The sequence below is a fragment of the Streptomyces sp. NPDC045899 genome, from assembly GCF_056431485.1.
Genome location: NZ_JBWKKP010000036.1, coordinates 15925 through 62968, shown reverse-complemented (window position 1 = coordinate 62968; position 47044 = coordinate 15925). Strand labels below are relative to the sequence as shown.

Annotated in this window: 41 protein-coding genes and 1 tRNA gene; 21 read left to right on the top strand and 21 right to left on the bottom strand. The window is 71.2% G+C overall.

Annotation, left to right across the window (positions count from 1 at the left end; all coding sequences use genetic code 11):
• Nucleotides 1–245 precede the first annotated feature (245 nt).
• From AC07FT_RS33935 to AC07FT_RS33925, 3 genes are all read left to right on the top strand, one after another.
• Nucleotides 246–761: a methylated-DNA--[protein]-cysteine S-methyltransferase gene (locus AC07FT_RS33935; RefSeq protein ID WP_479179937.1), complete on the top strand. Its 516-nt coding sequence runs from the start codon at nucleotides 246–248 to the stop codon at nucleotides 759–761.
• Nucleotides 762–1137: 376 nt separating this feature from the next.
• Nucleotides 1138–1791, top strand: a complete 654-nt coding sequence (locus AC07FT_RS33930; protein ID WP_479179935.1) for a DUF4360 domain-containing protein — start codon at nucleotides 1138–1140, stop codon at nucleotides 1789–1791.
• Nucleotides 1792–1885: 94 nt separating this feature from the next.
• Nucleotides 1886–2548, top strand: a complete 663-nt coding sequence (locus AC07FT_RS33925; RefSeq protein WP_471202359.1) for a DUF4360 domain-containing protein — start codon at nucleotides 1886–1888, stop codon at nucleotides 2546–2548.
• Nucleotides 2549–2584: 36 nt separating this feature from the next.
• Here AC07FT_RS33925 and AC07FT_RS33920 read toward each other — a convergent pair whose 3' ends face one another.
• Nucleotides 2585–3232 (bottom strand): nucleoside/nucleotide kinase family protein, encoded by a 648-nt coding sequence (locus AC07FT_RS33920; protein ID WP_471202361.1) that lies wholly within the window; start codon nucleotides 3230–3232, stop codon nucleotides 2585–2587.
• Nucleotides 3233–3406: 174 nt separating this feature from the next.
• Between AC07FT_RS33920 and AC07FT_RS33915 the strand changes: the two genes are divergently transcribed.
• Entirely contained in the window at nucleotides 3407–3952 is a 546-nt protein-coding gene (locus tag AC07FT_RS33915) for a DUF1697 domain-containing protein (protein ID WP_479179934.1), read from the top strand.
• A 44-nt stretch (nucleotides 3953–3996) separates the two neighbouring features.
• Here AC07FT_RS33915 and AC07FT_RS33910 read toward each other — a convergent pair whose 3' ends face one another.
• Nucleotides 3997–4458 carry a type II toxin-antitoxin system PemK/MazF family toxin gene (locus AC07FT_RS33910; RefSeq protein ID WP_479179932.1) on the bottom strand — a complete coding sequence of 154 codons (462 nt, stop codon included), beginning with the start codon at nucleotides 4456–4458 and terminating at the stop codon, nucleotides 3997–3999.
• A 99-nt stretch (nucleotides 4459–4557) separates the two neighbouring features.
• Between AC07FT_RS33910 and AC07FT_RS33905 the strand changes: the two genes are divergently transcribed.
• Entirely contained in the window at nucleotides 4558–5781 is a 1224-nt protein-coding gene (locus AC07FT_RS33905; protein WP_479179931.1) for an FUSC family protein, read from the top strand.
• 12 nt (nucleotides 5782–5793) lie between these two features.
• On the opposite strand, the gene AC07FT_RS33900 is transcribed toward AC07FT_RS33905, so the two are convergent.
• Entirely contained in the window at nucleotides 5794–7041 is a 1248-nt protein-coding gene (locus AC07FT_RS33900) for an ADP-ribosylglycohydrolase family protein (RefSeq protein ID WP_479179930.1), read from the bottom strand.
• A 71-nt stretch (nucleotides 7042–7112) separates the two neighbouring features.
• Between AC07FT_RS33900 and AC07FT_RS33895 the strand changes: the two genes are divergently transcribed.
• Nucleotides 7113–7439 (top strand): DUF6343 family protein, encoded by a 327-nt coding sequence (locus tag AC07FT_RS33895; RefSeq protein ID WP_479179929.1) that lies wholly within the window; start codon nucleotides 7113–7115, stop codon nucleotides 7437–7439.
• 30 nt (nucleotides 7440–7469) lie between these two features.
• Here AC07FT_RS33895 and AC07FT_RS33890 read toward each other — a convergent pair whose 3' ends face one another.
• From AC07FT_RS33890 to AC07FT_RS33880, 3 genes are all read right to left on the bottom strand, one after another.
• Nucleotides 7470–7856, bottom strand: coding sequence for a tetratricopeptide repeat protein (locus AC07FT_RS33890; protein WP_471202374.1), 387 nt, complete (start codon nucleotides 7854–7856; stop codon nucleotides 7470–7472).
• 177 nt (nucleotides 7857–8033) lie between these two features.
• Nucleotides 8034–8636 (bottom strand): dephospho-CoA kinase, encoded by a 603-nt coding sequence (coaE, locus tag AC07FT_RS33885; RefSeq protein ID WP_471202376.1) that lies wholly within the window; start codon nucleotides 8634–8636, stop codon nucleotides 8034–8036.
• A gap of 24 nt (nucleotides 8637–8660) precedes the next feature.
• Nucleotides 8661–9605: a PAC2 family protein gene (locus AC07FT_RS33880; RefSeq protein WP_471202378.1), complete on the bottom strand. Its 945-nt coding sequence runs from the start codon at nucleotides 9603–9605 to the stop codon at nucleotides 8661–8663.
• A gap of 354 nt (nucleotides 9606–9959) precedes the next feature.
• Between AC07FT_RS33880 and AC07FT_RS33875 the strand changes: the two genes are divergently transcribed.
• Complete coding sequence (locus AC07FT_RS33875) at nucleotides 9960–10451, top strand: hypothetical protein (RefSeq protein WP_479179927.1); 492 nt, start codon at nucleotides 9960–9962, stop codon at nucleotides 10449–10451.
• 171 nt (nucleotides 10452–10622) lie between these two features.
• Here the strand turns inward: AC07FT_RS33875 and rpsA are convergent, their stop codons facing one another.
• Entirely contained in the window at nucleotides 10623–12125 is a 1503-nt protein-coding gene (gene rpsA / locus AC07FT_RS33870; RefSeq protein ID WP_471202382.1) for a 30S ribosomal protein S1, read from the bottom strand.
• Nucleotides 12126–12479: 354 nt separating this feature from the next.
• Between rpsA and AC07FT_RS33865 the strand changes: the two genes are divergently transcribed.
• Together AC07FT_RS33865 and hrpB are read left to right on the top strand one after the other, a co-directional pair.
• Complete coding sequence (locus AC07FT_RS33865) at nucleotides 12480–13391, top strand: class I SAM-dependent methyltransferase (RefSeq protein WP_479179926.1); 912 nt, start codon at nucleotides 12480–12482, stop codon at nucleotides 13389–13391.
• Complete coding sequence (gene hrpB, locus AC07FT_RS33860) at nucleotides 13283–15952, top strand: ATP-dependent helicase HrpB (protein WP_479179925.1); 2670 nt, start codon at nucleotides 13283–13285, stop codon at nucleotides 15950–15952. Before AC07FT_RS33865 ends, hrpB begins: the two co-directional genes overlap by 109 nt.
• Nucleotides 15953–16031: 79 nt before the next feature.
• On the opposite strand, the gene AC07FT_RS33855 is transcribed toward hrpB, so the two are convergent.
• From AC07FT_RS33855 to polA, 6 genes are all read right to left on the bottom strand, one after another.
• Nucleotides 16032–16409, bottom strand: coding sequence for a hypothetical protein (locus tag AC07FT_RS33855; protein ID WP_471202388.1), 378 nt, complete (start codon nucleotides 16407–16409; stop codon nucleotides 16032–16034).
• Entirely contained in the window at nucleotides 16406–16624 is a 219-nt protein-coding gene (locus tag AC07FT_RS33850; protein WP_176183556.1) for a hypothetical protein, read from the bottom strand. The genes AC07FT_RS33855 and AC07FT_RS33850 overlap by 4 nt, the downstream gene beginning before the upstream one ends.
• 126 nt (nucleotides 16625–16750) lie before the next feature.
• Complete coding sequence (gene pgfA, locus AC07FT_RS33845) at nucleotides 16751–17710, bottom strand: cell envelope lipid trafficking protein PgfA (RefSeq protein ID WP_479179923.1); 960 nt, start codon at nucleotides 17708–17710, stop codon at nucleotides 16751–16753.
• A gap of 15 nt (nucleotides 17711–17725) precedes the next feature.
• Nucleotides 17726–17860: an SPW_0924 family protein gene (locus AC07FT_RS33840; RefSeq protein WP_479179921.1), complete on the bottom strand. Its 135-nt coding sequence runs from the start codon at nucleotides 17858–17860 to the stop codon at nucleotides 17726–17728.
• 192 nt (nucleotides 17861–18052) lie between these two features.
• On the bottom strand, nucleotides 18053–19834 hold the full coding sequence (locus AC07FT_RS33835; protein ID WP_479179919.1) for a lytic transglycosylase domain-containing protein: 1782 nt from the start codon (nucleotides 19832–19834) through the stop codon (nucleotides 18053–18055).
• A 136-nt stretch (nucleotides 19835–19970) separates the two neighbouring features.
• Nucleotides 19971–22709, bottom strand: coding sequence for a DNA polymerase I (polA, locus tag AC07FT_RS33830; RefSeq protein ID WP_479179918.1), 2739 nt, complete (start codon nucleotides 22707–22709; stop codon nucleotides 19971–19973).
• 234 nt (nucleotides 22710–22943) lie between these two features.
• On the opposite strand from polA, the gene AC07FT_RS33825 reads away from it, so the two are divergent.
• From AC07FT_RS33825 to AC07FT_RS33795, 7 genes are all read left to right on the top strand, one after another.
• Entirely contained in the window at nucleotides 22944–25223 is a 2280-nt protein-coding gene (locus AC07FT_RS33825) for an FdhF/YdeP family oxidoreductase (protein WP_479179916.1), read from the top strand.
• Between the two features lie 61 nt (nucleotides 25224–25284).
• Nucleotides 25285–25800, top strand: coding sequence for a PaaI family thioesterase (locus AC07FT_RS33820; RefSeq protein WP_479179915.1), 516 nt, complete (start codon nucleotides 25285–25287; stop codon nucleotides 25798–25800).
• 1156 nt (nucleotides 25801–26956) lie between these two features.
• Nucleotides 26957–28186 carry a branched-chain amino acid ABC transporter substrate-binding protein gene (locus AC07FT_RS33815; protein WP_471202403.1) on the top strand — a complete coding sequence of 410 codons (1230 nt, stop codon included), beginning with the start codon at nucleotides 26957–26959 and terminating at the stop codon, nucleotides 28184–28186.
• A 101-nt stretch (nucleotides 28187–28287) separates the two neighbouring features.
• Nucleotides 28288–29220 carry a branched-chain amino acid ABC transporter permease gene (locus AC07FT_RS33810; RefSeq protein ID WP_471202405.1) on the top strand — a complete coding sequence of 311 codons (933 nt, stop codon included), beginning with the start codon at nucleotides 28288–28290 and terminating at the stop codon, nucleotides 29218–29220.
• A 10-nt stretch (nucleotides 29221–29230) separates the two neighbouring features.
• Entirely contained in the window at nucleotides 29231–30970 is a 1740-nt protein-coding gene (locus tag AC07FT_RS33805; protein ID WP_479179914.1) for a branched-chain amino acid ABC transporter permease, read from the top strand.
• Between the two features lie 5 nt (nucleotides 30971–30975).
• Nucleotides 30976–31890: an ABC transporter ATP-binding protein gene (locus tag AC07FT_RS33800; RefSeq protein ID WP_471202460.1), complete on the top strand. Its 915-nt coding sequence runs from the start codon at nucleotides 30976–30978 to the stop codon at nucleotides 31888–31890.
• Nucleotides 31887–32603, top strand: a complete 717-nt coding sequence (locus tag AC07FT_RS33795) for an ABC transporter ATP-binding protein (protein ID WP_479179913.1) — start codon at nucleotides 31887–31889, stop codon at nucleotides 32601–32603. The genes AC07FT_RS33800 and AC07FT_RS33795 overlap by 4 nt, the downstream gene beginning before the upstream one ends.
• 68 nt (nucleotides 32604–32671) lie before the next feature.
• On the opposite strand, the gene AC07FT_RS33790 is transcribed toward AC07FT_RS33795, so the two are convergent.
• Entirely contained in the window at nucleotides 32672–33307 is a 636-nt protein-coding gene (locus AC07FT_RS33790) for an ANTAR domain-containing response regulator (protein ID WP_479179911.1), read from the bottom strand.
• 91 nt (nucleotides 33308–33398) lie between these two features.
• Between AC07FT_RS33790 and AC07FT_RS33785 the strand changes: the two genes are divergently transcribed.
• Nucleotides 33399–33484, top strand: a tRNA-Leu gene (locus tag AC07FT_RS33785).
• 95 nt (nucleotides 33485–33579) lie between these two features.
• A complete protein-coding gene (locus AC07FT_RS33780; protein ID WP_479179910.1) occupies nucleotides 33580–34368 on the top strand; it encodes a helix-turn-helix domain-containing protein in 789 nt (262 codons plus the stop codon).
• Nucleotides 34369–34398: 30 nt separating this feature from the next.
• Here AC07FT_RS33780 and pyk read toward each other — a convergent pair whose 3' ends face one another.
• The 3 genes from pyk to AC07FT_RS33765 all read right to left on the bottom strand — a co-directional run bounded on the left by pyk (nucleotide 34399) and on the right by AC07FT_RS33765 (nucleotide 37196).
• Nucleotides 34399–35829, bottom strand: coding sequence for a pyruvate kinase (pyk, locus tag AC07FT_RS33775; RefSeq protein ID WP_432040409.1), 1431 nt, complete (start codon nucleotides 35827–35829; stop codon nucleotides 34399–34401).
• A gap of 167 nt (nucleotides 35830–35996) precedes the next feature.
• Nucleotides 35997–36692: an SIMPL domain-containing protein gene (locus AC07FT_RS33770; RefSeq protein ID WP_479179908.1), complete on the bottom strand. Its 696-nt coding sequence runs from the start codon at nucleotides 36690–36692 to the stop codon at nucleotides 35997–35999.
• Nucleotides 36693–36737: 45 nt separating this feature from the next.
• A complete protein-coding gene (locus AC07FT_RS33765; RefSeq protein ID WP_479179907.1) occupies nucleotides 36738–37196 on the bottom strand; it encodes an NUDIX hydrolase in 459 nt (152 codons plus the stop codon).
• A 145-nt stretch (nucleotides 37197–37341) separates the two neighbouring features.
• On the opposite strand from AC07FT_RS33765, the gene AC07FT_RS33760 reads away from it, so the two are divergent.
• Entirely contained in the window at nucleotides 37342–39153 is a 1812-nt protein-coding gene (locus AC07FT_RS33760) for a bifunctional metallophosphatase/5'-nucleotidase (protein WP_479179906.1), read from the top strand.
• Nucleotides 39154–39164: 11 nt separating this feature from the next.
• Nucleotides 39165–39575 carry a hypothetical protein gene (locus AC07FT_RS33755; protein ID WP_479179905.1) on the top strand — a complete coding sequence of 137 codons (411 nt, stop codon included), beginning with the start codon at nucleotides 39165–39167 and terminating at the stop codon, nucleotides 39573–39575.
• Here the strand turns inward: AC07FT_RS33755 and AC07FT_RS33750 are convergent.
• From AC07FT_RS33750 to AC07FT_RS33735, 4 genes are all read right to left on the bottom strand, one after another.
• Nucleotides 39498–40973: a lysine N(6)-hydroxylase/L-ornithine N(5)-oxygenase family protein gene (locus tag AC07FT_RS33750; RefSeq protein WP_479179904.1), complete on the bottom strand. Its 1476-nt coding sequence runs from the start codon at nucleotides 40971–40973 to the stop codon at nucleotides 39498–39500. The two genes, AC07FT_RS33755 and AC07FT_RS33750, sit on opposite strands and share 78 nt — an antisense overlap.
• The gene (locus tag AC07FT_RS33745; RefSeq protein WP_479179902.1) at nucleotides 40970–42403 is read right to left on the bottom strand and encodes a pyridoxal phosphate-dependent decarboxylase family protein; all 1434 of its coding nucleotides are present in this window, start codon (nucleotides 42401–42403) and stop codon (nucleotides 40970–40972) included. Before AC07FT_RS33745 ends, AC07FT_RS33750 begins: the two co-directional genes overlap by 4 nt.
• Nucleotides 42404–43078: 675 nt before the next feature.
• Nucleotides 43079–45664, bottom strand: a complete 2586-nt coding sequence (gene pepN, locus AC07FT_RS33740; protein WP_479179901.1) for an aminopeptidase N — start codon at nucleotides 45662–45664, stop codon at nucleotides 43079–43081.
• A 128-nt stretch (nucleotides 45665–45792) separates the two neighbouring features.
• Complete coding sequence (locus AC07FT_RS33735; RefSeq protein WP_479179936.1) at nucleotides 45793–46083, bottom strand: chorismate mutase; 291 nt, start codon at nucleotides 46081–46083, stop codon at nucleotides 45793–45795.
• A 444-nt stretch (nucleotides 46084–46527) separates the two neighbouring features.
• On the opposite strand from AC07FT_RS33735, the gene AC07FT_RS33730 reads away from it, so the two are divergent.
• Complete coding sequence (locus tag AC07FT_RS33730) at nucleotides 46528–46905, top strand: VOC family protein (RefSeq protein WP_471202425.1); 378 nt, start codon at nucleotides 46528–46530, stop codon at nucleotides 46903–46905.
• Nucleotides 46906–47044 lie beyond the last annotated feature (139 nt).

The following is a 47044-nucleotide window of genomic DNA, read 5'->3' as shown; positions in this document are numbered from 1 at the left end:
GGCTCGCCCCCCCCCCCCCCACACACCCCTGTGCTATCTCGACCCCCCCCCCCCCCCCCTCCCCCCCCCCCCCCCACCCCCCCCCCCCCCCCCCCCCCCCCCCGGGTCCGCTGTCGGTGCCCGCGCCTACGCTGGGAACCGTGACGAGCGCAGAGCGGCGGGATCAGGAGCGGACCACCCCGGAGCGGAGGGCCACCGGCGGCCGGACCCCGGCGGGGCCGGAGGCGCGCGCCTGGTCCTGGGAGGTGCGGGACACCCCCATCGGGCCGCTGCTGCTCGCGGCCACCGACCAGGGGCTGGTCACGGTGGTCTTCCACGCCGACGGGGAGACGGCGGCCGGGGCGGTGTCCGCGCTGACCCGCCGGCTGGGCACCGAGCCCGCGCCCTCCCCGGACCGCGCCGTGACCCTCACCGCGGCGGCCCGTCAGCTGGAGGACTATTTCGCGGGCGGGCTCAGGGAGTTCACCCTCCCGCTGGACTGGTCGCTGACCACGGGCTTCAACCGCCGGGTGCTGCGCGAGCTGGCCGACGGCGTGCCGTACGGCACGGTGGTGGGCTATCAGGACCTCGCGAACCGGGTCGGTGAACCGGGCGCCGCCCGGGCCGTCGGGATGGCCATGGGCGGCAATCCGCTGCCGGTCGTGGTCGCCTGCCACCGGGTGGTCGAGAGCGACGGCGGTATCGGTGGCTTCGGCGGCGGTCTGGAGACCAAGCGCGCCCTTCTGGCGCTGGAAGGCGTTCTCCCGCAGCCGTTGTTCTGATTCCCACTCCGGGCCGCCTCTTCGCCGGTACGGCGGGGAGGAAAATATCTTGTCCACGGAATACTCGTTCCACTTGTCGTGGATGCCGCCCGCCCTTATCTTAGGAGCGCTCGCGGACCCGCACCGGGCAAGAATGCGTCGGACGCATATTTCTGACGCTCATTGTCCTGGCATTACCGCCAGCCGCCGGGCAACCCTCTCGTAGCTGTTCCGCTCGACAGCTCTTCCGCACCGCGCTCTTCGTACGGCGTTCTTGTACCGCGTTGTCCGTACCGCGTTCTGCCGCCCTCCCCGGAACACAGGCGTGTTATTCATCGCTCAACCATGCCCCACCGCGCTCCACCACGTCCCCAACACTGATCGGAATGGGAGTGTCATGTCCGGTGTGCTGCTCGCCGGTGGCGCGGCTGCCGCGTTATTCGCGTCGGTCCTTTCCACCCAAGGCGTTTCCCCGGCTCCCGACGTACCGCCGGAAAAGATCCAGGTGGACGTCAGGACCGTGAACGGATCCGGCTGCCCGAAAGGGACCACGGCCATCGCCGTGGCGAACGACAACACGGCGTTCACCGTCACCTACAGCGACTACCTCGCCCAGGTCGGCCCCGACGCGGACCCCATCGACATCCGGAAGAACTGCCAGCTCAACCTGGATGTGCACATCCCTCAGGGCTTCACCTACGCCATCGCCAAGGTCGACTACCGCGGCTATGCCTCGCTGCAGCGCGGCGCCCGCGGCACCGAGAAGGCGAGCTACTACTTCCAGGGCTCGGCCGACACCGCCTCGCAGACCCACGAGTTCAGCGGTCCGTACCGGGACAACTGGCAGACCACCGACAGCACCGACTACAGCGCGCTGGTCTGGGCGCCCTGCGGTCAGGACCGGAACCTCAACATCAACACCGAACTCCGGGTGAACGCCGGTTCCTCACCGGCGAACAGCACCAGCTTCATGGCCATGGACTCCACCGACGGTGGCGTCAACACCATTTACCACCTGGCCTGGAAGGAATGTCCTTCCGCCGCCCGGTAGCGCTCCCGGCAGTGCGGGAAATCCAGCAGTCACGACGGTATCGGAACCCCTGTGGATTCCCGCCGCCGTCAGCCCGATGATTGAATGGAGAATCATGCCTGGTGTTCTGTACGCAGGCGGGATGGTCGCGGCGTTATTCGCCTCGACGATGACCTCCCAGGGTTCCGCGCAACCGCCGTTCGACACGGTGCCGCCCGACAAGATCGTGATCACCGTGGCCACCGTGAACGGCTCGGGCTGCCCGGCGGGTACGGCGGCGGTGGCCGTCTCCGAGGACAATACGGCGTTCACCGTCACCTACAGCGACTATCTCGCCCAGGTGGGCAAGGGCGCCAAGCCGACGGACTACCGGAAGAACTGTCAGCTGAGCCTGGTCACCCATGTTCCGCAGGGATTCAGCTACGCGATCGCTAGCGTCGACTACCGCGGTTACGCCCATCTGGAAAAGGGCGCCTCCAGCGTGGAGAAAGCCTCGTACTACTTCCAGGGGCAGTCGCAGACCACGTCCAACGCCCATGATTTCAACGGGCCGTACGACGACAACTGGCAGACGACCGACACCGCCGATATCGCCACGGTGGTGTGGTCGCCCTGTGGTGAACTGCGGAACTTCAACATCAACACGGAGCTGCGGGTCAACGCGGGTACCTCCAACACCCGGGACACCACCAGCTTCATGACGATGGACTCCACCGACGGCGATGTGAGCACCACCTATCACTTCGCCTGGAAGGAATGTCCGGAGAAGAAGGGTTGAGGCCAACCGCCGCACCACCGCCGCCCGGAGGCGAGGTCATGCCTCCGGGCGGCGCCATGCCGGATGCCGGGGGTCGTCCACCCGCACCACGACATCCGCGGTCTCATCGGGCCGCACCTCGTCCTCGTAGCGCGCGAAGGCGGGCAGCGTCCAGCGTTCGCCCTCATCGGTGCGGCGGGCGAGCGCGCCCGGGGACAGCCGCAGATGCACCGACAGGTCGAACGGGAACCAGTGGCCCAGCAGCAGCGCGCCATGGAGCACCAGCACACCGCCCGGTGGCAGTTCGGCGTACGGGGAACGGGTGGCCCGGTCGGACACCGGGTCCCACAGATCGGGCAGCACCCGGCCGGTCGCGTCCGGACCCGGCTCCAGCGGGGCGAAGACCTCCCGCCACAGCGCCCCGGTGTCGAGCCACTGGTCGTAGTACGCGTCCGGGTCGTACCGCCCGAACTCCAGACGCAGTGACGCCGGGCGCCAGAACCCCGCCGCGGCGACCACCAGCACCGGGCGGCCGCGCAGCCGCAGCCCCTCCGCCAGTGCCCCGGCCAGCCGCCCGGTTCCGGCCGCCGGGGCGCCGTCGACCGCCACCCTGAGCCAGGGCCCGCCGTCCGCCGCCGTGAGTCCGGCGATCCGGTCGGCGGTCACGTCGGTCAGCCGTTCCCAGGTGATCGCTTCCAGCCGCACGCCCCCATCATGCCGCGAGCGCCCGCCCGGCCCGGGGGCGGGCCGGACCGGGGGCGCCGCCGGAAGGAGGAGGCCGCTGCCGGAGGGAGGCCGCTGTCGGACCCGGGCCGTACGATCGACAGCGACCGGTCCGCCGGCAGGCGGCCGGGGCGGGCGCACGAGGAGAGTACGGCGATGGCATCCCAGATAGCGCTGCTCCGCGGCATCAATGTGGGCGGCAACAAGAAATTCCCGATGGCCCGGCAGCGCGAGCTGATGGCCGCGCTCGGGTTCCAGGACGTCACCGTCCACCTCCAGACCGGCAACATCGTCTTCGCCGACCCCGGCACCCCGCCCGGGGAGACCGCCCGCGTCCTGGAGGAGCGCTTCGCCGCCGACCTCGGCTTCCCCGTACCGGTGATGGTGCGCACCCGGGACGAGCTGGCCGCCGCCGTGACGGCCAATCCGTACCCCGGGGCCACGGCCGAGCCCAAGACGCTGCACGTGGTCTTCCTGTCGGACCTCCCCCGGGACACCGCGCCGCTGGACGCCCTGGACCAGTCCGGCTACGCCCCCGACAGCTTCCGTCTGGTGGGGCGCGAGATCTATCTGCACTGCCCGGACGGGATCGGACGCTCCAAGCTGGCGGCGAAGGTCACCGGGATCCGGCTCGGCGTAGCGGCGACCGCCCGCAACTGGAACACGGTCACCAAGCTGCTGGCCCTCGCCGACGCCGGCTGAGACGGCGCCGAGGAGACCCGCTCAGGACCTCCGCGGAGGTCCGCTCAGGACCAGCCGTAGCGCTGCCGCAGCCGGGCCACGACCCGGTCGAAGCGCGGCCGGTCCAGTGCGCACGCCTCTCGCCGCATCCCCGCAGGACTCACCCGGAGCACCCGGTCCAGATCCACCCAGGACTCGCGTCCGGCCCGGTCCCACGGCCCGGAGCCGATCGCCACCCACTCGCGGTCGTCGTGCCGCTTGCTGGAGAGCTGGACCGCCAGCAGGGTGCCGCCGCGCTCCCGCGCCACCACCAGCACCGGGCGGTCCTTGCCCCGGCCGTCGTTCTCCTCGTAGGGCACCCAGGTCCAGACGATCTCCCCCGGGTCCGGATCCCCGTCCGGGTCCGGCGCGTACTCCGTCCGCACCCGGCCGACCTGGCGCGGATGGGCCTCGACCGTGGCGGCGGGTCCGGTGCTTCCCGGGAGGGCCGCGCCGTCGCCGCCTTCGGTCGCGCGGGTTCCGTCCATGGCGTGATTCCGATGGAATGGCCTGATCATCCCCACACGTTAGCCCGTCCGCGAGCGCGGATGTCATGCCAGGTCCCCCGGGGTGGAAGGGGCAGTAACGTGCCAGAAGTTCTCGACCCCGTGGCGGACCTCGTCAAACGGCGCAGCGATCCGGTCGTCGTGCAGACCCTGCGGTCCGCGGCCGCCGCGACCATCGCCTATGCGGTCGCGCTGGAGCTCAGCAGCGAGCCCGCTCCGCTGACCGCACCGCTCACCGCGCTGCTCGTCGTCCAGGTCACCCTGTACGCGACCCTCACCACCGGGATCCGCAGGGTCAACGCGGTGGTCGTGGGCGTGGTCATCGCCATCGCCTTCAGCGCACTGGTGGGACTGTCCTGGTGGAGCCTGGGGCTGATCATCCTGGCGTCGCTGACGGCGGGCCACTTCGCGCGGGTGAGCGAGTTCGTACCCGAGGTGGCGATCAGCGCCATGCTCGTCCTCGGGGTGACCCAGGTGACCAACACCGCCTGGGACCGGGTGCTGGAGACGCTGATCGGCGCCGTGGTCGGACTGCTCTTCAACTTCCTGCTCGCGCCACCGGTCTGGGTGGAGACGGCCGGCAAGTCCATCCTGGACCTGTCCCGTCGGATGCGTCAGCTGCTGCTGCACATGGCCGAGGAGCTCGGCAGCCACACCCCGGTGGAGCGCGCCGCCGCCCGGCTGCACGAGGCCCGCCGGCTGGACCAGGACATCGCCCAGGTGGACGCCGCGCTCCGGCAGGCGGAGGACAGCGTACGGTTCAACCCCCGGGTCAAGGAGGGGCTGCTGCACCGGGTGGTACTGCGCACCGGCCTGGACACCCTGGAGATCTGCACGGTCGTACTGCGGGTCCTCACCCGCACCCTCACCGACCTGGCCAAGGAACGGACCGAGGAACCGCTCTTCCCGCCGGACGTGGCCGAGGAACTGTATGACCTCTTCATCCACATGGCCGCGGCCGTGGAGGCGTTCGCGGTGCTGGTCACCAGCCCGATCAGCGCCAATGCCGAGGAGGCCGAGTCCCGGCTGGCGAACGAACTGGCCACGGCGCACACCAGCCGGGACCACGTCGCCCACACCCTGCTGCGCCGGGTCCGGGAGCACCCCCGGCAGTGGCAGCTGCACGGCGCGCTGCTCGCCGAGGCCGACCGCATCCTCGCCGAGCTGGACATGGAGCAGCGCTCCAAGCGGCTGATGGAGGAGCTGGACCGCAGCTCGAGGGAGAAGCACGAACGCTTCCCCCTGCTCGCCAAGGCGCTGCACCGGTTCCGCCGCGCCCGCTCCGAGCGCACCACCTCGCGCTGAGGTGCCCGCCGGTCAGCCGACCGGGTAGCGGTCCCGGGGGAAGACCAGATCCTCGTACGGCTCGTAGAGCTCGACCGAGCGGTGGCACTCGAAGGCCAGGTCATCGGCGAGTTCCGCGATCACGGCCCGGCCCTCGATCCGGGACAGCCAGGACGGCGGGAGGCGGTGGTCGCCGTACTGGGCACCGAGGAGGTTGCCGCAGACGGAGCCGGTGGAGTCGCTGTCGCCGGAGTGGTTCACGGACAGCAGCAGGGCGGCTTGGAGCGGGGTGCGCGGCGGCATCGGGTCATAGGCGATCAGACCGCCGGGACCGTAGGAGATCTGCTGGTCCGGGGTCCGGACCAGGGCGCAGTACAACCCGATGGCCAGGGCCTCCTCGGCGATCCAGCCGCCGCCCAGCGATTCGGTCTTCTCCGGGGTGGGGTCGCCCCCGGCGGCCAGGTCGATCGCCGCGCGCAGGGCGGCGGTGGTCTCCTCGTGGCCCGGGTAGCGGACCAGGAGCTCCAGGGTGCGCAGGGCCGCGCCCTCAAGGGATTCGCCGTCCAGCAGGCACGCGATCATCGCGGCCAGGGCACCGGCGGCGTAGTAACCCGTGGGGTGCCCGTGGGTGATCTGGGCACAGCGGGCGGCCAGTTCGAAGGAGCCGCGGGGGTCCAGGCCGGCCAGCCCGAACGGGGCCGAGCGCATCACGGTGCCACAGCCCTTGGAGCCGGGGTTCACCGGTCCGGGGCGGCCGTCGAGCGGATCGTGCGGCGAGGGGACATGCTCCTCCGTCAGCCCGGAGAGACAGGCATTGCCGGGGGCCCGGCGGGCGTACAGCCAGGGCTGGTGGCGCAGCCAGCCGGAGCGGACCGGGTCGAACGCCTCCGGGGCGGGCGGTGGCGCGGGCTGGTTCTGGGTGTCCAGCCAGCGCAGATAGGCGTTGCGGACCAGGGCGGTCTCGGCGCCGCCGATGCCCTTGGACAGGGCCCTGGCGTGCGCGCGTATCAGACCCTCGGCGGTGAACAGCGTCATCTGGGTGTCATCGGTGACCAGCCCGACGGAGCCGCTGCCGTCCGGGAGGAGAGTGGTGACGCCCGCCTCCCCATGGGTCTCGCGGATCGCCCGCAGGGAGAGGAACTCCACCGGGTTGCCCAGGGCGTCGCCGATCGCACCGCCCAGCAGACAGCCACGGATCCGGGCCCGCCGGGCAGCCGATTCGTCCCATGAGTGGCGGATCACTGGCGGCTCCTCGTCCGGTGCGGTGTGCGCTCCGGACATGATCGCAGGTGATCTCCGCCGCGGGCCGGACAGCGTTAGATTCGAAGGAGAGAAGGCGGGAGGTGCGGGTCATGTCGATGCACTTCATCCGGACGGGCGATGAGCCCCTGCACGCGCGCAGTCCACTGCGGATGCGGTGCTGGCTCGCGGCCTGGGGGCTGGCCTGGACACTCGGGGGCACGGTGGCCTTCGCGGTCACCGGGCGGCCCGGCTGGGCGGCCGCGTGCGCGGTGCTCACCGCCGTCACCCTCACCGATCTCGTGCTGGTCATCCGGCACATCCGGCAGGGGCCGCACTACCAGCCGGGCCGGGACGTACCGCCGTACGCCCCGGCCAGGGGGCGCGGCCGGTGGACGGCCGGGACCAGAGGACGGGACGTACGGGGCCACCGGGGATGAGCCCCGGCCGCGCCCGCCGTCCTCATGACGCTATTCCCCGCGCTCACCGAATCGCGGCTCGCCGAACCGCGCCGCCTCGACGAAGTCCGGGCGCGGGTCCAGCGCGGCGGCCAGCCGGAAGTGGCGCATCGCCTCGTCCGGCCGGTTGGCGCGCTCCAGGGTGCGGCCCAGCGCGAAATGGGCGAAGGCGTTGTCCGGCTCGCGCTCCAGCACCAGCTGGAACTCCAGCTCCGCCGCGCGCAACTGGGCCGCGCCGAAGAAGGCTCGGGCGCGCAGCAGCCGGGCCGCGGTGTTCTCCGGATGGGCGGTGATCACCGAGTCGAGCAGCTTGACGGCACCGCGCGGATCGCGGGCGGCGAGCAGCTGCTCCGCGGCGCGGAAGTCGATGACATGGGTCTCGGGCGTGGACTGGGGCACGGCTGATTCCTTCCCCCGGCACGGATGACGATGATCGGCGGCGGAATGGCACTCGGTACGGGCAGCACAACAACCGCCCCGTTCACCTCATTCCCCGCCTGAACCCCACCCAGACTCGATCAGCTTCCGAGCGCCCCCACCCGGACTCCATCAGCTCCCGAGCGCCCCCCGGTCCGGTCAGCTCCCGGCCGCCCGCGCCACCAGGTCCGTCCAGACCTCGCGGACCCGCGGTTCCAGGGCCTCCAGCGGTCCGTCGTTGTCGATGACCACATCGGCGACGGCCAGCCGCTCGGCCCGTGTGGCCTGCGCCGCCATCCGGGCCCGCGCCTCGTCCTCGGCCATTCCGCGCAGCCGGACCAGCCGGTCGAGCTGGGTCTCGGGCGAGGCGTCCACGACCACCACGACGTCGTAGAGCGGGGCCAGACCGTTCTCGGTGAGCAGCGGTACGTCATGGACCACCACGGTGCCGGGTCCGGCATCCGCCTCCAGCGCGGCGGAGCGGTCCCGGACCAGCGGGTGCACGATCGCGTTCAGCGCGCGCAGCCGCTCGGGGTCACTGAAGACGATCCCGCCCAGCCGCGGCCGGTCCAGCGTGCCGTCGGCGGTGAGCACCTCGGGCCCGAACTCGGCCACGACCGCGGCGAGTCCAGGTGTGCCCGGCTCCACCACCTCACGGGCGATCCGGTCCGAGTCGATCAGCATCGCCCCGTACGAGGACAGAATGCGTGACACTTCGCTCTTGCCCGCGCCGATTCCACCCGTGAGCCCCAGCTTCAGCATGGGGCCACGCTATACGGGCCCCGGTCAGCCACCGCCCTCGCCCTCCCGCTCGGCGAGGAAGCGCTCGAACTCGGCGCCCAGCTCATCCGCCGAGGGCAGTTCGGCCGGTTCGGCGACCAGATTGCCCCGGGTCTCGGCCCCGGCGACCGCGTCGTACTGGTGCTCAAGTCCCCTGACCAGGGCGACCAGTTCCTCATCGCCCTCCGAGATCTGCCGCTCGATCTCCTCCTGCGCCTTGAGCGCCTCGGTGCGCAGCGCGTGGGCGGCGCCCGGCAGCACCAGACCGGTGGCGGCGGTGACCGTCTCGAGCGCGGTGAGCGCCGCGTCCGGATAGGCGGAACGGGCCAGGTAGTGCGGGACGTGTGCGGCGACGCCGAGCACATCGTGGCCCGCCTCGACGAGCCGGTACTCGAGGAGCGCCGCGGCGCTCCCGGGCACCTGGGCCTCGTCGAAGACGCCCCGGTGGCCGGGGGTCAGATCGGTGCGGTTGCCGTGCGGGGTGATCCCGACCGGCCGGGTGTGCGGAACACCCATGGGGATGCCGTGGAAGTTCACCGCGAGGCGCACCCCGAGCCGCTCGACCAGCTGCCGCACGGCCGCCGCGAACCGCTCCCACTCCACATCCGGCTCGGGACCGCTGAGCAGCAGAAAGGGCGCCGCGGTCGCGTCCCGCACCAGATGGAGCTCGATGGCCGGGGTCTCGTAGTCGGTCCAGCGGTCGCGCTGGAACGTCAACAGGGGGCGGCGGGCCCGGTAGTCGACCAGCCGGTCGTGGTCGAAGCGGGCGACGACCTGGTGCGGCAGTCCGTCCAGCAGCCGCTGGACGATCTGGTCGCCGGTCTCCCCCGCGTCGATGTAGCCGTCGAAGTGGTAGAGCAGAACCAGCCCGGCCGAGTCCCTGGAGGCGATGGCGTCGACCTCGGCGAGCCCGCTCGACTCCCATGCGTACAAATCCTGCGGATCTAGCACTGTGACCGCTCCTCCTTGTGTTCCGCACCCAAGAACACCGAACAGGGGCGGGGACATTCCCGGCCGGGTCCGAACTTCACTCGCGACCGGCGCGGTTGTGTTCCGCCCGTCGGGTATCGGCCACGTCCACGCCATGCGGGGTTGACTCCCCGGTACGCGGACCCTATCTTCGCGAGCCGTCAGCGGTTCACTATGTCGTCCCATGTTCACTTATCAGAACCCGGATTGTGCCTCCCGGGTACTTCGGACCTTCCCGTGAGACTCCTGACCCCCGGCCCGCACCCCTCGGTCCCCGGGTGGTCTCCGATCGTCCGGTACGCGTCCCCACGGCCACGGCAGGAAGGCAGCCCTCGTATGCAGCCACACGGCCCCTCCCGGTTACGCACCCTGACCAGCGCCTGTGCCGCCGCTGTGATCGCCACCGGCGGACTGGTCGCCGCGGGCTCGATCCCACGGGAGGACTCCGCGGCCCCGGCGGCCCCGATTCCGGTCTCCGACACCGACGGGCTCAGGAGCGCCCTGGCCACCGCCCGGCCCGGCGATACGATCCGGCTCGCCGACGGGACCTATCGCGGCGGTTTCGAGATCACCGCGTCCGGCACCTCCGGCTCGCGGATCACCCTCACCGGCTCCCCCAAGGCCGTTCTCACCGCACACGACGGCTACGGTCTGCGGCTGAACGGGGCCTCGTACTGGACCGTCGAGGGGATCACGGTCAGCGGCGGCCGGGACGGCATCAAGATCGACAGCGCGGAGAGCGTCACCGTGGACTCGGTCTCGGGGTCGGTCTCGGTCTCGGTCGGTGACCGGCGGCACTCACGGGCGGACGGCCCCGGGCGGGCCTGAGACCGCGCGGCATCCGGGGAAGGAGCGCGGGACCGCGGCCCCGGCCCCGGACATGCGCAAGGCCCGCACCCCCGAAGGGGAACGGGCCTTGCGGACGTTCAGGCGATCGAGCCCTGGCCGTCAGCCGGTGCGATCGGCGGCGCGTCCGCCACCGACCGCCTCAGCCGATGGTCAGCTCTGGCCGCCGGCCAGCTTCTCGCGAAGCGCGGCCAGCGCCTCGTCCGAGGCGAGGGCACCGGAGTTGTCATCCGACTCCGAGGAGTACGAACCGCCACCGGAGGCCTGCCCGCCCTGCGCCGGAGCGGCAGCGCCGGCCTCGGCGGCAGCCTGCTCGTCGGCCTCGCGGGACTTGATGACCTGCGCCTGGTGCTGCTCGAAGCGCTGCTGCGCCTCGGCGTACTGGGTCTCCCAGGCCTCGCGCTGGGTCTCGAAGCCCTCGAGCCAGTCGTTGGTCTCGGGGTCGAAGCCCTCGGGGTAGATGTAGTTGCCCTGGTCGTCGTAGGACGCGGCCATGCCGTACAGGGTCGGGTCGAACTCGACCACGGACGGGTCGGCACCGAAGGCCTCGTTGGCCTGCTTCAGCGAGAGGCTGATGCGGCGGCGCTCGAGGTCGATGTCGATGACCTTGACGAAGATCTCGTCGTTGACCTGGACGACCTGCTCCGGGATCTCCACGTGGCGCTCGGCCAGCTCGGAGATGTGGACCAGGCCCTCGATGCCCTCGTCCACGCGGACGAACGCACCGAACGGAACCAGCTTGGTGACCTTACCCGGGACGACCTGACCGATCTGGTGGGTCCGGGCGAACTGCTGCCACGGGTCTTCCTGGGTCGCCTTGAGCGACAGGGAGACGCGCTCGCGGTCCATGTCGACGTCCAGGACCTCGACCGTGACCTCCTGGCCGACCTCGACGACCTCGGACGGGTGGTCGATGTGCTTCCAGGACAGCTCGGAGACGTGGACCAGACCATCGACGCCACCCAGGTCCACGAAGGCACCGAAGTTGACGATGGAGGAGACGACGCCGGAGCGCACCTGACCCTTCTGGAGGGTGGTGAGGAAGGTCTGACGGACCTCGCTCTGGGTCTGCTCCAGCCAGGCACGGCGGGACAGGACCACGTTGTTGCGGTTCTTGTCCAGCTCGATGATCTTGGCCTCGAGCTCCTTGCCCACGTAGGGCTGGAGGTCGCGGACGCGACGCATCTCCACCAGGGAGGCGGGGAGGAAGCCACGGAGGCCGATGTCGAGGATGAGACCACCCTTGACGACCTCGATGACGGTACCGGTGACGATCCCGTCCTCTTCCTTGATCTTCTCGATGGTGCCCCAGGCGCGCTCGTACTGGGCGCGCTTCTTCGAGAGGATCAGGCGGCCTTCCTTGTCCTCCTTCTGGAGAACCAGGGCCTCGATCTCGTCGCCGACGGCCACGACCTCGTTGGGGTCGACGTCGTGCTTGATCGAAAGCTCCCGGGAGGGGATGACGCCTTCGGTCTTGTAACCAATGTCGAGCAGGACCTCGTCCCGGTCGACCTTCACGATGACGCCGTCGACGATGTCGCCGTCGTTGAAGTACTTGATCGTCTCGTCGATCGCGGCGAGGAAGGCTTCCTCGGAACCGATGTCGTTGACCGCCACCTGCGGGGTGGTGCGGGTTGCCTCGGTGCTGCTCGTCATGTGGGAATGGGCTCCGGTACGGACATGAAGTCGTAGGTACTGCTACGCCGGGACCCTTATCGCACTGCCGAAGCCGGACAGCCTTGGAGGCGTTGATCTTTCCGAGGATTTCGAAAAGCGCCTCGACAACCGAGGGGACATACAACAGATGCGAGCGCGGCCTGCTCCGTCCGAGGCGCGCAAGCCCGCAGCGCAACTTGTAGCATACGGGGGCAGCCGGGCATGGTCAATGTACGAAGAGCACGTGCGGGGCTTATCGCCCCGAACCCGGCAAATTGCATGGTCCGTACTGCGACGCGGCCACACCGTGCCCCGCAGCCACAGGTCGATACAGAGAGTACGACGACGCGCGCGATGGTCCAAGAACACGACCCCCACGGCAACCCCGGGACAGCGGCGGAGCCGACGGCCGCCCGGCGGACCGCGGACGACACGGAGAGCAGCCGGGCGAGCCGCGGATGGTGGGACCGCAACGCGGACGAGTACCAGGAGGAGCACGGCGGCTTCCTCGGCGACGACCGCTTCGTCTGGGGCCCCGAAGGGCTCGACGAGGCCGAGGCCGGACTGCTCGGCCCAGCCGGCTCGCTCAAGGGGCTGGACGTCCTGGAGGTGGGTGCGGGCGCCGCGCAGTGCGCCCGCTGGCTGGCGGCGCGAGGCGCCCGGCCGGTCGCCCTCGACCTCTCCTACCAGCAGCTCCGGCACGCCCGGCGGATCGACGCGCGGGCCCGGACGGAGGCCTCCCCGCCGGAGGCCTCCCCGTCGGACGTTCCGCCCGCGGCCGTGGCCCCGGTGGCCCTGGTCCAGGCCGACGCCACGGCGCTCCCCTTCCGGGACGGCTCCTTCGACCTGGCGTGCTCGGCCTACGGCGCCGTGCCCTTCGTCGCCGAGCCGGTGCGGGTGATGCGGGAGGTGCACCGGGTCCTGCGGCCGGGCGGCCGCTGGGTCTTCTCGGTGACCCACCCCATCCGCTGGGCGTTTCCCGACGAGCCGGGGCCCGAGGGGCTGTCGGTCGCCGCCTCCTACTTCGACCGCACCCCCTATGTGGAACAGGACGAGCAGGGCCGCGCCGTCTATGTGGAACACCACCGCACCCTGGGTGACCGGGTACGGGACGTGGTGGCGGCGGGCTTCCGGCTGATCGACCTCATAGAACCGGAATGGCCCGACTGGAACCACCAGGAGTGGGGCGGCTGGTCGCCGCTGCGCGGCGGGCTGATCCCGGGCACGGCCGTCTTCGTCTGCGAGCGGGACCGGGCCGCCCGGTGACCCCCCGCTCCGGGACCACCGGCGCCCTCGCCGCCGATGCCCTGGACGGCCTCCCCGTGCGGGAGGCCGTACCGGATCTGCTGCGCGCCCTCGACGAACGGGGTGCGGCGGTGCTGTGCGCGCCCCCGGGCACCGGGAAGACCACCCTGGTGCCGCTGGTGCTCGCCGGGCTCGTGGGTGAGGCGGGCCCGCCGCGCCGGGTGCTGGTCGCCGAGCCCCGGCGGATCGCGGCCCGTGCGGCGGCCCGGCGGATGGCCTGGCTGCTGGGCGAGCGGGTCGGCGGACACGTCGGCTTCACCGTGCGCGGCGAGCGGCAGGCGGGCCGCGACACCGTGGTCGAGGTGGTCACCACCGGTGTGCTGCTGCAACGGCTCCAGCGCGACCAGGAGCTGGCCGGGGTCGATGTGGTCGTCCTCGACGAATGCCACGAACGCCATCTGGACGCCGATACGGCCGCCGCCTTCCTGCTGGACGTCCGTGCCGCGCTGCGCCCGGAGCTGCGGCTGGTCGCGGCCTCGGCCACCACGGACGCCGAGGGCTGGGCACGGCTGCTCGGCGGCGGGGGCGGCCCGTCCGCCGCGCCGGTGGTGTCGGCTCCCGGGGTGTCCCATCCGGTGGAGGTCGTATGGGCGCCACCGGCCCGTCCGGTGCGGCCGCCGCACGGGATGCGGGTGGACCCCGCGCTGCTGGACCACGTCGCGTCGGTGGTCCGCCGGGCGCTGCGCGAGCGCGAGGGCGATGTGCTGTGCTTCCTGCCCGGTGTCGGGGAGATCGCGCGGGTGGCGGGGATGCTGGGCGGCCTGGACGGGACCGAGGTCCTCCAGGTGCACGGCCGGGCCCCGGCCGCCGTCCAGGAGGCGGTGCTCGCCGGGGCGGACGGTGGTCCCCGGCGGGTGGTGCTGGCGACCTCCGTCGCCGAGTCCAGCCTCACCGTGCCGGGCGTCCGGGTGGTGGTGGACTGCGGGCTGGCCCGGGAACCGCGGATGGACCACGCGCGGGGTTTGAGCGCGCTGACGACCGTACGCGCCTCCCGCGCCGCCGCCCGCCAGCGCGCGGGACGCGCCGGGCGCGAGGCGCCGGGCACGGTCTACCGCTGCTGGCCGGAGGCGGAGGACGCACGGCTGCCGCGCTTCCCGTCCCCGGAGATCGCCGGTGCGGATCTGACGGCCTTCGCGCTGCAGGCGGCGTGCTGGGGCGATCCGGACGGCTCCGGGCTGGCGCTGCTCGATCCGCCGCCCACCGGGGCGATGACCGCCGCGCGCGAGGTGCTGACCGCGATCGGCGCGGTGGACGCGGCCGGCCGGGCCACCGACCGCGGCGCCCGGATGGCCCGCCTCGGTCTCCACCCCCGGCTTGCGCGGGCACTGGTGGACGGTGCGCGGGAGGTCGGCGCACGCCGGGCGGCCGAGGTGGTGGCGCTGCTGAGCGAGGAGCCGCCGCGGGAGTACGGCGACGATCTGGCGGGCGCCTGGCGCACCGCCCGCCGCGGCGGCGATCCCTACGCCGCCCGCTGGCGCCAGGAGGTCCGCCGTCTGGAACGCGCCGTGACGGCCGGGGACACCGGACCGGGCGCCGGGGGCGGCCGGAGCGATGACGCGGTGGCCGGGCTGGTGGCCGCGCTGGCGTTCCCCGAGCGGGTGGCCCGGCGGCGCGGGGAGCGGACGTATCTGATGGCGGCCGGGACAGGCGCGGAGCTGGGCGGGGGGTCGCGGCTCGGCACCCCGGACTGGCTCGCGGTGGCCGTCGCCGACCGGCCGGTGACCTCCGCGTCCGCCCGGGTGCGGCTGGCGGCGGTGACCGACGAGGAGACCGCGCGGGCCGCCGCCGCGGCGCTGGGCTCGGACGGCGAGGAGGTGCGCTGGGCCGACGGCGATGTACGCGCCCGCCGGGTGTCCCGGCTCGGCGCCATCGAGCTGGTGACCCGCCCGCTGGCCGACCCCGGTCCGGAGCGGGTGCGCGGCGCCCTGCTGGACGGGTTGCGCCGGGAGGGCACCGGGCTGCTGCGCTGGTCGGCCGGGGCCACGGCGCTGCGCCGGCGGCTGGCCTTTCTGCACCGGGAGCTGGGGGCGCCCTGGCCGGACGTCTCGGACGCGGCGCTGGTGGAACGGGCCGATGACTGGCTGGGCGCGGAGCTGGCGCGGGCCCGCGGACGGGCCGATCTGGCGCGGGTGGACGCCGGACAGGCGCTGTCCCGGCTGATGCCGTGGGCGACGGGGGACGCGGCGCGCTTCGAGGAGCTGGCGCCGGAGCGGGTCGAGGTGCCGAGCGGTTCACGGGTGCGGGTCGGCTACGGCGAGGGCCAGCCGGTCCTGGCGGTGAAGCTCCAGGAGCTGTTCGGCTGGCAGGAGACCCCGCGGATCGCGGGCGGACGGGTGCCGCTGCTGGTGCACCTGCTGTCCCCGGCGGGCCGGCCGGCGGCGGTCACCGCCGATCTGGCGTCCTTCTGGAAGGACGGCTACCGCTCGGTGCGTGCGGAGCTGCGCGGTCGCTACCCCAAGCACCCGTGGCCCGAGGATCCGGCCACGGCCGCGCCCACCCGCCGTACCAACCCCCGCCGCTGACCCGGGAGCCGCGGGCGGCGGGCCCGGTACGGACGCCCGTGCCGCGGGCTGCCGTTCCGTGTGGCCGCTCGCGGTGGGGTCAGTCGGCCCAGTCGCGGAAGCGGCGGGCCGTGTCGCCGAGGCGGAGCCGGGTGGTCCTCCGCAACTCGCGGACCAGTCGGACCATGGCGCCCGGTGGCGGGGTGATGCGCTCTCCGGACTCCTCCATGTACATCTGCGCGCAGGCCGCGCCGATCGTGGCGTTGTAGTCGGAGAACGGTTCGAGGATCAGCGAGGTGTGCAGGAAGGTAGCCGCACGGGCGGCGGCCTCCTCGTAGTACGGCTCGCCCGCGAAGCGCTCGTAGCGGTGCCGTTCGGTCATACAGTGCAGCGCGCCCCAGTCCCGCACGGGTGTGTTGACCGGGGAGACCGCGACCTGGACGTTCAGCACCCAGCCGGCGTCGACATACAGGATCACCGCATGCCGTGCGGGAACTCCCGCTCGAATTCGGTCTTGTACTCCAGGGCGAACCGTACGGCGCCCTCGACGAAGCGCTGCTTCTGCCGCCGCCGCACCACGTCCTCGGTGAGTATGTCGTGCGCCAGCCGCTTGATCGCGACGCCCTTCTCCTTGGCCTCGGCCCGCAGCTCGGCCAGCTCCTGCTCGGTGAACTCAATCGTGATGCCCGGCATGGGCGGAATGCTAGCCATGCCCCACCTGTGATCACTACCGGCTTCGCCATCCCGGGCGAACGGCGGGACGGGCGTTGACGCCCCGGCGGACTCCGGCCCGCCCGGCGCTCCGGCCGCCCGGGAGGGCTACTCCGCCGCCGGGCGCGGGCGGCGGGCGCGGGCCTCCAGCCACAGCGCGAGGGCGAACAGCCCGCCCCCGAGGGAGAGCAGACCCCACGGCAGATAGCGGGTGAGCAGGAGGATCAGCTGCCGCTGGGAGGAGACCAGGTCCACGGTGTGCTCGATGTAGTCCTCGCGCAGCTTCACATGGCCGGCGAAGACGGTCACCTTGTCCCGGTCGCCGAGCAGGGTCCCGCCGCGCAGCTCCTCGCGGTGGATCTCCTCGCCGTTGACGGGGGCGCCGGTGGTGGGTTCGACCCAGAACATGCGCTTGGTGGTGTACCAGCGGGAGGTCCCGGCCTTGCGGACCGCCTCGGGGGTGACGCCGTCGACGGGCATGGTCTTGGGCAGCGGCACCTTCGTCCAGGGGACGGTCTGCTCGAAGTAGTAGACCTCCAGCCCGCGGAAGGTGCGGGTGCCCTTGTAGTGGATGGGGGCCGAGGTCCGGGTCTGGGCGTCGAAGTAGCGGTAGTCGCGCTTCTCGGTGAGGAACGGCCATTTGAACTCGATGCCGTCGCGGCGCACCGCGTCGCCGTCGACGTGTTCACCGCCGGAGTGCACCGGCTCCTGGGAGTGGGCGTCGAAGACGTAGCGCTCGGGGATCCGGGAGACCATCTTCCCGTCCGGTCCCTCGACGTAGGACAGGGCGTCCCAGACCACCACATCGCGCCCGGTGGTCCGGCCGGCCTTCTCGGCGGCGGCCACGTTTCCGCGCAGTGTCTGCACGATGCTGATCTTCGGGACCTTCCGGGGCTTCATGGTGCCGTAGTCGAGGAGGGTGGCGGGGGCGGCCTCGAGCACCGCGGTCTGGTACTCGTCCGGCGGGATCTTGGCCAGCCTGGGGTACGCGTACCAGCGCAGCAGCGGTGAGAGGGCGGCGCAGAACACCGCAAGGGCGAGCAGCACCAGACTGGCTGTGCGGCGCATGGCGTTCCGCCTCCCTCAGGGGTGCTCGGGGACCGTGGTGAGCAGGGGCTCGGGGGAGGTGCTGCCGCTGGGGCCGCCGAGGGCGGTGACGGTGAGGACGAGCACGAGGGCGGCGGTGAACCCGATCGCGGCGGCGGCGAGGGCACGCACGGCGGACCTCCCGTTGTCCGGGGCGGACAAGACGATCTGACACGGCGTCAGTTCGGGGCACCGTAGCAACGGGCGGCGCAGATGAGAACACGGGCGGCGGACGGGGAGTGGGGAAACGCCGCACCGCCCCCGGGCCGTGGGCCCGGGGGCGGTGCGGTCTGCGGTACGGGGCGGCCTTCCGGCGCCCGGCCGTCAGGAGGCGGCGGCCGGGGTGACCGTCAGCTCCACGGTGAGCACCGCGCCGTCGGCCGTGGTCAGCCGGAGCAGATAGCTGCCCGCGTGCTCATCGGTGAGGATCTTCGGCAGGGTGAGCTGCCCCAGGGCGTTGGTCTTCAGCCCGGTCAGGGTGCGGACCGGCTTGCCCTGGGCGTCCAGGAAGTACGGGCCCTTGTCGTTCTCCACGGGCTTCTCGGGGTCGGCGGTGACCATGGTCGCGGTGACCGGCACATCCGCGGCGACCTTGCCCTTGTAGGTGGCCTTGACGATGAGCGGATCGGCGAACGCGCCGCCGGTCGCGGCCGTGAGGGCCTTGTCGTCGATCCGGGCCAGCGCATCGGCCTGCGGGGCGGGACGGGCCTTGACGGTGGCCTTGAACTCCACCGGCGTCAGCTTCTTGTTCCCCTCGACCGAGGCGCGCACGGTGAAGGAGCCGGGCTGCTCCCCCGCGGTGAGCCTGGGCGCGGTGGCGGTGCCGTCGGAACCGGTGAGCACCACCGCGGACTTGACCAGACCGGCGAAGCGGGCGCCCGTCTCACCGACGAGCTCGTAGCGGACCTTCGCCTTGGCCACCGGCTTGCCCTTGACGTCCACCGCACGGACCCGGGGCGGCTGGACGAACGCGGTACCCGCGGTGGCGGACAGCTCCTTCGCCCCGACCTGGGCGAGGCTGCTGGGCGCGGGGGTCGTCGGCGGCTTGGGCGCGGGGGTGCCGGGCGTCTCGCCGCCTTGCGAGGGGGGCTCGGGCTTGGGGAGGGGGCGCGGACGGTCCTGGTCCGTACCGCCGCTACCGCCGCCGTGCTCCTTGCCACCGTGCTCCTTGCCACCGGAGCCCTTGCCCCCGTGGTCCTTGCCGCCGTGGCCCTTCCCGGAGCCCTTGCCGCCGGTGTCCCGGCCGGAGCCGCCCGAGCGGTTGTCCACGGGCAGCACACCGGTGCCGTCGGGCACCTCATGGGTGCCGCGCTTGTAGTACTCGAACCACGACAGGACCGTGTTCAGGTACTCCTGTGAGTGGTTGTAGCCCAGGATCGCCCGGTGCAGATGGTGCTCGGTGGACAGGTCCCTGCCACCCGCGCACAGGTAGTTGCCGGCGGCGAGGGCCGCGTCATAGATGTTGTTGGGGTCGCGGTCACCGTCGCCGTTGCCGTCGCGGCCCCAGTTGGCCCAGGTGGAGGGGATGAACTGCATGGGGCCGACGGCGCGGTCATGGGTGGCGTCCCCGTCGAAGGCACCGCGGTCGGTGTCCTTGATCATGGCGAAGCCGTTGCCGTTGAGCACCGGGCCGAGGATGGGCCGGGGGGTGGTGCCCTCGGCGTCCACATTGCCGCCGCGCGCCTGGCCGGACTCGACCTTGCCGATCGCGGCCAGCAGCTGCCAGGGCAGATTGCAGCCCGGGTTGGAGTCCTTGAGCGTGGCCTCGGCCTTCTTGTAGGCGGCGAGGACGGTCGCGGGGATACCGGCCTCGGCCTTGGCGCCGCCGCCGGGGATACCGGGCAGATCGGTCGAGGACTTCGGTTTGTCCGGCTTCTTCAGGGGAGGCAGATCGGTGTGGTACGACGAACCGCCGTCTATGGGGGTGTCGTCACCCGCCGCCGGTGATTCGCTCGCCGACTGCTCCCGGTCGCGGTCCCGGTCGCCGTGGTCCGAGGCGCTGGCGAACCCCGGTGCCTGCGAGGCGGTGAGGGCGGCCATCGCGGCCGCCGCCACCGCTGTCGTGGCCGCCCCTTTGCGCAGTCGTCGGCCGATAAGCGGTGCCATCCCTGTGTCCCTCCCGTCGAACACAATGCGCTCCCCCGCGCGTCAACCCTCGTGACACTACGACAACTTATGGCCCGCATCCAGCGATGCACACCTCGCTTCGGGGCTTCACAGGACTTCCCCAGTAAGGGTTGCCTTAGTGCGCGGCGGACTCCCAGTCGGCGCCGGATCCGACCGACACGTCCAGCGGAGCGCGGAGCTGGAAGGCGTCCGCCATCTCACGGCGCACCAGCTCCTCGACCCGCTCCCGCTCCCCGGGCGCGACCTCGAGCACGATTTCGTCGTGGACCTGGAGCAGCATCCGCGACGAGAGTTCCTCCTTCGTCAACGCCGCGTCCACCTTGAGCATCGCGATCTTCACGATGTCGGCGGCGGTGCCCTGGATCGGGGCGTTGAGCGCCATCCGCTCGGCCATCTCGCGCCGCTGGCGGTTGTCGCTGGTGAGGTCGGGCAGATAGCGGCGGCGGCCGAGCATGGTCTCGGTGTAACCGGTGGCCCGCGCCTCCTCCACGACCCGCTGGAGGTAGTCGCGCACCCCGCCGAACCGCTCGAAGAAGTTCTCCATCAGCCGGCGGGCCTCGTCCGGGGTGATGCCCAGCTGCTGGGAGAGGCCGAACGCCGACAGGCCGTACGCCAGACCGTAGGACATCGCCTTGATCTTGCGGCGCATCTCCGGGTCCACCTCGGACTTGGCGACGCCGAAGACCTGGGAGGCGACGGTGGTGTGCAGGTCCTCACCGGAGGTGAACGCCTCGATCAGACCCTCGTCCTCGGAGAGATGGGCCATGACGCGCAGCTCGATCTGGCTGTAGTCGGCCGTCATCAGGGACTCGAAGCCCTCGCCCACGACGAAGCCGCGCCGGATGGCCCGCCCCTCGTCGGTGCGCACCGGGATGTTCTGGAGATTGGGGTCGGTGGAGGACAGCCGGCCGGTGGCGGCCACCGTCTGGTTGAAGCTGGTGTGGATCCGGCCGCCGGGGGCGATGGTCTTGATCAGCCCCTCGACGGTGGACCGCAGCCGGGCCTGCTCACGGTGGCGCAGCATGATCACCGGGAGCTCGTGCTCGGTCTGCCCGGCCAGCCAGGCGAGCGCGTCGGCGTCGGTGGTGTAACCGGTCTTGGTCTTCTTGGTCTTGGGCAGGCCCAGCTCTCCGAAGAGCACCTCCTGGAGCTGCTTGGGCGAGCCGAGGTTGAACTCATGGCCCACCGCGGCATGGGCCTCCTTCACGGCCTGCTGCACGGCGGCCGCGAACTGCTGCTCCATACGGTCCAGCCAGGCGCGGTCGGCGGCGATGCCCGCGCGCTCCATCCGGGCCAGCAGCTCGGAGGTGGGCAGCTCCACATCGTGCAGCAGTCCGGCGGCGCCGACGGCCTCCAGCCGCTCGCCGAACGCCTCGCCGAGGTCGAGGATGGTCCGCGCCTTGATCATCAAGGTGTCCTGCTCGGCCTCCTCATCGGTGCCGAAGGCGAGCTGTCCGCTGTCCGCGGCGGCGGCCGGGGACAGCTCACGGCCCAGGTACTCCACCGACAGCGCGTCCAGCTCGAAGGAGCGGCGGCCGGGCTTGACCAGGTAGGCGGCGAGGGCGGTGTCCATCCGCACCCCCGCGACGGACCAGCCGTGCTCGGCGAAGACCCGCATCAGCCCCTTGGCGTTGTGCATGACCTTGGGACGGCCGGAGTCGGCGAGCCAGCCGGCGAAGGACCGCTCATCGGTCTCGTCCAGCCGCGCGGGGTCGAAGCACACGGCCGGTCCGCCGGCGGTGGCCAGCGCGATCTCGCTGACGCTGCCGCTGCCCAGCGCCCAGCTGTCGACGGTGGCCAGGCCCAGGGCCTCACCGCCGTGCTCCTCCAGCCAGGGGGCGAGCCCGCCCGCGTCCAGCGTGACGCCGTCCACCTCGACGCCGGGGCCCGCGGCCACCGGCTCCTCCTCGGCGGCGCCGGGGTCCGCGGCCATGACACGGTCCCGGAAGTTCTGGTGGCGGAACTCCAGGGCGTCCAGGATCACCGCGAGGGCTTCCCTGTTATAGGGGGCGCGCTTGAGCCCGTCCGGGCCGGTGCCCAGCTCCACGTCCCGGACGAGCTCGGTGAGCTGCCGGTTGAGCTTGACGGACTCCAGGTGGTCACGGAGCTTCTCGCCGACCTTGCCCTTGACCTCGTCGACCCGGTCCACCAGCTCCTGGAAGGAGCCGAACTGGTTGATCCACTTCGCGGCGGTCTTCTCGCCGACGCCGGGGATACCCGGGAGGTTGTCCGACGGGTCACCGCGCAGCGCCGCGAAGTCCGGGTACTGGGTGGGGGTGAGACCGTACTTCTCCTGAACCTTCTCGGGGGTGAAGCGGGTCAGCTCCGAGACGCCCTTGGTCGGGTAGAGCACCGTGACGTGCTCGCTGACCAGCTGGAAGGAGTCGCGGTCTCCGGTGACGATCAGCACCTCGAACCCCTCGGCCTCGGCCTGGGTGGCAAGGGTGGCGATCACATCGTCCGCCTCGAAGCCGTCGATCGCGAAGCGGGTGACGCTCATGGCGTCGAGCAGCTCGCCGAGCAGCTCGACCTGGCCCTTGAACTCGTCCGGGGTCTTGGAGCGGTTCGCCTTGTACTCGGTGAACTGCTCGGAGCGCCAGGTCTTGCGCGAGACGTCGAACGCCACCGCCAGGTGCGTGGGCCGCTCATCACGGAGCGTGTTCGCCAGCATCGAGATGAAGCCGTAGATCGCGTTGGTGGTCTGGCCGGTGGTCGTGTTGAAGTTCTCCGCCGGCAGCGCGAAGAATGCCCGGTATGCCAGGGAATGCCCGTCCAGCAGGAGCAGGCGGGGACGGTCCTCCCCCGTGCGGTCGGACGCGGGCGCTGCGGTCTTCTTCGATGCTTTCTCTGCCACGTCCCCGATCCTGCCACGCCCCACCGACAATGCTTCCCGCCCCGGTGGCTCCCCGCGCCGCCCCGGACGCGTACCGGGCGCCCACCGGGCAGCCGGCGGGCATCCACGGGGGAATCAGAAGGAGATGAGGACCAGGGGAGAGTGCCCGGTCCCGGATGTCGGTGCCCCGTGACAGGATCGGGTCCAGCAGATCCCTGCACAGGACACGCACCGCCGAGCTCAAAGGGGAGCGACATGGCAGCCAAGCCGCCCACGGGCGACCCGGTCCAGGACGCGCCGGACGTCACGCCCCCGCCGCGCTCCGCCGTCGGACTGCCCGCCGTCGGCCACTCACTGCGCATCGCCCAGCAGCAGATGGGTGTGCGCCGCACCGCGCTCACCCTCCTGCGGGTCAACCAGAAGGACGGCTTCGACTGTCCGGGTTGCGCCTGGCCGGAGCCCGAGAAGCGGCACAAGGCGGAGTTCTGTGAGAACGGCGCGAAGGCCGTCGCCGAAGAGGCCACGCTGCGCCGGGTCACCCCCGAGTTCTTCGCCGCCCACCCGGTGGCCGACCTCGCCACCCGCAGCGGTTACTGGCTCGGTCAGCAGGGGCGGCTCACCCACCCCATGTACCTGCCCGAGGGCGCCACCTCCTACGAGCCGGTCTCCTGGGACCGCGCCTTCGGCATCATCGCCGAGGAACTGGGCGCCCTGTCCTCCCCCGACGAGGCCGTCTTCTACACCTCGGGCCGCACCAGCAACGAGGCGGCCTTCCTCTACCAGCTCTTCGCCCGCGAGTTCGGCACCAACAACCTGCCGGACTGCTCCAACATGTGCCACGAGTCCTCGGGCTCCGCGCTCACCGAGACCCTGGGCGTCGGCAAGGGCAGTGTGCTGCTGAAGGATCTCCACACGGCCGACCTGATCATCGTGGCCGGGCAGAACCCGGGCACCAACCATCCGCGGATGCTGGCCGCCCTGGAGGAGGCCAAGGCCAACGGCGCGAAGATCATCTCCATCAATCCGCTGCCCGAAGCGGGGCTGGAGCGGTTCAAGAACCCGCAGACCCCGCGCGGCCTCACCACCGGTGTCGCGATCACCGACCTCTTCCTCCAGATCAGGCTCGGCGGCGACCAGGCCCTCTTCCGCCTGCTCAACCGGCTGATACTGGAGACCGAGGGGGCGGTGGACGAGGAGTTCGTCCGCGAGCACACCCACGGCTTCGAGGAGTTCGCCGCCACGGCCCGCGACGCCGACTGGGACGAGACGCTGCGCGCCACCGGGCTGGACCGGGCCGAGATCGACCGCGCGCTGCGCATGGTCCTCGCCTCGAAGCGCACCATCGTCTGCTGGGCGATGGGGCTCACCCAGCACAAGCACTCGGTGCCCACCATCCGGGAAGTGGTCAACTTCCTGCTGCTGCGGGGGAACGTCGGCCGTCCCGGCGCCGGGGTGTGCCCCGTGCGCGGCCACAGCAATGTGCAGGGCGACCGCACCATGGGCATCTTCGAGCGGCCCGCCCCCGCCTTCCTGGACGCCCTGGAGCGCGAGTTCGGCTTCGCGCCGCCGCGGGAGCACGGCTTCGACGTGGTACGCGCGATCCGCGCGCTGCGGGACGGCCAGGCCAAGGTCTTCTTCGCCATGGGCGGCAATTTCGTGGCCGCCTCGCCCGACACCGAGGTCACCGAGGACGCGATGCGCACCGCGCGGCTGACCGTCCACGTCTCCACCAAGCTCAACCGCTCGCACGTGGTCACCGGCGCACGGGCCCTGATACTGCCCACCCTCGGCCGCACCGAGCGGGACCTCCAGGCCGGCGGTCCGCAGTTCGTCACCGTCGAGGACTCCATGGGCATGGTGCACGCCTCGCGCGGGCGGCTGGAGCCCGCGGGGCCCCAGCTGCTCTCCGAGCCCGCGATCGTCGCCCGGCTGGCCCGCCGGGTGCTGGGCCCCGGCAGCCGCACCCCCTGGGAGGAGTTCGGACAGGACTACGCCTCGATCCGGGACCGCATCGCCGCCGTGATCCCCGGGTTCGAGGACTTCAACGCCAGGGTGAGCGACCCCTCCGGCTTCGCCCTGCCGCACGGCCCGCGCGACGACCGCACCTTCCCCACCGCCACCGGCAAGGCCAACTTCACCGCCGCCCCGGTGGAGTACCCGGAGCTGCCCGAGGGCCGGCTGCTGCTCCAGACCCTCCGCTCCCACGATCAGTACAACACCACGATCTACGGACTGGACGACCGCTACCGCGGGATCAGAGGCGGCCGCCGGGTGGTGCTGGTCCACCCCGAGGACGCCCGGGAGCTGGGGCTCGCCGACGGCTCCTACGCCGATCTGATCAGCGAGTGGACCGACGGCAGCGAGCGGCGCGCCGACGGCTTCCGCGTGGTCCACTACCCGACCGCGCGCGGCTGTGCCGCCGCCTACTACCCGGAGACCAACGTCCTGGTGCCGCTGGACGCCACCGCCGACACCAGCAACACCCCGGCCAGCAAGTCGGTGGTGATCCGCCTGGAACGGAGCGCCCCGGCCTAAGCGTTTGCTCAGCCACCTGATAGGAAGATGGCGACGACAAGCAGACGAACGGAGCCGGTCCATGGGCGAGCAGTCCAGCGTGAAGTTGCCGCAAGAGGTCATCGACGAGTACGCCGCGCTCGGTGTCGACCTTCCCGCGCTGTTCTCCGCCGGGCACCTCGGCGAGCGCATGGGCGTGACGATCCGGGAGGCCTCCGCCGAGCGCGTCGTGGGCACCATGCCGGTGGAGGGCAACACCCAGCCGTACGGGCTGCTGCACGGCGGCGCCTCCGCGGTGCTGGCCGAGACCCTCGGCTCGATCGGCTCGATGCTCCACGGCGGCAGCAGCCGGATCGCGGTCGGGGTGGACCTCAACTGCACCCATCACCGCGGGGTCCGCTCCGGTGAGGTCACCGGCGTCGCCACCCCCGTCCACCAGGGCCGCTCCACCGCCACCTACGAGATCGTGATCACCGACGAGCAGGACCGCCGGGTGTGCACCGCCCGGCTGACCTGCCTGCTGCGCGAGGTGGACGGCAGCGGGCGGTCCAAGCTGGTCGACGATATCCAGGAGGCGAAGGAGCGCACCGCCGAGTGACGCCCTGACCGTTGGCGCACGGCCGTCCCTCAGCTCATGACGGCCGTCGCCCCGGCCCGCGCACGGCCATGGCCACCCCTGCCGGCGCGTTCTACCGTTTCTCCATGCGGGCATCGACCCGGGTGCGCACGGTCTGCGCGGCGCAGGAGTTGATCAGACATCACACGGTGCGACGCCGATGAGGGGCATCGGACCGGTCGAACCGGCGCTCCCCGGCGATGAGCCGCGCCCCGCGCCCCCTCCCACCGGGCCCGCCGGACCGCCCGGCCCCATCCCCGCACCACCCCCGAAACCCTCTCCGGCCGCTCCGGTGACCCTGACTCGCCCGGCGCGTACGAACGTTGGACGGCGCTGCCCCGGCGCACACGCCGTACCGCCCTCGCCCTCACCGGTCTTGTGGCCGCGATCGCGACGGGCTGCTATCTCCTGCCGCACCGGACCGCCCCGTCCGCACCCCCGCCACCCCCCTGACCGGCTCAGGTGGTCGAGGTGGGCCATGGGGGCACAACTGCCCCTGGGGACCCGGCAGACGAGGGTGTCTTCGCATTCCGGATACGGGTCTCCGCGGTCCGGAACACCGCTGTGACCGTGGAGAACATCACCCAGCCGGATCCCGCGCCGCCCCTCACCACCAGCCCGCGCACCCCTCTCACGGCGCGGTCCGGGGACACCCGTCAGCTCACCGTGCGCATCGCGGTACGGCGCTGTTCGGGGATTCCGCTCGGGGTCGAACTGCCTCCGCTCGACATCACGCTCCGTAACACCCGCGCCATACAGGACCAGACTTTTCCGCTGGGCGCCGCCTACGCAAACGATCTTCCCGCTGCGCTGCGTGCACACTGCTCCGCACATCGCTCGCGAGTTCCCCACACTCCTTAGCGGAACTGCAACTTCTCAGTATCCGGACCAAATATTTAATCCGGTTTTGACCGATTCGTTCGTTCTGTTCCGCTACACAGACGCCCCCGGGTGACACCCGTCATAACAAGACAGTCACATCATGGCCTGCACCTCTGCCACCCGCGACGCCCCACGCTTAGAGTCACAGCCAGTCACGACCCCGTCGGGTGTACGCCGCACCTGCACGGCTCGACAGGTCCATTCGGCGAGGACACGGCACCTCATGAGACGGGTGCCGGCCAGGAAAGGATTCCTCGTGCGACACCGTTCCTTGCTCATCATGACGACCGCGATCACCGCGGGCGCCCTCACCCTCACTGCCTGCGGGTCGCGCGACGGCAAAGACTCAGGGGACAAGGACAGCAAGACCACCGTGGTCATCGGTGTCGATGCCCCGCTTACCGGTTCGCTGTCCGCCCTCGGCCAGGGCATCAAGAACTCCGTCGACCTCGCGACGAAGATAGCCAACAAGAACAACGAGGTGCCGGGCGTCACGTTCAAGGTCAAGTCCTTCGACGACCAGGCCGTGCCGTCCTCCGGCAAGCAGAACGCCACCTCGATGGTCGACGATGACGAGATCCTCGGCATGGTCGGCCCGCTGAACTCGGGCGTCGCCCAGTCCATGCAGGGCGTCTTCAACAAGGGCGAGCTCGCGCAGGTCTCCCCCGCCAACACCAACCCGGCGCTGAGCCAGGGTGACAACTGGGCCTCCGGCAAGAAGGAGCGCCCGTTCAAGACCTACTTCCGCACCGCGACCACCGACATCATCCAGGGTCGCTTCGCCGCGCAGTACTACTACAAGGACGCCAAGAAGCGGAAGGTCTTCGTCGTCGACGACAAGCAGGCCTACGGCAACGGCCTGGCCAAGATCTTCGCGGCCGAGTTCAAGCGGCTGGGCGGCAAGGTCGTCGGCACCGACCACCTGACCGTCAAGGAGACCGACTTCTCCGGTATCGCCAGCAAGGTCAAGTCCACCAACGCGGACTCGGTCTACTTCGGTGGCCAGTACCCCGAGGGCGGCCTCCTCTCCGACCAGGTCAAGCAGGCCGGAGCGGACGTCCCGGTCATGGGCGGCGACGGCATCTACGACCCCGCCTTCATCAAGGCGTCGGGCACCAGCAACGACGGTGACCTCGCGACCTCCGTGGGCTACCCGGTCGAGCAGCTGGACTCCGCCAAGACGTTCATGAAGAACTACCAGGCCCAGGGCTACAAGGACCCCTTCGCGGCCTACGGCGGCTACTCCTACGACGCCGCCTGGTCGATCATCCAGGCCGTCAAGCAGGTCGCCCAGGACAACGACGGCGAGCTCCCCGACGACGCCCGCGCCAAGGTCACCGAGGCGCTCGGCAAGGTCTCGTTCGACGGTGTCACCGGCAAGGTCTCCTTCGACCAGTACGGCGACACCACCAACAAGCAGCTCACCGTCTACGAGGTCAAGAAGGGCGCCTGGAAGTCCGTGAAGAGCGCCACCTTCAAGGACTGACCCGGCTTCTGCCCCGCACTTCACCCAACGAACCGCGCGAGGGCGCACACCAGCGCCCTCGCGCGGCGTCATAATCCGACACGCTCATCGGAGGCCCTGCGGTGCACGAACTGCCGCAAACGCTGGTCAACGGCCTGACCCTCGGTGCTCTCTACGGCTTGATCGCCATCGGGTACACCATGGTCTACGGCATCGTCCAGCTCATCAACTTCGCCCACGGCGAGATCTTCATGATCGGGGGCTTCGGCGCCCTCACCATCTACATCTGGCTGCCCAGCGGCACCGCGCTCTCGCTGGCCCTGCCGCTGATGCTCATCGGCGGAGTGGTCGCGTCGGTCGCCATCGCCACGGCGGCCGAACGCTTCGCCTACCGACCCCTGCGTGGCGGACCACGACTCGCACCACTCATCACCGCGATCGGCCTGTCCATCGCGTTGCAGCAGGCCGTCTGGGCCTTCTACCCGGACGCCAAGAAGCCCCGCAGCTTCCCGCAGTTCGAGGGCAAGTCCTTTGAGATCCTGAGCAATCTGCACATCCAGCGGGGCGACGCCTTCCTGCTGATAGCCGCCCCGATGTGCATGCTCGCCCTGGGCCTGTTCGTGTCCAAGAGCCGGTCCGGCCGCGCCATGCAGGCCACCGCCCAGGACCCGGACACCGCCAAGCTGATGGGCATCAACACCGACCGCATCATCGTGATGGCCTTCGCCATCGGCGGTGCGTTCGCCGCCGTCGCGGCCCTCTCCCACGGGCTCAAGTACGGCCAGATCAACTTCGAGATGGGCTTCATCGCCGGTCTCAAGGCGTTCACCGCCGCCGTCCTCGGCGGCATCGGCAACATCTACGGCGCCATGCTCGGCGGCGTCGTCCTCGGTATCGCCGAAGCCCTGGCCATCAAGTACATCCAGGACATCCCCGGGATGGACCAGCTCGGTGGCGGTGCCTGGAAGGACGTCTGGGCGTTCACCCTGCTCATCCTCGTCCTGCTGGTCAGGCCACAGGGTCTGCTCGGCGAACGCGTAGCGGACCGGGCGTGAGGGAGTGACCATGAGCACCGACACCAAGAACACCGCCCCGAACACCGGCGCCGCCCCCCGCACCACCCTGCTGCGCGCGCTCACCGCCGCCGGCGGACTCGCCGGGGTCCTCTCCACCTTCCTCGCCTGGACCTGGACGGACGAGTTCCCCGGGGACCTCACCGTCTACGGCTATCCCGGCGGGCTCCAGCTCCTCACCCTCGTGCTGGCGCTGGCCACCACCCTCTTCGCGCTCTCCGCCCTGGACATCCGGGGGCTGCGCTGGCTCACCCCGGCCGGTTCCACCGCGGCCCTGCGCGCGGCGGCCCTGGGCACCTTCGCCATCACCTGGTTCACGGTCATCGCCATCGCCGTCGACCTCGACGGCCTGGTCAACCTGGAGCCCGGTGGCTATGTCGCCGCCGTGGCCACCGCGGCCCCGGTCGCCACCGCCTTCCTGCTGCCGGATGACACCCGGCCGATCTGCCGCCCCAAGGAGCTCCCCTCCTGGGCCGAGATCCTGATCATCGCGGGTGCCTTCGCCGTCGGTCTCTACGTCCTCAACTACGGCATCCAGACCGACGCCGACCACCCCGAGCCGTTCCTGGGCTACCTGATCGCGGTGATCTTCGGTGCCATCACCCTGACCAAGTCGGGGCTGATCACCCGGATCAGCGCGCTCACCACCACCCACCGCTCCACCACCCTGATCGCGGCACTGGTCACCGCCGTCGCCTTCCCCTTCTTCCAGGAGAAGGCCAGCTTCACCGAACTCGGCGTCAACATCGCCATCTTCGCGACCGTCGCCCTCGGCCTGAACATCGTCGTCGGCCTGTCCGGACTCCTCGACCTCGGTTACGTCGCCTTCCTCGGTGTCGGCGCCTACACCGCGGCCCTGGTCTCCGGAGCCACCGCCTCCACCATCGACATCCACTTCCCGTTCTGGGCCGCGATGATCACCGGAGCCGTGGTCTCACTGATCTTCGGTGTCGTCATCGGCGCCCCGACCCTGCGGCTGCGCGGCGACTACCTCGCCATCGTCACCCTGGGCTTCGGAGAGATCTTCCGTATCGCCGTGCTCAACCTCGACGGCACCTCCGGCCCCTCGGTCACCAACGGTCCCAACGGCATCCCCAATATCCCGCCGCTGGAGATCTTCGGCTTCAACTTCGCCGACGACCACACCTTCGCGGGGCTCACCCTCGACTCCAACGGCAACTACTACCTGCTGATGCTGCTCGTCACGATCCTCGTGGTGCTCGTCTTCAGCCGGGCGGGCAACTCCCGGATCGGGCGTGCCTGGGTGGCCATCCGCGAGGACGAGACCGCCGCCACCGCGATGGGCATCAACGGCTTCCGGGTCAAGCTCATCGCCTTCGCCCTCGGCGCCACCCTCGCCGGGGTCGCGGGCACCGTCTGGGCCCACTTCCAGACCACCGTCGTCCCCGAGCAGTACGTGTTCGCCGGTCCCGTACCACCGAACTCCACCTTCCTGCTCGCCGCCGTCATCCTCGGCGGTATGGGCACCATCGGCGGTCCGCTGCTGGGCGCCACGCTGCTCTTCCTGATCCCCAAGAAGCTGGAATTCCTCCAGGACTACCAGCTCCTCGCCTTCGGCATCGCGCTGATCCTGCTGATGCGCTTCCGCCCCGAAGGAATCATCCCCAACCGGCGGCAGCAGCTCGAGTACCACGAGACCGGCCAGCTCGACGTGCCCGACGGCACCGGGCTCCAGAACAGCGCCGTCGGCGTCACCAAGGCGGAGGCGTGACCGACATGACGACCACCACCACGACCGCTCCCGTGCTCACCGCCACCGGCGTCACCATGCGCTTCGGCGGACTCACGGCCGTACGCTCCGTCGATTTCGCCGTGCACCCGGGCGAGATCGTCGGCCTCATCGGCCCCAACGGCGCGGGCAAGACCACCTTCTTCAACTGCCTCACCGGGCTGTACGTGCCCACCGAGGGCACCGTGTCCTACAAGGGGACCGTGCTGCCGCCCAAGCCGCACCTGGTCACCCAGGCCGGTGTCGCCCGCACCTTCCAGAACATCCGGCTCTTCGCCAATATGACGGTGCTGGAGAACGTCCTCGTCGGCCGCCACACCCGCACCAAGGAGGGCCTGTGGTCCGCCCTGCTGCGCGGCCCCGGCTTCAAGCGGGCCGAGGCCGCGTCCAGGGAACGGGCCATGGAACTCCTGGAGTTCACCGGCCTCGCCGACAAGGCCGACCACCTCTCCCGCAACCTCCCCTACGGTGAGCAGCGCAAGCTGGAGATCGCCCGGGCCCTCGCCAGCGACCCCGGGCTGCTCCTCCTCGACGAGCCCACCGCGGGAATGAACCCGCAGGAGACCCGGGTCACCGAGGAACTGGTCTTCGCCATCCGGGACCGGGGCACCGCCGTGCTCGTCATCGAGCACGACATGCGCTTCATCTTCAACCTGTGCGACCGGGTCGCCGTACTCGTCCAGGGCCAGAAGCTGGTCGAGGGCACCTCGGAGGTCGTCCAGAGCGATGAACGCGTGGTCGCCGCCTACCTCGGTACGCCCTTCGAGGGCGACCCGGGCGAGGAGGAGGCCGCCGAGGTCGAGGCCGCGGAGGCCGGAGCCGGTGGGGCGGGCCCGACGAAGAAGTCGGCCGCCACCGGCGACGCGGAGAGCACCACAGCACGTACGGAGGACGAACAGTGACCGCACTGCTCGAGGTCGAGGACCTGCGGGTCGCCTACGGCAAGATCGAAGCCGTCAAGGGCATCTCGTTCAGCGTCGAGGCAGGCCAGGTCGTCACCTTGATCGGCACCAACGGCGCCGGTAAGACGACCACCCTGCGCACCCTGTCCGGCCTCCTGGAACCCCTCGGCGGCTCCATCCGCTTCGACGGCAAGCCGCTCAAGGGCATCCCCGCCCACAAGATCGTCGCGCTGGGCCTGGCCCACTCGCCCGAGGGACGGCATATCTTCCCCCGGCTGACGATCGCCGAGAACCTCCAGCTCGGAGCGTTTCTCCGGAAGGACGCGGATGGGATCGCCGCCGATATCCAGAAGGCGTACGACCTCTTCCCCATCCTCGGCGAACGCCGCGCCCAGGCGGCGGGCACCCTCTCCGGCGGTGAGCAGCAGATGCTCGCCATGGGCCGGGCGCTGATGTCCCGCCCCAAGCTGCTGATGCTCGACGAGCCCTCGATGGGGCTCTCGCCGATCATGATGCAGAAGATCATGCAGACGATCGCCGAGCTGAAGTCGCAGGGCACCACCATCCTGCTGGTGGAGCAGAACGCCCAGGCGGCGCTGTCGCTGGCCGACCAGGGCCATGTGATGGAGATCGGCAAGATCGTGCTGTCGGGCTCCGGGGAGTCGCTGCTGCACGACGAGTCGGTGCGGAAGGCGTACCTCGGCGAGGACTGAGCACGCAGGAAGAAGGGAGAGGCCCGCACCGTGCGCACGGTGCGGGCCTCTCCCTTGTGTCCCGGCGGTTACTGCTCCTTGGCCTTCTTCTCTTCCGCGTCCTGGATGACGGCCTCGGCCACCTGCTGCATCGACAGCCGGCGGTCCATCGAGGTCTTCTGGATCCAGCGGAACGCGGCGGGCTCGGTCAGCCCGTACTGGGTCTGGAGGACGCTCTTGGCCCGGTCCACCAGCTTGCGGGTCTCCAGCCGCTGGGAGAGGTCGGCGACCTCCTGCTCCAGCGTCTTCAGCTCGGTGAAGCGGGAGACGGCCATCTCGATGGCGGGCACCACATCGCTCTTGCTGAACGGCTTCACCAGATAGGCCATCGCCCCGGCGTCCCGCGCCCGCTCCACCAGCTCGCGCTGCGAGAAGGCGGTGAGCATCAGCACGGGCGCGATCCGCTCCCCCGCGATCCGCTCGGCGGCGGAGATCCCGTCCAGCACGGGCATCTTCACATCGAGGATGACGAGGTCGGGCCGGTGCTCCAGAGCGAGCGCGACGGCCCTCTCACCATCGCCCGCCTCGCCGACGACGGAGTACCCCTCCTCCTCGAGCATCTCCTTGAGGTCGAGACGGATCAGCGCCTCGTCCTCGGCGATGACGACGCGGGTGGTGTGCGGGGGGACGTGCGACTGCTCGTCGACGGGCTCGGTGGCGCTCACGGGGCTCCTCGTTCATGGCAGGTGCTGCACCCCCGAGCCTACCCAGCAGCGCGGGTGCAGCCGCACAGGGTACGCTTATCGAGCGCAACCGGCCCGGTTGGTGGAATAGGCTAGACACGCGGCGCTCAAACCGCCGTGCCCTTTTCGGGCGTGTGGGTTCGAGTCCCACACCGGGTACCTCGTTTTCAATGGTCTCCAAGCGGACCTTCACGTTCTCGTGAAATCACCGTCCTTCCGCCCTACGTGTCGCCTTCTTGGCGCAGGGTTATCACATGCACACGCATGGCACTGATGTGCGCCAGAAGGCAATCAAGCTGCTCCGCTCCGGAGTCAAGAACGCGGACGTCTCTCGAATGCTCGGCGTACCCGTAGGGACCGTGGGCCACTGGCTCCATCTCGATCGCGCGAAACACGGCACCCTGCCGGGGAAGTCTCGTCGGCCATGTCCACGCTGCGACGGACGTGAACTCGACGGAAGCGCCTATGCATACGTACTCGGCCTCTATCTGGGCGACGGGCACATCATCCAGTACTCCCAGCATCGAGTACCCAGCCTCATGATCGCGTGTAGCGAGTCATGGCCAGGTCTCATCGAAGAGTGCAAAGCGGCGATGCGCACCGTCTTCCCCGACAACTCGGTCTGCCAGGCACGCAGGCCAGGCTGCCGCAACGTGAAGATCTACTCCAAGCATCTGTGGTGCATGTTTCCCCAACACGGGGCGGGCAAGAAGCATGAACGCCCCATCCATTTGGAGCCGTGGCAGCAGCAGATCGTTGACAGGTACCCCTGGAATTTCATCCGCGGGCTCTTCCACTCGGACGGCTGCCGGATCACCAACTGGACCACCCGCATCGTTGCGGGCGAGCGCAAGCGCTATGAATATCCCCGGTACTTCTTCACCAACAAGTCCGACGACATCCGCACGTTATGTTCCGACACCCTCACCAAGGTCGGCGTGGAGTGGACGACGTTGGCGCGTGGCAGCGACCCGTTCAATATCTCCGTCGCCCGCCGCGCCTCCGTCGCCCTCATGGACGCCCATGTCGGGCCGAAGTACTGAGCCCAGCGCTCCGACCGCGGAGGCGCGGGACTAGCGCAGATCGTCCGCTCCGATGTAGTGGGCGCGGACCAGGTTGGTGGAGCCGGAGACACCGGGCGGGGAACCGGCGGTGATGATGACGAGGTCGCCCTTCTTGCACCGGCCGAGGCGCAGCAGTTCCTCGTCGACCTGGGCCACCATCGAGTCCGTGGAGTCCACCCGCGGACCGAGGAAGGTCTCGACGCCCCAGGTGAGATTGAGCTGGGAGCGGGTGTTGGGCTCGGGGGTGAAGGCGAGGAGGGGGATCGGGGAGCGGTAGCGGGAGAGGCGGCGGACGGTGTCGCCGGACTGGGTGAAGGCGACCAGGTACGCGGCGTCGAGGAAGTCGCCCATCTCGGCCGCCGCGCGGGCCACCGCGCCGCCCTGGGTGCGGGGCTTGTTGCGTTCGGTGAGCGGCGGGAGTCCCTTGGCGAGGATGTCCTCCTCGGCCGCGGCGACGATCCGGCCCATGGTCTTGACCGTGGCGATGGGGTACTTCCCGACGCTGGTCTCACCGGAGAGCATCACCGCGTCGGTGCCGTCGATCACCGCGTTGGCCACGTCGGACGCCTCGGCGCGGGTGGGACGGGAGTTGTCGATCATCGAGTCCAGCATCTGGGTCGCGACGATCACCGGCTTGGCGTTCCGCTTGGCCAGCTTGATCGCGCGCTTCTGGACGATCGGCACCTGCTCCAGCGGCATTTCGACGCCGAGGTCACCACGGGCGACCATGATGCCGTCGAAGGCATCGACGATCCCCTCCAGGTTCTCGACCGCCTGGGGCTTCTCGATCTTGGCGATGACCGGGAGGCGGCAGTCCTCCTCCTGCATCACCCGGTGGACGTCGATGATGTCCTTCTCGTTGCGGACGAAGGACAGGGCGATGATGTCGGCGCCGGTGCGCAGCGCCCAGCGCAGGTCGTCGATGTCCTTCTGGGAGAGGGCCGGGACGGAGACGGCGACCCCGGGGAGGTTGAGCCCCTTGTGGTCGGAGACCATGCCGCCCTCGATGACGATGGTGTGCACACGGGGGCCGTCGACATCCACGACCTCCAGTGTGACGCGGCCGTCGTCGACGAGGATCCGCTCGCCCCTGGTGACGTCGGTGGCAAGTCCGTCGTAGGTGGTGCCGCAGCGGTGCTGGTCGCCCTCGATCGGTTCGACGGTGATGGTGAACTCATCGCCGCGTTCAAGCAGTACGGGACCTTCACGGAATCGGCCGAGGCGAATCTTCGGGCCTTGAAGGTCGGCGAGGATGCCGACACTGCGGCCGGTTTCCAGCGAGGCCTTCCGCACTCGCCGGTAACGCTCCTCGTGCTCGGCATAGGTGCCGTGGCTGAGGTTGAAGCGGGCCACGTCCATTCCGGCCTCGACGAGTGCCTTGATCTGCTCGTACGAGTCGGTGGCGGGTCCCAGGGTACAGACGATTTTCGCTCGGCGCATGACTCGAGCCTATGACTTACCCGTGGGTAAAGGACCGGGAAGTCCATAGTCCTCGATGGCAATTGCATGGCAGGTTATTGACAACTAATGAAACGTGCACGGCCATGCTCCGATGAGCGGACTTCCGGGGGGTTCCCAGGGCTTCCCAGGGGTTCCGGAGGTGTTTTTCAGAGTTCCGGCCGGGTCATGGTGAAGCGCGCGTTCACCTGTGCGTACACGGTCTGGCGCACCGGTTCCAGATCCAGCGCGGGGGCGTGCTCGGCGCCGCCGTAGCCGGAGCGTGATCGCGGGGCGGCCACCGCCGCCGGGGCCATCGCCCCGTTCTCCGCCTCGAGGTCGGCCAGCTCGACCAGGGCGACGAGTGAGGCACCCAGTGCCCCGGCGTACTCGCGGGCACGGCGTACCGCCTGGCGCACCGCCTCCTGGCGGGCCTCGCGGTGGGCGGGTGAGTCGGGGCGCAGTGCCCACCGGGGTCCGTTCACGGTGGTGAGTTCGGTGTCGCCGAGCCGGGTGGTGAGTTCGCCGAGCACGGTGAAGTCGGTGACCGTCACGGTGAGGTGGACCCGGCCGTGGTAGGCGCGGACGCGTTCATGGCGCCCCTTGGCGGTGAGTTCGGGGGTGAGGGTGAAGGCACCGGTCTCCTGGGTCTCGATGGCGTCGCCGTAGGACGTCACCAGGTCCAGGACGTCCTTGTTGCGGCGGGTGAGGCTCTCCAGGGCGGTCCGCCGGTCGGTGCCGCGGGCGGTGACGGTGATCTGGAGGCCGGCGAGCTCGGGGTCGACCTCGAGCCGTGCCTCGCCGCGGACAGCCAGCCGCGGGGTGTCGGGGGTGCCGTACGGGAGGGGGGCCGCGGGCTGGTCCATGGGGCTGCTCCTCACGGGAAGGGGGGACAGGAAGACGCGGGCGGGTCAGCGCGTGGGGGCGACGGGCCGTCCGTGCGGCGGGCGTTCGGCGTACAGGGCCAGGGCGATGTCCACCAGCGGTACCCGGTCCAGTCCGGGCACCTCGTCCACGGGGATCCACGCCGCCCGGTCGGTCGAGCCACCGGTCTCGTGGCGCAGTTCCCCGCCGGTCACCCGGGCCGCGTAGAGGATGCGCACCCCGTGGAAGTGGCGGTCGCGGCGGAGCCGCCGGGAGGTGCGTTCGCGGACGGTGTCGATGCCGAGCAGCCGCTCGATCTCCACCGTGTGGCCGGTCTCCTCGGCGACCTCGCGGTGGACGGCGTCACAGGGGTCCTCGGCGTGGTGGAGTCCGCCGCCGGGCATGGTCCACCGCTTGCCGTCGGGGCCGAGCCATCGGGCGAGCAGGACCTTGCCGTCGTCCACGCAGACGGCGTACGCGGCGACGCGCAGATGTCGGTTGGCCATTCCCCCAGGATGCCGGAAGCCATCGGAAGCAACCCGATCGCAACCTGTCAAGGCTGTTGCCGGACGGTCTGGTTGGGCCAGAATCTACGCGCGTTGTGCCCGTTCCGGACACGAAGCGCACCAATAGCACAGGGGAGAAGAGACCATGCCGCTCAACCGCAGAACGTTCCTGGGCCGCTCGGCCGCGACGAGCGCCGGGGTGGCGCTGGCCGGCGGCGCGGCCGCCGCTCCGGCCGAGGCGGACGACCGGGAGGACGGGAAGGGCGGCGGACACCCCAAGCGGTACGCCTTCACCGTCATGGGCACCACCGATCTGCACGGCAACGTCTTCAACTGGGACTACTTCACCGACGCCGAGTTCGACGACGCCGCCCACAACGACGTCGGCCTGGCGAAGATCTCCACGCTGGTGGAGCAGGTCCGGAAGGCCAAGGGCCGCCGCAACACCCTGCTGATCGACGCGGGTGACACCATCCAGGGCACCCAGCTGTCGTACTACTACGCCAAGGTGGACCCGATCACCGGCGCGAACGGCCCGGTGCACCCGATGGCGCAGGCCATGAACGCCATCGGCTACGACGCGGCGGCCCTGGGCAACCATGAGTTCAACTACGGCATCCCGGTGCTGCGGAAGTTCGAGGAGCAGTGCGACTTCCCGCTGCTGGGCGCCAACGCGCTGGACGCGAAGACGCTGCGGCCCGCGTTCCCGCCGTACTGGATGACCCGGCTGCGCACCCCCTGCGGGCGTCAGGTGAAGGTGGCGGTGCTGGGGCTGACCAACCCGGGCATCGCCATCTGGGACAAGGCCAATGTGCAGGGGAAGATGACCTTCCCGGGGCTGGAGGAGCAGGCGGCGAAGTGGGTGCCGAAGCTGCGGTCGATGGGCGCGGACGTCGTGATCGTCTCGGCGCATTCGGGCACCAGCGGCACATCCAGCTACGGCGACCAGGTGCCCTACGTGGAGAACGCGGCGGCGCTGGTGGCCGAGCAGGTGCCGGGCATCGACGCGATCCTGGTCGGCCACGCCCATGTGGAGGTCCCCGAGTCCCGGGTGGTCAACAAGGAGACCGGCCGAGAGGTCGTGCTCTCCGAGCCGCTCAAGTGGGGTCAGCGGCTGACGCTGTTCGACGTCGAGCTGGAGTGGGCCCGGGGCCGCTGGCGGGTGGAGTCGGTGTCCGCGAAGGTGCTGAACTCGGCCACGGCCGGGGAGGACCCGCGGATCGTGGCGCTGCTCGGCGATGAGCACAGGAAGGTCGTGGGCTATGTGAACCAGGTGATCGGCGACTGCACGGCGGCGATGGCGGCCACCGAGGCGCCGTACAAGGACGCCCCGATCATCGACTTCATCAACCATGTGCAGACGGAGACGGTGAAGAAGGCACTGGCGGGGACCGAGCACGCCGCGCTGCCGGTGCTCTCGCAGGCGTCCTGCTTCTCCCGGACGGCGAAGGTTCCGGCGGGCAAGGTCACCATCCGGCAGGTGGCGGGGCTGTACCCGTTCGAGAACACCCTGGAGGCACGGGTGCTGACGGGCGCCCAGCTGAAGGAGTACCTGGAGTTCTCGGCGCGCTACTACGTACGGACGGCCGCCGACGGTGATGTGGACCCGGCCAAGCTGACCAACGCCGACAACACCCCGGACTACAACTACGACGCGGTCAGCGGGGTCGCCTACGAGATCGACATCGCCAAGGCGCCGGGCTCCCGGATCGCGAAGCTGACCTTCGACGGCAAGCCGGTGGCCGACGACGCCCGGTTCGTCCTGGCGGTGAACAACTACCGCGCCAGCGGCGGCGGCAACTTCCCGCACGTGGCCAAGGCCAAGCAGGTGTGGGCCGATTCCGACGAGATCCGCAACACCATCATCGGCTGGGTGAAGGCCCAGGGGACGATCGATGTGGCGCGGTTCGCCTCGGTGGACTGGAAACTCACGCGCGACGGCACCCCGGTGTTCTGAATGATGGCCGGATGACCGATGACCTCGCCGCCGCCCTCGCCCCGGTCCTCCGCGATCTGCGGGCCACCTGTGCCGTCCAGCCCGTCGTCCGGGAAGGACGCGGGGAGGGGGACGGCGGCGAGGACATGGTCTGGCTGTACGAGGCCGACGGCAGCGGTATCGGCATCCTGTTGTGGCCGGGCCACAGCGCGGCCGAGCGGCTGGCGCACCTCGCCGAGCGGGCGAGTGACTGGGCGGTGGAGGCGCTGTGCGCCGCGCTCAGGCCCGCCGTCTGGCCGGAGTGCCCCGAGCACCCCGACTCCCATCCGCTGGAGGCCGGGGTGCGCGGTGGCGTGGTGTGGTGGTCATGTCCGCGTACGCGTCAGCCGGTCGCGCTGGTCGGGGAGCTGGGCAAGACCCGCCCGGGTGGAGCGGGAGCCTGACGGCTGGAGCCCGAAGGTGGTGAAGGCGGTGCGGGACGGCAGCGGATAGGCCGGTTCCGGCGCCATCGAGTTGAGGATGACGGCGGAGCGCCAGGCCGCGAGTCCCAGATCGGGGGTGCCCACGCCGTGGCTGTGGCGCTCTGCGTTCTGGACGTAGACCGAGCCCGTGATCGCCGGGTCCAGGACCAGCCGGTGCTGGGCGTCGATACGGGGGCGTTCGGAGGAGTCCCGGCGGATGTAGGGATCGAGGGCGGCGAGCAGGGTGTCCACCCGGCGCTCGCGGTAGCCGGTGGCCAGGACGACGGCCTCGGTGGTGTGCCGGGCCCGGGTGCCCTGCTGGGCGTGTTCCAGGTGGAGTTCGAGGCGGGCGGCAGCGATCCGGCCCGCGGTGCGGACGGTGACGCCGGGGGTGAGCACGGCACCGGGCCAGCCGCCGGTGAGCTGGGCGCGGCGGTAGAGCTCCTGGTGGATGGCGTCGATGGTCTCGTGCGCGATGCCCTTGTAGAGCTGCCACTGGCGGGGCAGGAGCTGGTCCCGTACGGGTTCGGGGAGCCCGTGGAAGTAGCGGGTGTAGTCGGGGCTGAACTGCTCGAGCCCCAGCTTGCTGTATTCCATGGGAGTGAACGCGGGAGTGCGGGCCAGCCAGTGGAGCCCCTCGGCGCCCAGCGGGCGGTGGCGCAGCAGGTCGAGGAAGACCTCGGCACCGGACTGGCCTGAGCCGATGACGGTCACCTGCCCGGTGGCCAGCAGCCGTTCGCGGTGCTCGAGGTAGTCGGCGGCGTGCAGCACCGGCACGTTGGGGGCCTCGGCGAGCGGGCGCAGCGGTTCGGGGACATAGGGCTCGGTGCCCACCCCGAGGACGAGATGGCGGGCGTGGGTGCGGCCGAGGGCCTCGGCCTCGCCGTCGGCGCCGATACGGGTGAAGTCGATCTCGAAGAGGTCGTGGCTGTGGTCCCAGCGCACGGCGTCGATCTGGTGGCCGAAGTGGAGACCGGGGAGACGCTCGCTGACCCAGCGGCAGTAGGCGTCGTACTCGGACCGTTCGATGTGGAAGCGCTCGGCGATGTAGAAGGGGAACAGCCGGTCCTGGGCCTTGAGGTAGCTCAGGAAGCTCCAGGGACTCGCGGGGTCGGCGAGGGTGACCAGGTCGGCGAGGAAGGGCACCTGGATGGTGGCGCCGTCGATGAGCAGACCGGGGTGCCACTGGAAGGCGGGCCGCTGGTCGTAGAAGGCGGTGCGCAGCCCGGGGACGCGGTGGGCGAGGGCGGCGAGGGAGAGGTTGAACGGGCCGATGCCGACACCGGCCAGGTCCAGGGGTGTGTCGAGGGGGGAGGCGGCTCCGGGCCGCGGACCGGGGAGGGAGGCGGGGGTCCCGGTGGGGGGTTGTGCGGTGCTCATGGGGTGCTGTCGCCTTCCACGAGTGCGAGCAGCCCGCGCAGATCGGCGGGCTGGGTGTGCGGATTGAGGACGGTGGCCTTGAGCCACAGTCCGTCGGCGGTGGTGGCGCGGCCCAGGACGGCGCGTCCTTCGGTGAGGAGGCGGCGGCGCAGGGCGGCCACGGTGGCGGGTCCTGCTCCGGTGGGGCGGAAGAGGACGGTGCTGATGGTGGGGCGCGCGTGGAGTTCAAGGCGGGGGTGGGCCTCGATGAGGTCCGCGAGCTGGTGTGCGGCGGCGCATACGTGGTCGACGAGGTCGCCGAGGCCGCGGCGGCCGAGGGCGCGCAGGGTGACCGCGACCTTGAGGACGTCGGGGCGGCGGGTGGTGCGCAGGGAGCGGCCGAGGAGGTCCGGGATACCGGATTCGGTGTCGTCGTCGGCGTTGAGGTAGTCGGCCCGGTGGTCCAGCGGGGCGAGCGCGGGGGCGTCGGGCACGGTGAGGAGTCCGGCGGCGACCGGCTGCCAGCCGAGTTTATGGAGGTCGAGGGTGACGGAACGGGCGCGGTCGAGCCCGGTCAGACGGTGCCGGTGGGTGTCGCTGAACAGCAGCGGTCCGCCGTAGGAGGCATCGATATGGAGGGCCGCGCCATGGCGTTCGCATACGTCGGCGAGGGCCGGGAGGGGGTCGATGGCGCCGCTGTCGGTGGTGCCCGCGGTGGCGACGACCAGGACCGGACCGGAAGCCGTGCGCCCGGGCTGCGGGGCGAGGGCGTCGGCCAGCCGGGCCGGGTCGAGGACGCCCGCGGGGGTGGGGAGGGTGAGCGGGGCGGGCAGGCCGAGCAGCCAGGCGCCGCGGTGGACGCTGTGATGGGCATTGGCACCGCAGATGATCCGCGGGCCGGTGGACGGCCCGGCCGGGACCGCGGTGCGGGCGGCCTCGCGGGCGAGCAGCAGGGCGAGTTGGTTGGCCTCCGTCCCGCCGGTGGTGACGAGGGCGTCGGGCGCGGGGCCGCGGGGGTGGACCAGCGCGGCCAGGGCACGACAGGTGAGCGCTTCCAGTTCGGAGGCGGCGGGGGCCTGGTCCCAGGAGTCGAGGGAGGGATTGAGCGCGGAGACCGCGAGGTCGGCGGCGGCCGCGACGGCCAGTGGCGGGCAGTGCAGATGGGCGGCGCAGCGGGGGTCGGCCGGATCGGCGGCGCCCGCGGCGAGGGCGCGCACCAGGGTGCGCAGGGCGAGCGGCGCGCCCTCGCCGACGTCCGGGATGAGCGGCTCGGCGACGGCCCGCACACGGCGCGCGACCGCGTCGGGTCCGCCGGAGGGCAGCGGCCCGGAACGGTCGGCGGCACCGCGGGCCAGCGCGTCCAGGACGGTGTCGACCATGGGCCGGAGCGCGTCCGGACCGCGGCCGCCGCCCGCGAGCAGACGGGCGGTCCCGGTGGCGGGCACAGGCATGGGTGTGCCCCTCGTCTCGAAGTAGGGGAGGCGAAAGCTGCCTCAACGTACTTCGCGCGCAAGCGGTTCGGCCGGTGGGCCCATGAAGTCCACCCGTACGTGGTACGCCACCGCGCGGCCCCTTGCCGCGCGGGGCGCGGCGGCGTCGCCCTGGTACGAGCGCGGGTCCGTTCCTCCACGGTGGTGGACCGACCTGAACGGGCCCGGGCCCCGGCACGGCCATCGCGCGGCGGGCGCCCTGCGCCCCGCTCCCCCCGCCCCCGCCGAACGCGCGGCGCAAAGGGCCCGGTCCCCCACGGCGCCGAGAACCCGGAGCGGGCCACGGCATCGGCGAGCCGCTCCCGGTCCGGCCGTCCGCAGCGCGGGGAACCCGGAGCAGGTGACGGCGAGTGCGGGACCACGCGCCGTGGGGCGGGCGCGCCGGGTGCCCTGCGCACCGCTCCCGCCGAACGCGCGGCGCGCGCGGCCACGCGCGCCGCAGAAGGGGCCCGGTCGCCCACGGCGCTGGGAAACCCGAAGCGGGCCACGGCAACGGCGATCACGGGACCCAGCCGCGCGGCAAGCGCGCCACTCCCCCGCCCCCGCCGAACGCGCGGTGCAGGTCGTCGAGCAGGCGCCGTGGAGCGGGCGCACCAGCTGCCCTACGCATCACTCCCGCCAAACGCGCGGCGCGCGCTACGCGTCGCTCCCCCGGTCCCACCGGGTCCGCTGGACGCGCAGCGCGCGGCGGAGGTCGTCGAGTTGGTCGGCGAGGCGGCGGTGCAGGGCGGGCAGCAGGTCGTCGCGGCGCAGGCACTCCTCGCCCAGTTCCAGGGTCCGATCGTCGACCGTGCTGGGGAAACCGGAGCGGGCGACGGCGTCGGCGATGGCCGGGCCGCGCCGGGCGGCCACCTCGGCGGCTGCCGGGAAGTAGCGCGGGAGGTAGTCGGCGAGCAGTGCGTGGTGCTCGGGCTGCCAGAAGCCGGTGGCGGTGGCGGTCACCAGGTAGTTCGAGCCTTCGTCGGCGGTGCCGAACAGGGCCTCCCAGGCGGCTCGTTTGGCCTCCGGGTCGGGCAGCGCGGCGCGGCAGCGGGCGGCGCCCTCCTGGCCGGTGGCGCTGGAGTCGCGGGCGAGCTCGGCGTCGATCTCGGCGGGGCCGATGGCGCCGAGGACAGCGAGCCGTCCGAGGATCTGCCAGCGCAGTTCGGGGTCGAGGGCGGGGCCGCCGGGGACCGTGTCGCCGTCGAGCCAGTCGCTGAGCCCGGCCGGGGCGGTGGCACTGTCGATGTAGGTGCGGACGGCGGCGAGCCGCAGCCCGGGGCCGGAGTTGTCCTCGGTGCGTCGCAGCAGGTCGCGGCAGGTGTCACCGATCGTGGTCAGGGCGGCGGGGCGCAGGTCGGCGGGGAGGTAGCGGTCGGCGATCTGGGTGCGGGCGAAGGACAGCACGCCCTGGACGATCGCTATGTCGGTCTCGCGCGGGAGGTGGGCGCGGACGGCGTCGAGGTAGTCGGTGGGCGGCAGTTCGCCGTCGCGGACCATGTCGCGGGCGGCGTTCCAGAGGACCGCGCGGCTGACGGCGTCGGGGAGGCCGGACAGCGAGCGGACGACGGTCTTCCAGGAGCCGGGGTCGAGCCGGACCTTGGCGTAGCTGAGGTCGCCGTCGTTGAGCAGCAGCAGATCGGGGCGGGGGCCGCTGAAGGAGAGGGTGAGGGTGGGTTCGGCGCCGCTGAGCTCGGCTTCGACGCGCCGGCGCAGCACCAGCTGGTGCGCGGCGGCCGGTTCGTGGTCGTACAGCCCGATGGCGATGCGGTGCGGCCGGGGGGTGGCGGCGGAGCCGTCGGCTCCGGCCCCGTCGGCTCCGGCGTCGTGGCGGATCTCGGCGGTCCAGCGGTCGCCCTGGGCGGTGACGACGGGGGTGAGGGTGTCGACGCCGGTGGTGCGCAGCCAGCGGTCGGCCCAGGCGTGGACGTCGCGGTCGGAGCCGTGGGCGAGGGAGTCGAGGAAGTCGGCGAGGGTGGCGTTGCCGAAGCGGTGGCGGGCGAAGTGCCGGTTGATGCCCGCGAGGAAGTCCTTCTCACCGAGCCAGGTGACGAGCTGGCGGAGGGCGGAGGCGCCCTTGGCGTAGGAGATGCCGTCGAAGTTGAGGCGGGCGGCGGCGGTGTCGGGCACCTGCTCGGGTGTGGGGGCCACGGGGTGGGTGGAGGGGCGCTGGTCGGCGTCGTAGCCCCAGTTCTTGCGGCGGACGCCGAAGTCGGCCCAGGTGTCGGTGTAGCGGGTGGTCTCGGTGAGGACCTGGTAACCCATGTACTCGGCGAAGGACTCATTGAGCCAGATGTCGTCCCACCAGGTCATGGTGACGAGGTCGCCGAACCACATATGGGCCATCTCATGTGCGATGACCATGGCACGGGTCTGCCGCTCGGCGTCGGTGACGGCGGAACGGTAGATGAACTCGTCGCGGAAGGTGACCAGACCGGGGTTCTCCATGGCGCCGGAGTTGAACTCGGGGACGAACGCCTGGTCGTAGGAGTCGAAGGGGTACGGCTCCTCGAAGATCTCGTGGTAGCGGTCGAAACAGCGCCGGGTGATGTCGAAGAGCTCCTCGGCGTCGTCCTCGAGATGGGGCGCCAGGGAGCGGCGGACGTGCAGTCCGAAGGTCAGTCCGGCGTGTTCGGTGCGCACCGAGTGGTACGGCCCGGCGGCCAGGGCGACCAGGTAGGTGCTGATGGGCGGGGTGGTGGCGAGCTCCCAGCGGCCGTCGGCCGGGTCGCCGACGCGGGTGGCGGTACCGTTGCCGAGGACGGTCCACTCGGGCGGGGCGGTGACGCGGACGTCGAAGACGGCCTTGAGGTCGGGCTGGTCGAAGGCGGCGAAGACGGCGTCGGCGTCCGCCATGCAGCACATGGTGTAGAGGTAGGTCTCACCGTCGGCGGGGTCGGTGAAGCGGTGCATGCCCTCGCCGGTGTGGGAGTAGCGCATGTCCGTCTCGACGCGCAGCTCGTGCTCGCCCGCGGCGAGGCCGGTGAGCGGGAGCCGTCCGTCGGCGAGCGAGGCGGCGACGGCGGTGAGGTCGAGCTGCTGTCCGTCGAGGACGGCGCGGTGCAGCACCGCCGGGTTGAGTTCGACGAAGGTGTCCGCACCCGCCTCCCGGGCGGTGAAGCGCAGGGTGGTGGTCGAGCCGAAGAGTTCGTCACCACGGGTGAGGTCGAGGTCGATCGTGTAGCGGTGCACCTCGATGAGGCGGGCTCGGGTCTGCGCTTCCTCGCGCGTCAGTACGGACATGGGGACATGCTGCCCTACCTCCCGTGGGCGGCACACGGGTGGGAAGCGGTTGCGGGGTGCGGACGGGGGCGGAGCGCGCCACCGGAGTGCGCCCCTCCGGGGCGGCGCCGCGGTCCGGGCGCCGGGGCTCAGGAACGGGCGATGGTCTCGTGGTGCCGGATGACCTCGGCGATGATGAAGTTGAGCAGCTTCTCGGCGAAGGCCGGGTCGAGTTTGGCACTCTCCGCGAGCTGGCGCAGCCGGGCGATCTGACGGGCCTCGCGGCCGGGGTCGGCCGGGGGGAGCCGGTGCTCGGCCTTGAGGTGGCCCACCTGCTGGGTGCACTTGAAGCGCTCGGCGAGCATATGGACCACGGCCGCGTCGATGTTGTCGATGCTGTCGCGCAGCCGGGCCAGCTCGGCGAGGACGGTGTCGTCGATGTCCCGGGCGGCGCCGGGGGTGTGTTCGGTGGGGGTTCCGGTTCCGCCGGAGGCGCGGTCCGTACCGGGGGCGCCGCCGTGATCGGGCCGGTCGGCGCGGGGTGTCTCGCTGTGCATCATGGCCCCCGACCCTATGTCAGGCTCGCGGGGCCGCCCCGACCCCGATGGGGGGTTCGGAAGGGGGCGGGGCGGTCCGCGTCGGAGGGGCCGCCCCCGGCGCGGCTCCTCCACCGTGAAAGAGCGATCCGCCTGGAAGGAGGTTCCACTTCTTGGCGGATTTTCGCGCTCCGACCCCGGACTTTTCCCTCCGTGCCAGGGATTTTTCGTGCCGTGACCATGATTTGTCCCCACCGATCGGGTCATATCCGTCTCCGGCGAGGCACGGCGGGCTCGTGCGGCACCATCGCCCCCCCCGGGGGGCCGGTCGGCGCCTAGGGTCTGCTCATGATCGCGACTCTGCAGTGCACCGTCATCGACTGCCCCGACCCCGCCGCACTGGCCGCCTTCTACGGCCGGATCCTCGGCTGGCGGCTGGACGACAGCGACCCCGGGTGGGCGACGCTCACCGCCGCGGACGGCCGGCGGCTCGCCTTCCAGTCGGCCCCCGACCACCAGCCGCCGCGCTGGCCGGACCCGGCCCATCCGCAACAGTTCCACCTGGACTTCGACGTGCCCACCCTGGCGGACGCGGAGCGGGCGCAGCGGGAGGTGATCGAGCTGGGGGCGACCTTCCTGCGCGACAGCGGGGGTGAGCGGTCGGGGTTCCGGGTCTTCAGCGATCCGGCCGGGCACCCGTTCTGCATCTGCTACGGCCAGAGCTGACACCGCGGGCCGGCGCCGGTATCGCGGAGCGCACCGGGCGCGGGCGGCACGGAACCGGGGGGGGGGGGGGGGGGGGGGGGGCAGGGGGGGGGGGGGGGGGGGGGGGGGGGGAGAGAACGGCTTCCATCACCCTTTTGTT

What these genes read in the sequence shown, in the direction of transcription:
- AC07FT_RS33925 (WP_471202359.1), top strand. Translation starts at nt 1,886, where the DNA reads ATGCCTGGTGTTCTGTACGCAGGCGGGATGGTCGCGGCGTTATTCGCC.
- AC07FT_RS33835 (WP_479179919.1), bottom strand. Translation starts at nt 19,834, where the DNA reads ATGGCACCGCTTATCGGCCGACGACTGCGCAAAGGGGCGGCCACGACA.
- AC07FT_RS33900 (WP_479179930.1), bottom strand. Translation starts at nt 7,041, where the DNA reads ATGTCCGGAGCGCACACCGCACCGGACGAGGAGCCGCCAGTGATCCGC.
- AC07FT_RS33865 (WP_479179926.1), top strand. Translation starts at nt 12,480, where the DNA reads ATGGTCCAAGAACACGACCCCCACGGCAACCCCGGGACAGCGGCGGAG.
- AC07FT_RS33825 (WP_479179916.1), top strand. Translation starts at nt 22,944, where the DNA reads ATGGCAGCCAAGCCGCCCACGGGCGACCCGGTCCAGGACGCGCCGGAC.
- AC07FT_RS33910 (WP_479179932.1), bottom strand. Translation starts at nt 4,458, where the DNA reads ATGGACGGAACCCGCGCGACCGAAGGCGGCGACGGCGCGGCCCTCCCG.
- hrpB (WP_479179925.1), top strand. Translation starts at nt 13,283, where the DNA reads ATGGCCCGACTGGAACCACCAGGAGTGGGGCGGCTGGTCGCCGCTGCG.
- AC07FT_RS33730 (WP_471202425.1), top strand. Translation starts at nt 46,528, where the DNA reads ATGATCGCGACTCTGCAGTGCACCGTCATCGACTGCCCCGACCCCGCC.
- AC07FT_RS33750 (WP_479179904.1), bottom strand. Translation starts at nt 40,973, where the DNA reads ATGAGCACCGCACAACCCCCCACCGGGACCCCCGCCTCCCTCCCCGGT.
- AC07FT_RS33805 (WP_479179914.1), top strand. Translation starts at nt 29,231, where the DNA reads ATGAGCACCGACACCAAGAACACCGCCCCGAACACCGGCGCCGCCCCC.
- AC07FT_RS33780 (WP_479179910.1), top strand. Translation starts at nt 33,580, where the DNA reads ATGCACACGCATGGCACTGATGTGCGCCAGAAGGCAATCAAGCTGCTC.
- AC07FT_RS33930 (WP_479179935.1), top strand. Translation starts at nt 1,138, where the DNA reads ATGTCCGGTGTGCTGCTCGCCGGTGGCGCGGCTGCCGCGTTATTCGCG.
- AC07FT_RS33850 (WP_176183556.1), bottom strand. Translation starts at nt 16,624, where the DNA reads ATGCCGGGCATCACGATTGAGTTCACCGAGCAGGAGCTGGCCGAGCTG.
- AC07FT_RS33760 (WP_479179906.1), top strand. Translation starts at nt 37,342, where the DNA reads ATGCCGCTCAACCGCAGAACGTTCCTGGGCCGCTCGGCCGCGACGAGC.
- AC07FT_RS33800 (WP_471202460.1), top strand. Translation starts at nt 30,976, where the DNA reads ATGACGACCACCACCACGACCGCTCCCGTGCTCACCGCCACCGGCGTC.
- pyk (WP_432040409.1), bottom strand. Translation starts at nt 35,829, where the DNA reads ATGCGCCGAGCGAAAATCGTCTGTACCCTGGGACCCGCCACCGACTCG.
- AC07FT_RS33770 (WP_479179908.1), bottom strand. Translation starts at nt 36,692, where the DNA reads ATGGACCAGCCCGCGGCCCCCCTCCCGTACGGCACCCCCGACACCCCG.
- pgfA (WP_479179923.1), bottom strand. Translation starts at nt 17,710, where the DNA reads ATGCGCCGCACAGCCAGTCTGGTGCTGCTCGCCCTTGCGGTGTTCTGC.
- AC07FT_RS33765 (WP_479179907.1), bottom strand. Translation starts at nt 37,196, where the DNA reads ATGGCCAACCGACATCTGCGCGTCGCCGCGTACGCCGTCTGCGTGGAC.
- AC07FT_RS33820 (WP_479179915.1), top strand. Translation starts at nt 25,285, where the DNA reads ATGGGCGAGCAGTCCAGCGTGAAGTTGCCGCAAGAGGTCATCGACGAG.
- rpsA (WP_471202382.1), bottom strand. Translation starts at nt 12,125, where the DNA reads ATGACGAGCAGCACCGAGGCAACCCGCACCACCCCGCAGGTGGCGGTC.
- AC07FT_RS33755 (WP_479179905.1), top strand. Translation starts at nt 39,165, where the DNA reads ATGACCGATGACCTCGCCGCCGCCCTCGCCCCGGTCCTCCGCGATCTG.
- AC07FT_RS33745 (WP_479179902.1), bottom strand. Translation starts at nt 42,403, where the DNA reads ATGCCTGTGCCCGCCACCGGGACCGCCCGTCTGCTCGCGGGCGGCGGC.
- pepN (WP_479179901.1), bottom strand. Translation starts at nt 45,664, where the DNA reads ATGTCCGTACTGACGCGCGAGGAAGCGCAGACCCGAGCCCGCCTCATC.
- coaE (WP_471202376.1), bottom strand. Translation starts at nt 8,636, where the DNA reads ATGCTGAAGCTGGGGCTCACGGGTGGAATCGGCGCGGGCAAGAGCGAA.
- AC07FT_RS33875 (WP_479179927.1), top strand. Translation starts at nt 9,960, where the DNA reads ATGCAGCCACACGGCCCCTCCCGGTTACGCACCCTGACCAGCGCCTGT.
- AC07FT_RS33895 (WP_479179929.1), top strand. Translation starts at nt 7,113, where the DNA reads ATGTCGATGCACTTCATCCGGACGGGCGATGAGCCCCTGCACGCGCGC.
- AC07FT_RS33915 (WP_479179934.1), top strand. Translation starts at nt 3,407, where the DNA reads ATGGCATCCCAGATAGCGCTGCTCCGCGGCATCAATGTGGGCGGCAAC.